Source organism: Kitasatospora sp. NPDC097643, from assembly GCF_040302625.1.
Classification (GTDB): domain Bacteria; phylum Actinomycetota; class Actinomycetes; order Streptomycetales; family Streptomycetaceae; genus Kitasatospora.
In genome coordinates this window covers 1-45,718 of the sequence record NZ_JBEOSA010000074.1, presented here as the reverse complement: position 1 = coordinate 45,718, position 45,718 = coordinate 1, and the positions used below count along the sequence as shown (strand labels likewise).

Annotated in this window: 28 protein-coding genes and 2 pseudogenes; 19 read left to right on the top strand and 11 right to left on the bottom strand. The window is 71.1% G+C overall.

The genetic code is table 11. The features are described 5' to 3' along the window. Positions 1–111 precede the first annotated feature (111 nt). Complete coding sequence (locus ABTY15_RS33645) at positions 112–2,103, bottom strand: glycoside hydrolase family 6 protein (protein WP_350604137.1); 1,992 nt, start codon at positions 2,101–2,103, stop codon at positions 112–114. A gap of 370 nt (positions 2,104–2,473) precedes the next feature. Between ABTY15_RS33645 and ABTY15_RS33640 the strand changes: the two genes are divergently transcribed. Continuing rightward, positions 2,474–5,455, top strand: a complete 2,982-nt coding sequence (locus tag ABTY15_RS33640) for a glycoside hydrolase family 48 protein (protein ID WP_350604133.1) — start codon at positions 2,474–2,476, stop codon at positions 5,453–5,455. A gap of 309 nt (positions 5,456–5,764) precedes the next feature. Next, entirely contained in the window at positions 5,765–7,207 is a 1,443-nt protein-coding gene (locus ABTY15_RS33635; protein WP_350604130.1) for an endo-1,4-beta-xylanase, read from the top strand. A gap of 99 nt (positions 7,208–7,306) precedes the next feature. On the opposite strand, the gene ABTY15_RS33630 is transcribed toward ABTY15_RS33635, so the two are convergent. Further along, entirely contained in the window at positions 7,307–8,338 is a 1,032-nt protein-coding gene (locus tag ABTY15_RS33630) for a LacI family DNA-binding transcriptional regulator (RefSeq protein ID WP_350604128.1), read from the bottom strand. A 207-nt stretch (positions 8,339–8,545) separates the two neighbouring features. Here ABTY15_RS33630 and ABTY15_RS33625 point away from each other — a divergent pair, with 207 nt between their 5' ends. The 5 genes from ABTY15_RS33625 (at position 8,546) to ABTY15_RS33605 (ending at position 15,652) form a co-directional block, all read left to right on the top strand. Continuing rightward, a complete protein-coding gene (locus tag ABTY15_RS33625) occupies positions 8,546–9,835 on the top strand; it encodes an ABC transporter substrate-binding protein (protein WP_350604126.1) in 1,290 nt (429 codons plus the stop codon). A gap of 8 nt (positions 9,836–9,843) precedes the next feature. Beyond that, positions 9,844–10,773 (top strand): carbohydrate ABC transporter permease, encoded by a 930-nt coding sequence (locus ABTY15_RS33620; protein ID WP_502893651.1) that lies wholly within the window; start codon positions 9,844–9,846, stop codon positions 10,771–10,773. Then, on the top strand, positions 10,773–11,591 hold the full coding sequence (locus tag ABTY15_RS33615; RefSeq protein WP_350604120.1) for a carbohydrate ABC transporter permease: 819 nt from the start codon (positions 10,773–10,775) through the stop codon (positions 11,589–11,591). The genes ABTY15_RS33620 and ABTY15_RS33615 overlap by 1 nt, the downstream gene beginning before the upstream one ends. Continuing rightward, positions 11,588–13,990, top strand: a complete 2,403-nt coding sequence (locus ABTY15_RS33610; protein WP_502893650.1) for a beta-xylosidase/alpha-l-arabinosidase — start codon at positions 11,588–11,590, stop codon at positions 13,988–13,990. The genes ABTY15_RS33615 and ABTY15_RS33610 overlap by 4 nt, the downstream gene beginning before the upstream one ends. Before the next feature lie 144 nt (positions 13,991–14,134). After that, positions 14,135–15,652, top strand: coding sequence for an RICIN domain-containing protein (locus ABTY15_RS33605; protein ID WP_350604116.1), 1,518 nt, complete (start codon positions 14,135–14,137; stop codon positions 15,650–15,652). A 91-nt stretch (positions 15,653–15,743) separates the two neighbouring features. On the opposite strand, the gene ABTY15_RS33600 is transcribed toward ABTY15_RS33605, so the two are convergent. After that, on the bottom strand, positions 15,744–17,402 hold the full coding sequence (locus ABTY15_RS33600; RefSeq protein WP_350604114.1) for an allantoin permease: 1,659 nt from the start codon (positions 17,400–17,402) through the stop codon (positions 15,744–15,746). A gap of 184 nt (positions 17,403–17,586) precedes the next feature. On the opposite strand from ABTY15_RS33600, the gene ABTY15_RS33595 reads away from it, so the two are divergent. Continuing rightward, entirely contained in the window at positions 17,587–18,999 is a 1,413-nt protein-coding gene (locus tag ABTY15_RS33595) for a glycosyl hydrolase family 95 catalytic domain-containing protein (protein WP_350604111.1), read from the top strand. A gap of 209 nt (positions 19,000–19,208) precedes the next feature. Here ABTY15_RS33595 and ABTY15_RS33590 read toward each other — a convergent pair whose 3' ends face one another. The 4 genes and pseudogenes from ABTY15_RS33590 to ABTY15_RS33575 all read right to left on the bottom strand — a co-directional run. Continuing rightward, entirely contained in the window at positions 19,209–19,700 is a 492-nt protein-coding gene (locus ABTY15_RS33590) for a universal stress protein (RefSeq protein WP_350604107.1), read from the bottom strand. Positions 19,701–19,705: 5 nt separating this feature from the next. Next, positions 19,706–20,962, bottom strand: a complete 1,257-nt coding sequence (locus ABTY15_RS33585) for an arsenic transporter (RefSeq protein ID WP_350604141.1) — start codon at positions 20,960–20,962, stop codon at positions 19,706–19,708. A 198-nt stretch (positions 20,963–21,160) separates the two neighbouring features. Further along, the gene (locus ABTY15_RS33580; protein ID WP_350604103.1) at positions 21,161–22,582 is read right to left on the bottom strand and encodes a non-reducing end alpha-L-arabinofuranosidase family hydrolase; all 1,422 of its coding nucleotides are present in this window, start codon (positions 22,580–22,582) and stop codon (positions 21,161–21,163) included. Positions 22,583–22,709: 127 nt separating this feature from the next. Next, positions 22,710–24,185, bottom strand: a pseudogene (locus ABTY15_RS33575) (glycoside hydrolase family 10 protein); the annotation flags it as partial. Between the two features lie 578 nt (positions 24,186–24,763). Here ABTY15_RS33575 and ABTY15_RS33570 point away from each other — a divergent pair. After that, the gene (locus tag ABTY15_RS33570) at positions 24,764–26,107 is read left to right on the top strand and encodes an extracellular catalytic domain type 1 short-chain-length polyhydroxyalkanoate depolymerase (RefSeq protein ID WP_350604097.1); all 1,344 of its coding nucleotides are present in this window, start codon (positions 24,764–24,766) and stop codon (positions 26,105–26,107) included. Between the two features lie 68 nt (positions 26,108–26,175). Here the strand turns inward: ABTY15_RS33570 and ABTY15_RS33565 are convergent, their stop codons facing one another. Next, positions 26,176–28,407 carry a glycoside hydrolase family 9 protein gene (locus ABTY15_RS33565; protein ID WP_350604093.1) on the bottom strand — a complete coding sequence of 744 codons (2,232 nt, stop codon included), beginning with the start codon at positions 28,405–28,407 and terminating at the stop codon, positions 26,176–26,178. Positions 28,408–28,837: 430 nt separating this feature from the next. Here ABTY15_RS33565 and ABTY15_RS33560 point away from each other — a divergent pair, with 430 nt between their 5' ends. The 5 genes from ABTY15_RS33560 to ABTY15_RS33540 all read left to right on the top strand — a co-directional run bounded on the left by ABTY15_RS33560 (position 28,838) and on the right by ABTY15_RS33540 (position 36,902). Then, positions 28,838–29,821 (top strand): ABC transporter substrate-binding protein, encoded by a 984-nt coding sequence (locus ABTY15_RS33560; RefSeq protein ID WP_350604090.1) that lies wholly within the window; start codon positions 28,838–28,840, stop codon positions 29,819–29,821. A gap of 142 nt (positions 29,822–29,963) precedes the next feature. Beyond that, positions 29,964–31,487, top strand: coding sequence for a sugar ABC transporter ATP-binding protein (locus ABTY15_RS33555; protein WP_350604087.1), 1,524 nt, complete (start codon positions 29,964–29,966; stop codon positions 31,485–31,487). 8 nt (positions 31,488–31,495) lie between these two features. Further along, positions 31,496–32,578, top strand: coding sequence for an ABC transporter permease (locus ABTY15_RS33550; RefSeq protein WP_350604085.1), 1,083 nt, complete (start codon positions 31,496–31,498; stop codon positions 32,576–32,578). Continuing rightward, a complete protein-coding gene (gene yjfF / locus ABTY15_RS33545; RefSeq protein ID WP_350604081.1) occupies positions 32,575–33,546 on the top strand; it encodes a galactofuranose ABC transporter, permease protein YjfF in 972 nt (323 codons plus the stop codon). The genes ABTY15_RS33550 and yjfF overlap by 4 nt, the downstream gene beginning before the upstream one ends. 809 nt (positions 33,547–34,355) lie before the next feature. Next, entirely contained in the window at positions 34,356–36,902 is a 2,547-nt protein-coding gene (locus ABTY15_RS33540) for a collagenase (protein ID WP_350604079.1), read from the top strand. 396 nt (positions 36,903–37,298) lie between these two features. Here the strand turns inward: ABTY15_RS33540 and ABTY15_RS33535 are convergent, their stop codons facing one another. Continuing rightward, positions 37,299–38,369, bottom strand: a complete 1,071-nt coding sequence (locus tag ABTY15_RS33535) for an IPT/TIG domain-containing protein (RefSeq protein WP_350604076.1) — start codon at positions 38,367–38,369, stop codon at positions 37,299–37,301. 788 nt (positions 38,370–39,157) lie between these two features. Between ABTY15_RS33535 and ABTY15_RS33530 the strand changes: the two genes are divergently transcribed. The 5 genes from ABTY15_RS33530 (at position 39,158) to ABTY15_RS33510 (ending at position 44,744) form a co-directional block, all read left to right on the top strand. Next, on the top strand, positions 39,158–40,675 hold the full coding sequence (locus tag ABTY15_RS33530; protein WP_350604072.1) for a virginiamycin B lyase family protein: 1,518 nt from the start codon (positions 39,158–39,160) through the stop codon (positions 40,673–40,675). A gap of 224 nt (positions 40,676–40,899) precedes the next feature. Further along, on the top strand, positions 40,900–41,478 hold the full coding sequence (locus tag ABTY15_RS33525) for a hypothetical protein (protein ID WP_350604069.1): 579 nt from the start codon (positions 40,900–40,902) through the stop codon (positions 41,476–41,478). Positions 41,479–42,016: 538 nt separating this feature from the next. Next, positions 42,017–42,277: a hypothetical protein gene (locus tag ABTY15_RS33520; RefSeq protein WP_350604065.1), complete on the top strand. Its 261-nt coding sequence runs from the start codon at positions 42,017–42,019 to the stop codon at positions 42,275–42,277. Positions 42,278–42,549: 272 nt separating this feature from the next. Beyond that, on the top strand, positions 42,550–43,347 hold the full coding sequence (locus ABTY15_RS33515; RefSeq protein WP_350604063.1) for an IPT/TIG domain-containing protein: 798 nt from the start codon (positions 42,550–42,552) through the stop codon (positions 43,345–43,347). Positions 43,348–43,499: 152 nt separating this feature from the next. Beyond that, complete coding sequence (locus tag ABTY15_RS33510) at positions 43,500–44,744, top strand: IPT/TIG domain-containing protein (protein WP_350604060.1); 1,245 nt, start codon at positions 43,500–43,502, stop codon at positions 44,742–44,744. A gap of 214 nt (positions 44,745–44,958) precedes the next feature. Here the strand turns inward: ABTY15_RS33510 and ABTY15_RS33505 are convergent, their stop codons facing one another. Next, positions 44,959–45,483, bottom strand: coding sequence for a TenA family protein (locus ABTY15_RS33505; RefSeq protein ID WP_350604058.1), 525 nt, complete (start codon positions 45,481–45,483; stop codon positions 44,959–44,961). A 135-nt stretch (positions 45,484–45,618) separates the two neighbouring features. Beyond that, positions 45,619–45,718 (bottom strand): annotated as a pseudogene (locus ABTY15_RS33500) (IS481 family transposase); the annotation flags it as partial.

Sequence of the window (45,718 nt, the reverse complement as noted above, 5' to 3'; positions counted from 1 at the left end):
GGGGGGGGGGGGGGGGGGGGGGGGGGGGGGGGGGGGGGGGCCGGGGGGGCGGCGGCCGCGGGGGGGGGGGGGGGCGCGGCCCCCGCCGGCGCGGCCCCGGCCCGGGGGAGGTCAGCTCGCGGTGCAGGTCAGGGTCGGGGCGGTGTTGCCGCCCGAGTAGCTCGCCTGGAAGCCGAAGCTGGTGGTGGCGTTCGGCGCCAGCGTGCCGTTGTAGGTCTGGTTGGCGGCCGTGACGGTGGCGCCGCTCTGCGCGGTGATGGCGTTCCAGCTGTTGGTGATCTGCTGGTTACCGCCCCAACTCCAGGTGACCGTCCAGGACTTGGTCGCCGCGGTGCCCGTGTTGGCCACGGTCACACCGGCCGTGAAGCCGCTGCCCCAGTCGTTGCCGACCGCGTAGGTGGCGGAGCAGCCGTTGCCACCGCCGCCCGGTGCCGCCGCCGTGGTGCCGGTCACCGCGGCGGATGCCGGGGAGACGTTTCCGGCCGCGTCCTGCGCGGTGACGGTGTACTGGTAGGCGGTGGCGGGGGAGAGCCCGGAGTCGGTGTAGCCGGTGCCGGTCACGGTCGCGACCTTGGTCCCGTTGCGGTAGACCGAGTAGCCGGTCACGCCGGCCGGACCGGTGGCGGCCGTCCAGCTGAGCGACACGCTGGTGCTGGTGGTGCCGGTGACGGTCAGTCCGCTCGGCGCGGTCGGGCCGGTGGAGCCGCCGGAGCCGGTGAACGCGGGGTAGGCGTTCTGGACCAGCAGCCGGAACTGGGTGGGGAACCACTGGCCGGCCGGGACGTTGTCGCCGGGGATGGCGTCGGTGGGGTAGGTGTTGCCGTTCCCGTCGCTCTGGGTGCCGTTCGGGTCGCAGTGCGGGTCACCGTGGGGGTGGGAGGCGGTCGGGTAGTCGCCGTCCGACTCGCCCGGAGGCTTGACCCAGAGGAACGCGATGATCGGGCTGCCCGCGCCGTACGGCTGGGCCTGCGGACGTGCGCCGATGCCGGCGCCGTTGATGTTGCACCAGCTGCCCCGGAAGTGCTTCTGATCGACCTTGTTGGCCGCGACGTAGCCGTCCACCGTGCCGGGGGCGGAGTTGAGCGCGGTGGGCCGGGCGGGGCCGCCCCAGCCGTTGCGCGAGGTGTCGACCAGCATCCCGATGGTGCTGGGGAACCCGTTGGACACCAGGGTGGAGTACATCGCGGTGTCGTAGTGGTACTCGTCGAACTCGGGGTTGTACTGGTAGAAGTTGGCCGACTTGAGCGGCTGCCCGCCGACGGTCAGCTCGGCGTTGGGGAGGAACGGCTCGGAGAGCGGCGTGGTGTTGGCGGTGTCGCTGACGAAGCCGTCGATGCTGGCGAACCCGGCGGTGGTGGCCTGCGCGACCTTGGCGTACTCCCGGCCCGCCGGCACCATGTTGTTGGACCAGCCGAGCCAGCCCGCGTGGCCGATGTCCAGGTAGTTGTACACGTTGGGGATCGCGTGCAGCTTGTTGAGCGCGTACTCGATGCCCGATTCGTAGTACGGCGTGGCGGCGGCGCAGGTCGGCTTGGACTGGTTGGTCACCGCGTTGGGCAGGGAGTCCGGCTCGATGACGGCCGCGACCCGGATGCCGGCGTACTTGGGGTTGGCCAGGACGGCCGCGATCGGGTCGATGTACTGGGTCTCGTACGTGGTCAGCCCGGCGGCTGTGGCGGGGAGTTCGCCGTTGGAGGCGAGTGCGGCGCAGTCCCGCCCGGGCAGGTCGTAGATGACGACCTGGAAGACGACCGGCGTGCTGCCCTGCTGCTGGGCGAGCGCGTGGTCGAGGTGGGCCTGGAGGCCGAGCCGCCCGCCGTCCCCGGCGATCGCGCCGATGTGGTCCATCCAGACGGCGGTGGGGTTGGCGGCGACCTGGGTTTCGAGCGTGCCCAGGGCCCCGCCGTCGGCGGATGCCTGGGCCTTGACCTCGGCCGTGAAGTCGGGGTTGAGGTAGCCGGTCGCCCCGGCGAAGGGGTTGGCGACGTGGACGGTGGCCGCGTGCGCGGGGGTGGCGGCGCCGATGCTCGGCAGCAGGCCGGTGACGCCGAGCAGCGAGGCGGCCGCTGCCGTGCGTAGACGACGCAGGACGGGATGGGGCACGTCCGGGTCCTTTCGAAGGGGTGGGAGTCCTGACGGGATCGCCGAATCGGGTGGGAACGCGCCCAGATCGGGGCGCGGCGATCCCTTCACATCAAGCCAGGGTCCGTGAAACGCCGTCAATAGTCGCGGGAGCGCTCCCATGGGAGCGCTGAAACTTACACGCCGCGGTGGTCCGGCCGACCGCTCCGGGGCCGGGCTCCCGCCGCTGGTCGCCGCCGTGGTCCGGCCCGCGGCGGGCCCGCCGGTCGGCACCGTCGGGCACGGCGGGCGCTTCCCAAGCCGGGCGCTCCACCCCACGATGACGCCACACCTCCGTCCGCCGCGCACTCCCACCCGCGTGGCGGTAACCCCACCCATCTGGAGGACGCACATGCGACGCAAAGCCCTGCGTGCCAGGGGCAACCGGCTCACCATCACCGCGACGGCCACCGTACTCTCCCTGCTCGGCGCGGCGGGCGGCGCCCTCACCGCGCCCGCCGCAGGAGCGGCCACCGGCCTTTCGTGCGGCGTGAGTTACGCCGTCAACGACTGGGGCAGCGGGTTCACCGCCAACCTCACCATCACCGACACCGGCACCACCCCCATCAACGGCTGGACCCTCGGCTACACCTACCCCGGCAACCAGACCCTCCAGAACGGCTGGAACGGCACCTGGACCCAGACCGGACGAACCGTCACCGTCACCAACCCCGACTACGCCCCCACCATCAACCCCGGCGCCACCTACACCACCAGCGCCAACTTCAACTACACCGGCCCCAACACCGCCCCCACCACCTACACCGTCAACGGCACCACCTGCCGTGGTGCCCACCAGCCGCCGACCGTCTCGCTCACCTCCCCGACCGCCGGGCAGACCTTCACCCCGGGCTCCACCGTGAAGCTGTCCGCCGCCGCGGCCGCCGACGGCGCCGTCTCGAAGGTCGAGTTCTACGCCTCGACCTCGGCCGGGACCAACACCCTGGTCGGCACCGCCACCACCGCGCCGTACACCGCCGACTGGGCGAACGTGGCGGCGGGCGACTACTCGGTCACCGCGGTCGTCACCGACGACACCGGCGCCACCACGACCTCCAGCCCGGTCGCGATCAAGGTGGCCGGGCCGAGCGTCCTGGTCAGCCCGGCCACGCTCGCCGTCCAGCAGGGGAGCAGCGGCACCTTCACCGTCGCGCTCTCCCAGGCGCCGGCCGCCGACACCACGGTGACGGTGGCCCGCTCGGGCAGCGACCCGGACCTGAGCGTCACGTCCGGCGCCGCCCTCACCTTCACCCCGGCCAACTGGAACGTGCCGCAGACCGTCACCGTCGCGGCCGGCACCGACGCCGGCCAGGTCGGCGGCACCGCCACCTTCACCGCCTCCGCGACCGGCTTCGGCTCCGGTGCCGTCACGGTGACCGAGGCGGCGAAGACGTCCGGGTACGACCAGTACTTCCTGGACCTGTACAGCAAGATCAAGAACCCGGCGAACGGCTACTTCAGCCCGCAGGGCATCCCGTACCACTCGGTGGAGACCCTGGTCGTGGAGGCCCCCGACTACGGCCACGAGACCACCTCCGAGACGTACAGCTACTGGCTGTGGCTGGAGGCCGACTACGGCCGGGTCACGGGGGACTGGACGGCCTTCAACAACGCCTGGACGAACCTGGAGACCTACCTGATCCCCAGCCACGCCCAGCAGCCCGGCCAGAGCACCTACAACCCGTCGAAGCCCGGCACGTACGGCGCCGAGAAGGCCCAACCCGACCAGTACCCGGTGAAGTTGAACAGCGGCGTGCCGGTCGGCACCGACCCGCTCTCCGCCGAGCTGAAGAGCACCTACAACAGCCCGGACGTGTACGCCCCGGCCTGGCTGCTGGACACCGACAACAAGTACGGCTTCGGCCAGTGCGGGGACGGCACCACCAAGCCCAGCCTGATTAACACCTTCCAGCGCGGCCCGGAGGAGTCGGTCTGGGAGACCGTGCCGCAGCCCGACTGCGACGTGTTCAAGTACGGCAGCAGCGGCTCCGGCTTCCTCAGCCTGTTCAACGACGGCGGCGGTTCCTTCAGCAAGCAGTACAAGTACACCGACGCACCCGACGCCGACGCCCGGCTGGTCCAGGCCGCCTACTGGGCGGAGCAGTTCGCCAAGTCGCAGGGCAAGAGCGCGGCGATCAGCGCGACGCTCGCCAAGGCCGCCAAGCTCGGCGACTACCTGCGCTACTCGCTCTACGACAAGTACTTCAAGCAGGCGGGCAACTGCCTCGGCTCCACCGCCTGCCCGGGTGGCACCTCCAAGGCGAACGAGCAACTCGGCCTGCTCACCTGGTACTTCGCCTGGGGCGGCGCGGCCGACGGCGGCTGGTCCTGGCGGATCTCCGGGTCCGCCGCCCACCAGGGCTACCAGAACCCGATGGCCGCCTGGGTGCTCGCCAACGACCCCGGCCTGAAACCGCTCTCGCCGAGCGGTGCCACCGACTGGGCGGGCAGTCTCGACAAGCAGCTCCAGTTCTTCCAGTGGCTGCAGTCCACCGAGGGCGGCATCGCCGGCGGCGCCACCAACAGCTGGGGCGGGAACTACGGCGACGACGCGGCCCCGCCGGCGGGCGACCCGACCTTCTACGGCCTGTACTACGACTGGCAGCCCGAGTACCACGACCCGGCCTCCAACCAGTGGTTCGGATTCCAGACCTGGTCGATGGAGCGGTTCGCCGAGTACTACTACGCCACCGGCGACAGCCGGGCGAAGGCCATCCTCGACAAGTGGGTCCCCTGGGCGATGTCCGTCGCCAAGGCCGACCCGGCCACCGGCACCCTGACCACGCCCGACAAGCTCACCTGGACCGGCGCGCCCGACACCTGGAGCGCCACCAGCCCCGGCGGCAACGCGGGCCTGCACGTCACTGCGAGCGGCACCGCCACCGACGTCGGCGTGGCCGGCTCGCTCGCCAAGACCCTCGCGTACTACGCGGCCAAGTCCGGCAGCAGCAGCGCCCGGAAGTTCGCCCAGAACATCCTGGACACCCTGCACGCCAAGTACACCGACGGCCTGGGCTACTCGGCCGCCGAGACCCGCACGGACTACAGTCGCTTCACGCAGGCCTACTCGCCGACCACCCACGCGGGCCTGTACGTCCCGCCCGGTTGGACCGGAACCTACCCGGACGGCACCAAGATCAGCTCGGCCAGCAACACCTTCCTCTCCATCCGCCCCTGGTACACCAGCGACCCGCAGTGGTCCAAGGTGCAGACCTACCTCAACGGCGGCGCCGCGCCGACCTTCAGCTACCACCGGTTCTGGGCCGAGGCGGACATCGCCACCGCCTTCGACGCCTTCGCCCAGCTGTTCCCGACGGTGAACCCGGGCGGCTGAGCCCGCACCCCACCGGGCCCCGGCTCTGCGCACCCGCGGAGCCGGGGCCAAGGGCTGCCCTTCGGGACCCGAATATTTCCGAAATATCGTCGAAACATTCAACCGCGTATTGACGCGTCCCGCACACTCCGAGTTACCTAGCCGCGGGAGCACAGCCCACCGCTTCGATGCTCCCGTTCCCCCGAACCGACGGCCCACCACCGTCATCATTCGCGCGCCATGACCCGCTGCCCACGCGGGTGTTCACCTCCCTCCCCCCCGGAGCGACCCTGGAGGTCGACCATGCCCTTTCGCAGGATTCTGATCGGAATGCACCGTGCCTGGACCGCCGCACTGGTCCTGGCGCTGGTGCTCGCGACCGGCGCGCTGGCCGCGACCACCCCCGCCGCGGCCGCCGGCAGCACGCTGAAGGCGGCGGCGGAAGCGAACGGCCGGTACTTCGGCACCGCGCTGGAGGGCGGCGACCTCAACGCCGCCGGTGAGACCGCCGTCGCCGGGGCGCAGTTCGACATGCTGACCCCGGCCAACGAGATGAAGTGGGACACCGTCGAGCCGTCCCCCGGCACGTACAACTTCGGGCCGGGCGACCGGATCGTCCAGTTCGCCCGGTCCCACGGCATGCGCGTGCGCGGCCACAACCTCGTGTGGCAGAACCAACTCCCCGCCTGGGCGGCGAACCTGCCGCTGAACCAGGTGCGCTCCGCGATGGAGGCGCACGTCACGGCCGAGGCCACCCACTACAAGGGCCAGGTCTACGCCTGGGACGTGATCAACGAGCCCTTCAACGGCGACGGCTCCCTTGTCCAGGACGTGTTCTACCGGGCGATGGGACCGGACTACCTCGCCGACGCGCTGCGCACCGCGCACGCCGCCGACCCGGGCGCCAGGCTCTACATCAACGACTACAACATCGAGGGCGGGAACGCGAAGAGCGACGCCCTCTACCGCCTGGCCCAGTCGCTGCTCGCCCAGGGGGTGCCGCTGGGCGGCATCGGGCTCGAGGCCCACTTCGTCCTCGGTCAGGTCCCCGCCGACCTCCAGGCCAACATGCAGCGGTTCGCGAACCTGGGCCTGGACGTGGCCGTCACCGAACTGGACGACCGGATCCAGCTCCCCGCCTCCGGGGCCGCGCTCCAGCAGCAGGCCGCCGACTACGCCGCCGTGGTCCGGGCCTGCCTGGCCGTCTCCCGCTGCGTGGGCGTGAGCCAGTGGGGCGTGGACGACGCGCACTCCTGGATCCCCGGCACCTTCCCCGGAACCGGCGCCGCCACCATGTACGACGGCAACGACCAGCCCAAGCCGGCCTACTACGCGGCGCTCTCCGCCCTCGGCGGTTCGAGCACCGGTGGCGGCGGCACCACGGGTGAGTTGCACGCGGTCGGTGCCGGCAAGTGCCTGGACGTGCCGAACGGTTCGGCCGCGGCGGGCACCCAGGTGCAGATCTACGGCTGCTGGGGCGGCACCAACCAGATCTGGACGCACACCTCGGGCGACCAGCTGAGCGTCTTCGGCGGCAGCGGCCGGCTGTGCCTGGACGCCTCCGGGCAGGGCACCGGCGCCGGCACCAAGGTGGTCGTCTGGCCGTGCAACGGCCAGGCCAACCAGCAGTGGCACCTCAACCCCGACGGCACCGTCACCGGCGTCCAGTCCGGGCTGTGCCTGGACGTGTCCGGCGCCTCCACCGCCGACGGCGCCCTGGCCCAGCTGTGGACGTGCAGCGGCCGCAGCAACCAGCAGTGGACGCTCGGCTGACCCGACGGAACGGTGTGGCCGGACGGCGCGGGACCCCGCGCCGCCCGGCCACACCGCTGTCCGGTCCGACGCCCGGCGGCCCGGCACCCCGGCGGACCGTCAATCGCTCGTGGCCGGGCCGGGGACGACCGCTCGCGGTGGGGCGGTGCTGCTGCGCTCGACCAGGCTGGTGGCCAGGTCCACCCGGAGCGTGCCGGGCCGCACCCCGCGGGCCAGGTCGATCACCAGGTGGGTCGCCGTCTCGGCCATCTCGGTCAGCGGCTGGCGCACGGTGGTCAGCGGCGGGCCCACCCAGCGGGCGAGTGGCAGGTCGTCGAAGCCGACCACGCTGAGGTCCTCCGGGATGCGCAGCCCCAGCTCGCGGGCGGCCTCGTACAGGCCGAGCGCCTGGAGGTCGTTGCCGGCGAACACGGCGGTCGGCCGGTCGGGCAGGCCGAGCAGCTCCAGGCCGAGCCGGCGTCCGGACTCGTGGTGGAAGTCGCCCTCGCGGACCAGCTCCGGGTCGTACGGGATGCCCGCCATGTCGAGCGCCGCCCGGTAGCCGTCGGCCCGGGCGCGGCTGCACATCATCCGGGCGGGGCCGCCGATCAGGCCGATCCGGCGGTGGCCGAGGTCGAGCAGGTGCCGGGTGGCGGCGAGGCCGCCGTCCCAGTTGGTGGTGCCCACGGCGGGCACGTCCTGGCCCGGGTCGCCGGCCGGGTCCATCACCACGAAAGGGATGTCCCGGTGGGCGAGTTGCTCGCGCAGCGAGCGGTCCAGGTCGGACAGCACCAGCACCACGCCGGTCGGGCGTCGGGCGAGCACCCCGTCCACCCAGGACTGGCCGGGACCGTGCCGTTCGGCGGACTCGGAGAGCACGATGCTAAGGCCCTCCTCGCGCACCGCGTTCTCGACGCCGCGGATCACCTCCACCGCCCAGGCGCTCTCCAGCTCGTGGAAGACCAGCTCCAGCAGCGGGCTGGTCTGGCGGTTGCCGCGCCGCCGCCGGTAGCCGTGCCGGTGCAGCAGCTCCTCCACCCGCTCCCGGGTGGCCGGGGCGACGTCGGCGCGCCCGTTCAGGACTTTCGAAACAGTCGGCGCGGAGACCCCTGCCTCCTGCGCGATCTCGGCGAGCGTGGCCGCTCTGTTCACGGGTTCCTCCTGCACTGCCCCTGCTAGGGCGAACTCCGTCGTGGGTGGCTGTCGGACGCGGCCGCGGGCGGTCCGCACCGCACGGATGCTAGCCCGCCGACGGGCCGGGGCCGATCCCGCCGGTGCTCTTGACGGGCGGTCAGGTCGGTTCTAGGTTTCCCACAACATTCGGCAACTTACTCGAAACATTCGAACAGAGGGCAGGATATGCGATCGAGACTCGCCGCGATCACCGCGGCCGCCGCACTCGTCCTGGGTACGTCCGCCGCCTGCGGCTCCGGCGGCGCCTCCGACTCCGGTGACGGAACGATCCACGTGCTGGTCTACGGCGACGCCGCCAACAAGGTCGAGAAACAGCTCGTCGACACCTTCAACCGGACCTCCAAGGTCAAGGCGGTGCTCGACACCGTCCCCGGCGCGGACTACCAGCAGAAGCTCCAGACCGTGATCAACACCCCGCGGGCCCCCGACGTCTTCTTCAACTGGGGCGGCGGCTCCATCCAGCCGTTCGTCAAGGCGGGCCTGCTGCTGCCGCTGGACGACTTCATCGCCAAGGACCCGGGGCTGAAGGACAACTTCCTGCCCTCGGTCTTCAACTCGGCGGTGGTGGAGGGCAAGCCGTACGGGGTGCCGATGCGCGGCACCCAGCCGGTGCTGCTGTTCCACAACAAGAAGGTGCTCGCGGACGCCGGACTCACCCCGCCGAAGACCTGGGACGAGCTGCTGGCCACGACCAAGGCCCTGAAGGCCAAGGGCATCACCCCGATCGCGCTCGGCGGCGGCGACCAGTGGCCCACCCTGATGTGGTTCGAGTACCTCTACGACCGGATCGCCGGCCCCGGCCTGTTCCAACGGGCGCTCGGCGGCGACCGGGAGGCCTGGGCGAGCGAGGACAGCCGCAGGGCGCTGGCCGCCCTCAAGGAACTGGTCGACGCCGGGGCCTTCGGCAGCAACTTCGACTCCGTGAAGTTCACCGACGGCGGCTCCCCGGCCCTGGTCGCCAAGGGCAAGGCCGCCTTCGAGCTGATGGGCTCCTGGTACTACTCCACCCAGCAGGACGCCAACCCGGACTTCGCGAAGTCCGGCCTCGGCTACACCGGCTTCCCCGCCCTGAGCGGCGGCAAGGGCGACCCGGCCGACGTCGTCGGCAACACCAACAACTTCTACTCCGTGCTGAAGAAGACCAAGCACCCGGAGGCCGCCGCGGCCTTCCTCAAGCTGATGTACTCCGACGAGTTCGTGAAGGCCCAGCTGGCCATCGGCAACCTGCCGACCACCACCGGCACCGTCGACTTCCTCGACCAGTCCGCCAGCCCCGCCTACTCCAAGGACCAGTACCAACTGGTCAAGGCCGCCCCCTCGTTCCAGCTCTCCTGGGACCAGGCCTACCCGCCGAGCGCGATGACCCCGATGCACACCGCCGTCCAGCAGTTCTTCGACGGCAGGACCGACGCCGACGGCTTCATCAAGGCCATGCAGGCCTTGCCGACCTCATGACGACGACCATGACGCGCCGTGCGCGCCCCGGTACGACGACCACGGCGCGCCGTGCGCGCCCCGGCGCGGAGGCGACCCGCCCGGGCTTCGTCTGGGCGCTCCCCGCAGCAGTGTTCTTCCTGATGTTCGCGTTCACACCGCTGCTGCTGGTCGCCGTGCTCTCCTTCACCAGCTGGGACGGCATCGGCGAACCGCGCTTCAACGGCCTGGACAACTGGACCGCCCTGCTGCACGACCCGGTGATGCTCCAGTCCGTCTGGACCACCCTGCTGCTCACCGCCCTCGGCGTGGTGACCCAGACGCCGATCAGCATCCTGCTCGGCGTCTGGGCCGCCGGGCAGCAGCGCAACCGGGCCGTGCTCTCGGCCGTCTACTTCGTGCCGCTGCTGCTCTCGGCGACCGCCGTCTCGGTGGTCTGGCGGGCCGTCCTCGACCCCAACTTCGGCGTACCGGCCCAGCTCACCTGGCTCTTCGGCGACGGCAACCTGCTCGGCAGCAGGAGCGGTGCGATCGGCGTGCTGACCTTCGTCGGCGTGTGGCAGTTCACTCCGCTGCACGCGCTGATCTACCAGGGCGGCGCCCGGGCCATCCCCCAGGTGCTCTACCAGGCCGCGGCCGTCGACGGGGCGGGCCGGGTGCGGCAGTTCTTCCACATCACCCTGCCGCAGCTGCGCAACACCGTCATCACCTCGGTGATCCTCATGGTGGTCGGCGGCCTGACCACCTTCGACACGGTGCTCATCCTCACCCAGGGCGGCCCCGGCACGGACACCACCGTCACCGCGTACTACATGTACCAGAAGGCTTTCAAGGGCTTCGAGTTCGGCACCGGTTCGGCGATCGCGCTGGTCCTCGTGGTGGTCGCCACCCTGATCTCGCTCGCGGTGGTCCGGCTCTCCGGCTACGACCGGATGCGCGGCACGACGGAGGGCCTGTGATGCGCCGGCGCCCCAACGTCCTGGCCGGGTTCGGCTCCCTGATGTGGCTGCTGCTGGTCGGCCTGCCGCTGTACGTGCTGCTGATCGCCACCTTCCGCACCCGCGCCGACTACTCCACCGAGGGCCCGCTGAAGCCGCCCGCGCAGTGGACCCTGCGGAACTACCTGACCGACCTCTCGACCGGCTTCGGCCAGGACTTCCTCAACACCCTGACCGTCACCGCCGGCGTGGTCGCCATCGTGCTGCTCGTCGTCCCGCCGCTCGCCTACGCCATCGTGCGCGCCCGCGGCCGGGCGACCGGCTGGGTGTTCCGGCTGTTCCTGCTGGGCCTGGCGATCCCCGCCCAGGCGGTCATCGTGCCGATGTTCTACGTCATCAGCAAGACCGGCCTGTACGACCACCTGATCGGCGTCATCCTCCCGACCGCGGCCTTCTGCCTACCGGTCTGCACCCTGGTGCTGACGGGTGCGATGCGGGACATCAGCCCCGAGCTGTACGAGGCGATGGCGATGGACGGCGCCTCCCCGGCGCGGGTGTTCCGCCAGCTGGTGGTCCCGCTGTCCAAGGGCGGACTGTCCTCGATCACGGTCTTCGCCGCCCTCCAGGCCTGGAACGGCTTCCTCTTCCCGCTGATCCTCACCCAGTCCGAATCCACCAAGGTCATCACCCTCGGCCTGTACGAGTTCCAGACCGAACACGGCGTGGACGTGCCCGGACTGCTCAGCGCCGTGGTGCTGTCCATGCTCCCCGTCTTCATCGTCTACCTGTTCGCCCGCCGCGCCCTGGTCCAGGGCCTGACGGGGGTGGGAGGAAAGTGAACGACCACCGGTACCCCTGGCCGGCCCCCGCGTGGCGCGACACCACGCTCACCCCGGAGGCCAGGGCGGATGCCCTGATCGCCGTGATGACCCTGCGGGAGAAGACCGCCCAACTGGTCGGTGTCTGGGTCGGCGCCGACGCCGGCGGCGACGAAGTCGCCCCGCACCAGCACGACATGGCGCAGCCACCCGACCTCGACACCCTCCTGCCGTACGGGCTCGGCCAGCTGACCCGGCCGTTCGGCACCGCCCCGGTCGACCCGGCGGTCGGCGCGCTCTCGCTGCTGCGCACCCAGCAGCGGATCGCCGCCACCAACCGCTTCGGCATCCCGGCCCTGGCCCACGAGGAGTGCCTGGCCGGCTTCGCCGCCTGGGGAGCCACCGCGTACCCCGTACCGCTGTCCTGGGGCGCCGCCTTCAACCCGGAGCTGGTCCGGACGATGGCCGCCGCCATCGGCCGCGACCTGCGGTCCGTCGGCGTGCACCAGGGGCTCGCGCCGGTGCTCGACGTGGTCCGCGACGCCCGCTGGGGGCGGGTCGAGGAGACCATCGGCGAGGACCCCTACCTGGTCGGCACCATCGCCACCGCCTACGTCCAGGGCCTGGAGTCGGCCGGGGTCGTCGCCACCCTCAAGCACTTCGCGGGGTACTCCGCCTCCCGCGCCGGACGCAACCTCGCACCCGTCTCGATGGGGCCGCGCGAGCGCGCCGACGTCATCCTGCCGCCCTTCGAGATGGCCGTCCGGGAAGGCCGACCCCGCTCGGTCATGCCCGCCTACACCGACACCGACGGCCTCCCCTCCGCGGCCGACCAGGCCCTGCTCACCGGGCTGCTCCGGGACACCTGGGGGTTCACCGGCACGGTGGTCGCCGACTACTTCGGCATCGCCTTCCTCGCCACGCTGCACGGGGTGGCCGAGGGCCGGTCCGACGCCGCCGCACTGGCCCTGGCCGGGGGAGTCGACGTCGAACTGCCGACCGTCGACGCCTTCGGACAGCCGCTGTTCGACGCCGTCGTCGCGGGCACCGTGCCGGAGCGGCTGATCGACCGGGCGCTGCGCCGCGTGCTGATCCAGAAGGCCGAACTCGGGCTGCTGGACGCCGACTGGAGCCCCGTACCGGCCGCCCTCGCCGAGGTCGACCTGAGCCGACCGGCGGCGCTGCGCGGCCTGGTCGACCTGGACCGGCCCGGCAACCGCGCGCTCGCCACCGACCTCGCCGAGCAGGCCGTGGTGCTGCTGCGCAACGACGGGCTGCTGCCGCTGCGCGACCCCGCCCGGGTCGCGCTGATCGGCCCGAACGCCGACGAACCCACCGCCGTGCTCGGCTGCTACTCCTTCCCGGTGCACGTCGGAGGACAGCACCCCGAGACCCCGCTCGGCATCGAACTCCCCACCCTGCGCGAGGCGTTGGCGGCCGAGTTCGCCGGCAGCCGGCTGCGCACGGTGCGCGGCGTGACGGTCGACGGCGAGGACACCGCCGGCATCGCCGAAGCCGTCCGCGCCGCCCAGTGGGCCGATGTGGTGGTGCTCGCCCTCGGCGACCGGGCGGGGCTGTTCGGGCGCGGCACCAGCGGCGAGGGCTGTGACGCCGCCTCGCTCGAACTGCCCGGCCGGCAGCGGCAGTTGCTGGAGGCGGTACTGGACACCGGGGCGCCGGTGGTGGTCACCCTGCTGGCCGGGCGGCCGTACGCGCTCGGTCGCGCCGTCACCGAGGCGGCCGGGATCGTCCAGTGCTTCTTCCCCGGCGAGGCCGGGACGGAGGCGCTCGCCGGCGTGCTCAGCGGGCGGGTCAACCCGTCGGGGCGGCTGCCCGTCTCCGTCCCCGCCCACCCCGGGGTCCAGCCGTCCACGTACCTGGCCGCGCGGCTGGCCCAGGCCGGCGAGGTCTCCAGTAGCGATCCGACGCCCGCCTTCGGCTTCGGACACGGGCTCGGCTACAGCGAGTTCGCGTGGTCCGGCCCGGAGGTGCACAACGCCGAGACCGGCACCGACGGCGCGTTCCGGCTCGCCTTCGAGCTGCACAACACCGGTACGCGCACGGGCACCGAGGTGGTGCAGCTGTACCTCCACGACCCGGTGGCCGGCGTCGTCCAGCCCTTGCAACGGCTGGTCGGCTACCGCCGGATCCCGCTGGACGCCGGAGCGGGCTGCCGGGTGGAGCTGACCCTCCCCGCCGACCTGGCCTCCTTCACCGGCCGCGACGGCCGACGGATCGTCGAACCCGGCGCACTGGAACTGCGGATCTCCGCCTCCAGCACCGACCACCGGCTCACCGTGCCGCTGCGTCTCACCGGCCCGGCCCGCCCGCTCGACCACACCCGCCGACTGCACCCGACCCTCACCGTCCACGACCTCCCGTCGGCTGCTGCCCCGCGAGAGGAGATTCCGGTCAGCTGATCCGATGAATCACGCCTGCCGCCCGCTCCCGATCGGCCGAATTTGTCATGGCCCTGGACAATCACCCGACCTTTGGGCCTTAATCCATCCATGTCATGGACGCTTGCGGACGCTGAGACGCGCCCTCATGGAGAGGTGGAACCCTTGTCCCACAGTCGTTCACGCGACAGTCGGCCGACCGGCCGGTGGCGAACCGCGCTCGCCGGGCTGCTCGCCCTGGTCGGTGCCTTCGCGGGGGTGCTGCTGCCCACCGCCCAGGCCGAGGCGGCCGGGGCCGCGCCCGCCGCCGCGGCCCCGGTGCAATTCACCCCGGGAGCCACCCGCACCGACCAGAACGGCAACGCACTCCAGCTGCACGGGCTGGGCATCGTCAAGGTGGGGAAGACCTGGTACGGCTTCGGCGAGGACAAGACCGGCCAGACATCGGCGAACACCTCGTTCCAGGACATCCCCTGCTACACCTCCGACGACCTCGGCACCTGGACCTACCAGGGCGTGGCACTGGCGAAGCAGAGCGCTGGCGATCTGGGAGCGAACCGGATCGTCGAGCGGCCGAAGGTCATCCACAACGCGTCGACCGGCCTGTACGTGATGTACGTGCACATCGACAGCGCCGACTACTCGGAGGCGAAGGCCGGCGTGGCCACCAGCAGCACCCCCTGCGGCCCGTACGTCTACCGGGGCAGCTTCCGGCCGCTCGGCAACGTCAGCCGTGACCTGGGCCTGTTCCAGGAATCCGACGGCACCGCCTACCTGCTGACGGAGGACCGCAACAACGGCGGCCTGCGGATCGACCGGCTCTCCGCCGACTACCTCTCGGTGGACAGCCCGGTCGCGCTCCTGGGCGGCGGCAGCATCGAGTCCCCGGCCATGGTGAAGGTGGACGGCACCTACTACCTGATGGGGTCCCACCTGTCGGGCTGGTACCTCAACGACAACGTCTACGCCACCGCCACCTCCCCGAGCGGCCCGTGGTCGTCCTGGCGGGACGTCGCCGCCCCCGGCACCAACACCTACGGGAGCCAGACGGCCAACATCATCACCGTCCAGGGCTCCTCGGGCAGCACCTACGTCTACGCGGGCGACCGCTGGGACACCGGTGACCTGGGCGGCTCCAGACTGATCTGGCTCCCGCTGACCGTCAGGGGGACGACGCTGAACCTCGGCCAGTACCCCACCTGGTCCCTCGACACCTCCGCGGGCACCTGGTCGGCCGGCGGCGGGATCCCCTCCGCCGGCACCTACACCCTGGCCAACGGGGCGAGTTCGATGTTCCTGGACGTGTCCGGTGCCTCCGCCTCAGCCGGAGCCGCGGCCATCCAGTGGCCGTCGACCGGCGGTGCCAACCAGAAGTGGAAGCTCACCAGGGTGGCGGACAACGTCTACACCCTGGCCAGCGTCAACAGCGGACTGTGCCTGGACGTCCCCGGCTACTCGACCGCCACCGGAGTGCACCTCCAGCAGTGGACCTGCAACGGCGGCACCAACCAGCAGTGGGCCCTGGACCTCACCGGCAGCCCCACCGGCAGCACGTACGTGCTGGTCAACGTCGGCAGCGGCCTGACCATGGGCACCGGCGGCTCGACCGCGCAGGGAGCGGCGGTGGACCAGGAGACCGGCGGCAGCGCGAGCGCGGCCGCCGAGAGCTGGACCCTGGCCTGACCGACCGACCGACCGCCCGACAGCGGCGGGCCCGGCCGACGGCCGGGCCCGTCCGGCGTGGCGGCGCTCGACATGCCGCCGCTGTCCCGGGTCAGGCGGTGGTCGGCTGTGCAGGCAGCACGTGGTCGCCGACCTTGTCGGTACTCAGGCACAGCGAGCAGACGGCCGCTCCATGAGTGGCGCAGGCGGTCAGGTCTGGGCGCTCGTAGGGCTGGCGGCAGACGTGGCAGTCGAGGGTGACGGCACTGGGATTGCCCTCGGCGTCGAGCAGGGGCTCGTCGATGCCGTCGTCGGTGCGGCGCAGGTAGTACCTGCCCCTGGTGACGATCGCCATCAGCGGGGTGAGGACGAAGGCGATGACGGCGGCGGCCACGGGGGAGTACGGCTGGAGGGTGTCGCCCAGGGCGTGGAAGTACATGGCGATCGACAGGCCCGAGGCGGCGACGAAGGCCACCACACCGACCGGGTTGACGGCGTACAGCATCCCGCGGCGGAACTCGGGCTGGAGCGGGGAGAGCTTCAGCAGGTACTTGTTGATGCCGATGTCGGTGGCGACGGTGACGACCCAGGCGATCGCGCAGTTGGAGTAGAAGCCCAGGATGCTGTTGAGGAAGCTGAACATGTCGGCTTCCATCAGGGCGAGCGCGAAGCCGAGGTTGACCAGGACGAAGACCAGGCGGCCGGGGTAGTGCCTGGTGACGCGGGTGAAGGAGTTCGTCCAGGCCAGCGAGCCGGAGTAGGCGTTGGTGACGTTGATCTTGATCTGGCTGATCACGACGAGGGCCACGGCGAGCGGGATGACGAGCCAGGACGGCAGCATCGCGTCGAAGGCGCCCTTGAACTGCTGGATCGGCTCCGGGGCGGCGTCCGCGCCGACCTCGGCGATGACGTAGACGGCGAGGAAGACGCCGATGGCCTGCTTCAGGGCGCCGAGTACCACCCAGCCGGGGCCGGCCATGACGACGGCGGTCCACCAACTGCGCTTGTTTGCCTCGGTCCTGGGCGGCATGAAGCGCAGGTAGTCGATCTGCTCGCCGATCTGGGCGATCAGGGACAGGCAGACACCGGCGCCGAGGAGCACGGAGGAGGCGTTGATGCCGCCGTCGCCGTCGCTGCCGGGGTAGGAGAGGAAGCGGTCGACGGTGCCGGGGTCGGTGGCGATCAGGTAGACCAGCGGGGCGACCATCAGCACCAGCCAGACCGGTGTCGTCCACACCTGGAGCTTGCTGAGCGCCTTCATGCCGTAGATCACCAGCGGGATCACCATCAGTGTGGAGATCGCGTAGCCCAGCCACAGGGGCAGCCCGAGGCCGAGCTCGAGGCCCTGGGCCATGATCGAGCCTTCCAGGGCGAAGAAGATGAAGGTGAAGCTGGCGAAGATGACGCCGGTCAGCACCGAGCCGTAGTAGCCGAAGCCGGAGCCGCGGGTGATCAGGTCGAGGTCGATGTTGTAGCGGGCGCCGTAGTAGGCGAGCGGGAATCCGGTGACGAAGATGACCGCGGCGGCCAGGGCGATCGCCACGAGTGCGTTGCCGGTGCCGTGGGCCAGGCCGATGCCGGCGCCGATGGAGAAGTCCGCCATGTAGGCGATGCCGCCGAGCGCGGTGGTCGCCACGATCATGGGGGTCCAGCGGCGGTAGCTGCGGGGCGCGAAGCGGAGGGTGTAGTCCTCCAGGGTCTCCTTCGTCGCCTGGCTCTTCTCGGCGTCGGGTGGTGCGGCCGTCGTCAGACGTGACTCGGCGGTGCTCATGGTCAGCCCTTCCGGGGTGCTGGGTGCGGGTGCTGGGTGCAAGGTGCCGGGTGCGAGGTGTTGGGTGTGAGCGGACACGCTAGGAACCGCTTGTTTCCCGAAGCGTCCGCGCGGCGTGAACGGTTCGTTGCCGGAAGCTCACCGCCAATTGCCTTCGATTCACCGGGACTTCGATGCCAATTCGATGAATTTGAACGGGCACGTCAGCACCGGCGAGGGCGCGATCGACGTCACCGCCGCCGACGAAGCGGTGCTCCTGGTCGCCGTCGGCACCGGGTACCGGGACTGGCGCCGGCACCCCGAGGGCCCCGAAACGGCGCTCGACGAGGCACGCCGCTGCCTCGACCTCGTCGGCGGACAGGACTTCGACCAGCTGCGCACCGCCCACACGGCCGACCACCGGCGGCTCTTCGCCTACGGCCGCTACCTGCTCATCGCCTCCTCGCGCCCCGGCACCCAGCCCGCGAACCTCCAGGGAATCTGGAACAACGACGTCACCCCGCCCTGGAACTCCGACTGGACGTCGAACATCAACCTCCAGATGAACTACTGGCCCGCCGAGACGACCGGCCTGGCCGAGTGCCACGAGCCGCTGCTCGACCTGGTCACCGACCTCGCCGAGGCCGGGCGCTCCACCGCACGGGCCTACTACGACGCTCCGGGCTGGTGCTGCCACCACAACGTCGACCTCTGGCGCGCCACCAACCCCGTGCTGGGGGACCCGGTCTGGGCCCACTGGCCGATGGCCGGACCATGGCTGGCCGCCCACCTGTGGGACCACCACCTCTTCCACGGCGACCGCGCCTTCCTCGCCGACCGCGCCTACCCGGTGATGCGCGAGGCGGCCCGCTTCCTCACCCACCTGCTGGTCGAGGACACCGACGGCACCCTGGTGACCTGCCCGTCCACCTCACCCGAGCACCACTTCCGGCTGCCCGACGGCACCCTGGCCGCCGTCGACGCCGGCTGCACCATGGACCACTGGCTCGCCGCCGAACTGCTCGACAACACCGTCGCCGCAGCCCGCGAGCTCGGGATCGACCACGCGTTCGCGGTGGAACTGACGCGGGTGCGCGCCCGGCTGCGCCCCCCGGCCCTCGGGGCCGACGGCCGCCTGCTGGAGTGGCGGGACGACCTGCCCGAGGAGGACCCGGGTCACCGTCACCTCTCCCACCTCTACGGGCTCTACCCGGGCAGCGCCGTCGACCCGCTCGGCGACGACAGCTACCTCGACCCGGCCCGGCGCGCGCTGGGCCGCCGGCTGGAACACGGTGGCGGCGGCACCGGCTGGAGCCTCGCCTGGGTCGCCGCGCTCGCCGCCCGCCTGGGCGACGGCGCCCTCGCCGGGCAGGCCGTCGAGCGCCTGCTCGAAACCTCGATCGCCCCCAACCTCTTCGACCTGCACCCCCCGCAGCTCTTCCAGATCGACGGCAACTTCGGCATCACCGCCGCCATCGCCGAGGCACTGCTCCAGAGCCACAACGGCGTCCTGCGGCTGCTGCCCGCCCTGCCCCCGTCCTGGCCCTCCGGCGACGTCCACGGCCTGCGGGCCCGGGGCGGGCTCACCGTCGGCCTGAGCTGGCGCGGGGCCTGCTGACCGGGGCCGAACTGCGGGCCGACCGGGACACGACCGTCGAGCTGCGGCTGCCCGCGCGCGAAGGCCGGCCCGTCCTGACCGACCAGGAGGGCCGCCCGGTCGCGGACGCCACGGTCCCCGGCGACCCGCGCCGCCTGCGGGTCCACCTGCCGGCGGGCGGCCGGTACCGGCTCTCCTACCCGGACCCGGACACCGGGCACTGACGGAATCTACGGGTGGTCGGGCGGCGGGGGAGGGATCGTCGCGGTGTCAGGAGCCTGCTCCGGCCAGACCAGCAGCACGGGACAGGGCGCGTGGTCGACGACGAAGCGGGTCGCGGGGCCGAGGCTGTGCGGTCCGAGGCGGCTGCGGTCGCCGTCGCGCGCCAGGACGAGCAGCTCGGCGCCCTCGGCCGCCGCGACCACCTCGCGCTCGACGCGTCCGGTGCGCTCCACCCGGGCGCAGGGCCGGCCGAGGCGCTCGGCCGCGGCGTCCAGCAGGTGCCGGGCGGAGTCCGCCGCCAGGATCTCCACCCGGGTGCCGGGGTCCCGCTCGCGGTGGCCGCGGCCGAGCAGCCCGGCGAACGCGCCGTGCGCGACACCCGGCACCTCCTGCCCGCTGACGTGGAGCAGGACGATCTCCGCGCCCTGCGGCCCGTGCGCGCGGGCGGCGTCCACACAGGCGGGCCAGGTGCCTTCGGCGATCCAGACGACGACGGTCACGGGCGTCAGCCTCCGATGACTTGCAGGGATCCCCACAGTGCCACCACGGCGAGCGTCAGGGCAGCGGGCACCACGAGCAGCCCGAGCCGGGTGAACTCGCCCAGGCCGATGTCGGTGTCGTGCTCGCGGACGATGCGCCGCCAGAGCAGGGTGGCCAGGGACCCGGCGTAGGTGAGGTTGGGGCCGATGTTCACCCCGAGCAGCACCGCCAGGACCGCCCCGGCGCCGGACGGGACGGCCAACGGCAGCAGCACCAGGGTGGCGGGCAGGTTGTTGATGACGTTCGCCAGCACCGCCGCCAGCGCCGCCGTGCCGAGCAGCGCGGGCAGCGAGGTGCCGTCGGGGACGAGGTGGCCGAGCGCGGCGGCCAGCCCGTTGTCGACCACGGCCCGGACCACGATGCCCAGCGCCAGCACGAAGGCCAGGAACGGCACGGCGGCCGAGCGGACGATCGCGACCGGGGTGGTGCGGCGCCGGACCAGGGCCCGGACGGCGAGCGCGAGCGCGCCGGCCAGCGCCGCCCAGGCCGGATCGACACCGAGGACCGAGGTCAGGACGAACCCGGCGAGCGTGCAGGCGACGGTGACGAGGGCGAACAGCGGCATCTCCGGTGCCGTCACCTCGCCCGCGGCCGGGGCGCCCGCGTCCAGGTCGGCGGCGAAGAACCGGCGCAGTACCACGTACTCGACGGCGATGGCCGCCAGCCAGGGCAGCGCCATCAGCGCGGCGAACCGGGTGAAGCTCAGCCCGCTGGCGGCGAAGGCCAGCAGATTGGTGAGGTTGGAGACCGGCAGCAGCAGCGAGGCGGTGTTCGACAGGTGGGTGCAGGCGTAGACGTGCGGCTTGGGCCGGGCACCCAGCCGGGCCGCGGTCACGAACACCACCGGCGTCAGCAGCACCACGGTGGCGTCCAGGCTGAGGACCGCCGTGACCACCGAGGCGACCACGAACACCTGCGCCATCAGCCGCCGCGGACTCCCGGCGGACGTCCGGGCCATCCACGCCCCGCAGGCGCGGAACAGGCCCTCGTCGTCGCACAGCTGCGCCAGCACCAGGACCGCGGCGAGGAACCCGATCACCGGCCCGAGCCGCTCCGCCTCCGCCGCCGCGTGCGCCGGCGAGATCGCGCCGGTGGCGATCACCAGCCCGGCGGCGGGGACCGCGACCACGGCCTCCGGCCAGCCCCACGGCCGCACCACCGCACAGACCAGCACCAGCGCCAGCAATGCGATGGACAGCGCTTCCGCGAATGACGTACTCAGGGTCCTGCTCCTCGTGGGCGGTGGGGACGGCGCCCCCATCGAACCAGAACGTCCCAGGTCGCAGCACGTCGGGCGGGCCCGACCGGGCCCGGGAGCCGGCGTCCACCGGGCGGTAGGCGCCCCGGCCCCGGGCGGACGCGCGGGTGAACCCCGGCCGGTGTGCGGCCGGGGTTCACCGTCGGATCGGGTCCGCCGAGGTCAGTGTTGCAGGGTGAGGAGGCCCGGGCGCCAGGGGAACTGGTCGTAGGGGCCGGTCGCGGTGGGGGACTTGCCCTGGTAGAGGAGTTGCAGGTTGCAGGGGTCGATGGTCATGGTCTGGTCGGGGTTGTTGCGGACCAGGTCGCCGTGGCTGATGTCGTTGGTCCAGTTGGCGCCGCTGTTGGCCTTGCCGGCGAAGGGGTTGTTCTCGCTGGCGGCCTGCGGGGTCCAGGAGCCGTTGAGGCTGGTGGCGGTGAAGGAGCGGAAGTAGCGTCCGTTCGCGCCCATCGCCTCGACGATCATCAGGTACTGGTTCTGGTCCTTGACCTTGTAGACCTGCGGCGCCTCGAAGAGGTTGGCGGTCGAGTCGCTCATGACGGTCGTGTAGGACGAGCCGAAGTTGCCCGGGAAGTTCCCGATCGGCATGCTCGCCCGGTAGATGTTGCCGTTGTCACCGGCGAAGAACAGGTACATGTTCTGGCCGTCGGCGATCAGGGTCTGGTCGATCGGTCCGGTGCCGGAGTTGGGGATGCTGCCGGTGAACAGCGGCTGCGGCGCGGACCAGCCGTTGGGGTTCGTCGGGTCGTTCGAGGTGCGGTAGATGAACGGCCACTGGCCCCACTGGTACGCGAGCACCCAGATGTTCTTGGGCGCGAAGTAGAAGAGGGTGGGCGCCACGGCGGACTGGCTCATCCCGGTCTGCCCGGTGGAGGCCATGTCGGACCAGTTGGTGAACGGGCTGAACATCATCGAGCCGTACGAGGAGCCGTTCACGTTGGACGCGTAGACCAGGTGTTTGCCGTTGTAGACCACGTCGGTGAAGTCCTTCACCGAGGCCCAGCCGTTCGCCGGCTGTGCCAGCGCGCCCGTCGAGGACCACCGGTAGGTCGACGGCAGGGCGCAGGTGCCCGGGGGTGTCGTGGGGTTCGGCGACAGGCCGGTCCACTGCTGGTTCGCGGCGCCGGTGCACGGCTGGATCTGCACGGCCGTGGCGTTGGCCGTGCCCGCGACGCCCAGGCACAGTCCGGACTCGACACCGACGATGCTGCCGTCGGAGTTCACCCGCCACTGCTGGTTCGCCCCGCCGGTGCACGTCCAGATCTGCACCCGGGTGCCGGCCGTGGTGGCGTGGCCCGGAACGTCCAGGCACTTGCTGCCGTACACGGTCAGCTGGTTGCCGGACGTCAGCGTCCACTTCTGGTTGCTGCCGCCCCAGCAGTCGTAGATCTGCGTGGACGCGCCGTCGGTCTGACTGGCGTTCGCCACGTCGAGACAGCGGCCGGAAGGGACGCTGCGCAGTGCGCCGGTGGTGGCGGCCTGGGCGGGGCCGGCGACGAGCATCGCCGCCAGCGCCGCCACGGCCGCGACCAGGGCCGTGAGCAGCGCGGGCAACCGCCCGCGGCTCGGATTTCGGCTGTGCATGGGACCTCCTCAGGGTGGTGAAGGGGTGAGGCCGCGGCCCGGTTGTGAGCGCTCGCAACCCTCCCGGCGCGGGAAGGTGCGGGGCTGCGTCCGGTCCGGGGCGTGCAGGCGGGCGCGGCTCAGCTCACTTGAAGTTCCAGTGCTGGTTGGCACCGCCGGTGGAGTCCCCGATCTGGACGGGGGCGCCGTTTCCGGTCTGGCCGCCCGGGATCTCCAGGGCGCGGCCGCTGGCGGCATTGGTCAGGGTGTAGCTGCCGTCGCTGTTGCGGGCGGCCCGCCAGTGCTGGTTGGCGCCGCCGTTGGCGTCCCAGACCTGCATCCGCGTCCCGTTGCCGGTCTGGCCGCCCGGCTCGTCCAGGACGCGGCCGCTGGCGATGTTGGTCAGGGTGTAGGTGCCGTCACTGTTCTGGGTGGCGCGCCAGTGCTGGTTGGCGGCGGTGCCGTTGGCGTCCCAGACCTGGAGCTGGGTGCCGTTGCCGTTCTGCCCGGCGGGCTCGTCGAGGACGCGTCCAGCCGCTACGTCGGTGAGCGTGTACACGGCGCCGGAGACGATGCCCCCGCCCGGAGTGCCGCCGCTGCCGCTGTTGTTCAGGGTGGTGAGGACGGCGTTGTAGGCGGGCTTCCTGTTTCCGCTGCCGTCGAACAGCAGCGGGTTCTCGCCGCCGCGCCAGGAGTCGCTGTCGCGGATGCCCCAGACGGTGATGCCGGTGCAGCGGGCGACGTCGAGGCAGGACTGGACGGCGCTGGTGTAGGCGCTGGCGGGCGCCTGGGCGATGTCGAGCTCGGTGAGCTGGACGTCGATGCCGAGCGCGGCGAAGTTGGACAGCGTGGTCCGGAAGCCGGGCGGGGGGCCGCCGGCGCCGAAGTGGCTCTGGAAGCCGACGCAGTCGATGGGCACGCCGCGGGCCTTGAAGTCCTTGACCATGCCGTAGACGCCCTGCGTTTTGGCGTCCGTCCAGTTCTCGATGCTGTAGTCGTTGTAGCAGAGCTTGGCCGAGGGGTCGGTGTTGCGGGCTGTGCGGAAGGCCTCCTCGATGAAGCCGTTGCCCAGCACGTTCTGGAACACCGACCCGCGGTGCCGGCCGCTGCCGTCGTCGGCGAACGCCTCGTTGACCACGTCCCAGGCGTAGATCTTGCCCTTGTAGTGGGTCATCTCCTGGGTGATGTGGTTGTTCATCACGCTGCGCAGGGTGTTCGCGTCGTTGATCGACGAGACCCAGTTGGGCAGTTGGGAGTGCCAGACCAGGGTGTGGCCGCGCATCTTCTGGCCGTGCGCGGCGGCGTGGCCGACGATCGCGTCGGCCGGGCCGAAGTTGAACGAGCCGCGGGACGGCTCGACGGTGTCCCACTTCATCTCGTTCTCCGGGGTGATCATGGTGAACTCCCGGTCGAGGATGGCGGCGTACGTCGGGTCGCCGAGCCTTCCCGATGCCACCGCCGTGCCGAAGTAGCGGTTGCTGCCGGCCGCTGCCGCGCCGAGCGTGCTCGCCCCGGCGGCCTGGGCGGTGGGGCCCGCGGTGAGGACGGCGACCATGCCGACCGCCGTGCAGGCGGCCGGTGTCAGGACCTTGCGGAGACGGGTTTCCCCGTGGAGCCATGGCATGACGGATCGTTCTCCTTGGGTGGGGAGGAGAGAGTGCGCCGGGGCGGTGGGGCCAGGGCCTGTCCGGCGGATCTTGCCGGACAGGCCCTCCGGCCGGTCCGGCGGTCGTGCGGGGGCATGCCCCGCCAGGTCGTTCTCTGCCCGGCGGGGCATGCGGGGTGGGAGGCAGTCGAGGGGAAGGGGTGGGCGCCGGACCCTCGATCACTCCTGTTAGCGCTAACAATCCGAGCTGAACGTGGCGGCTCTCCACGTTCGCTCCGGTGAAATCTGTATCAGGCGCTGGGGGTTGTCAATACTCCGCGCAGCGGCCGGCCCGGCGCGACCCCGGACCCTCCGGGGGCACGGACGCCTCCCCGTCGCCGGTCCGGCCGGTAACTTTCACCGCGGGCGGCGGGATCTTCCCAGGCCCGGTCGACCGGAAGATCCCCAGCTGGGACGCCATGTGCCGGACCATCCAACCAGGGTCACCGGCCGGGTGGTTGGCGACAGGGACGGACCGGAGCGGGTAGCATCGGCCGCTCATCCGGGGTGGCGCCGGACCCTCCTCACGCTGTTGGCAGTCCCGACGGAGAGGTCCCATGTCCCGAACCCACTCATTCGCGTCCAGGCTGATCGGCGTCCTCGCCGTGCTAGCCCTCGCGCTCGGCCTGAACCTGCAGACGGCCCCCCGGGCCGCCGCCGCCTCGCTGACCCAGATCACGAACTTCGGCACCAACCCGACCGGCCTGGCGATGCACCTGTACGTACCGGCGGGCGTCAAGCCCAACCCGCCGATCCTGCTCGCCCTGCACGGCTGCCAGGGGAGCGGCCCCTACCTGTACTCGAGCACCGACTTCGCCGCGCTGGCCGACCGGTACGGCTTCCTCGTGGTCTACCCCTCGACGAACCCCGGCGGCAGCTGCTGGGACGTCTCCTCCGACCAGGCGCTGACCCGGGGCGGCGGCAGTGACCCGGTCGGGCTGATGTCGATGATCACCTACGCGGAGCAGCACTACGGCGGCAACCCCGACGCCGTGTACGTGACCGGGGAGTCCTCGGGCGCGATGATGACCAACGTGATGCTCGCCGACTACCCCGACGTGTTCAAGGCGGGCGCGGCGTTCATGGGAGTGCCCTACCACTGCTTCTACACGGGCACCGTACGCGGCTGGAACGGTCCCTGTGCCGGGGGCCAGGTCTCGCTGTCCGCGCAGCAGTGGGGCGACCTGGTGCGCCGTGCCGATCCCGGCTACACCGGCCCGCGGCCGCGCGTGCAGCTGTGGCACGGGACCGCCGACACCATCCTGAACCACAACAACCTCGGTGAGGAGGTCAAGCAGTGGACCGACGTCCTCGGCGTGAGCCAGACGCCGTCGGCCACCGACACCCCCGCCTCCGGCTGGACCCGCACCCGCTACAACAACGGCGCCGGCGCCACCCGGGTCGAGGCGTACAGCATTTCCGGCGCCGGCCACCAACTGCCGGTCCAGGGCTCGCGCATGGCCGCCGACGCCGTCCACTTCATGGGTCTGGACGCGGCCCCCTCCGGCGGCACGGCCGGCGCGCTGCGCGCGGTGGCCGCGGGCAAGTGCCTGACCGACCCGGGCACGGCGGCGGGCACCCAGCAGCAGATCGCCACCTGCAACGGCGCCGCGAACCAGATCTGGACCCGCACGCCGTCGAACCAGCTGACCGTGACCGTCGGCGGCAGCACCCTGTGCCTGGACGCCAGCGCCAGGGGCACCGCCAACGGCACCAAGGTGATCGCCTGGTCCTGCAACGGCCAGCCCAATCAGCAGTGGCAGGTGAACCCGAACGGCACGGTCACCGGCGTGCAGTCGGGGCTCTGCCTGGATGTGGCCGGGCTGGGGACCGCCGACGGCACGCCCGTCCAGCTGTGGAGTTGCAGCGGCGGCTCCAATCAGCAGTGGAAGCTGGGATGACACCGTGACGGCCCGGCCGCCGACCCGCAGGGCGCTTCCTCCTGCGGGCCGGCGGCCGGGGGCGGTGCTCAGGCGCAGTCGGCGCCGTTCAGGGTGAACCGGGCCGGTGCCGCGTTGGCGCCGGAGTACGTCGCCTGGAAGCCGAAGCTCGCGCTCGCGCCGGGTGTCAGGGTGCCGTTCCAGCCGGCGTCCCGCGCGGTCACGGTGGCGCCGGTCTGGGACACGGTCGCGTTCCAGGCGTTGGAGACCCGCTGGTCACCGGTGAAGCTCCAGCCCAGGGTCCAGCCGGAGACGGTCGAGGTACCGGTGTTCCGCACGGTCACCGTCGCGGTGAAGCCGTTGCCCCAGGAGTTCTCGACCCGGTACGCCACCGTGCAGGATGCTGCGGGCGGTTGCGGGGTCGGGCGCCGCTCGGCGGCGAACGCGGCGAGCCAGGCCAGCGAGGCGTTCCAGTTGATCGCCACCTCGTTGGTCGAGTACGACCCGATGTCGTCGACGTAGCAGGCGGCCGGTGCGCAGCCCGCCAGCCGGGCCTTGGCGACCGGGTCCTCCAGGGCGGCGTCCGGGCCGCCCGCGAAGGAGCCGGCCGGCGGGTGCGGCTGCGAGGCGTCGTTCTGGTGCGCCCAGAAGCGGTGGTGCTCGTTCTCCGAGGCGCGCGCGCCGTAGCCGCTCACGTAGGAGCGGTCCAGGGCGTTGCGGCCCAGCAGGTAGTCCATCGTCTCCAGCGCGCCGGTCCGGTAGCGGGCGGCGCCGGTCCGGTAGCGGGCGGCGCCGGTCAGCTCGTAGGCGACGGCCAGCACCATCGCGTTGTTGGCGACCGCGCTGTTCGATCCCCACACGTAGGCGTCGGCGGCGATCGGCACCGCGTAGCCCTGGCCGCCCATGGTGGACAGGTGGCCGTCGGCGGCGGAGACCAGCAGGCCGCGCAGCCGGGACACGTCGTCGGCGGGCAGCGGCACGCCGGGTACGGTGGCCAGGGTGATCCGGCCGAGCGTCGCGGTGCCGCCCCACCAGAATCCGTCCACCGGCCTGGTGTGCAGCGGGGAGGAGACGACCGCGTCCCGGTACTGCGACTCGCCGGTGGTGGCGAGGAGTTCGGCGGCCGCCCAGTAGAACTCGTCGGAGACGTCGGCGTCCTCGTACGCGCCGCCGCCGGTGCTGTCGGTGGCCGGGGCGAGGACGTTCGGGTTGGCCCTGGCCGCGGTCCAGGCGCGGCGGGCCGCGGCCAGGCAGCGGGCGGCGAAGGCGGCGTCGTACGGCGCGTAGACGCGGGCGCACTGGGCGGCGGTGGCGGCCAGGTTGAGCGTGGCGGCGGTCGACGGCCGGTGCAACTCGCGCTGCTGGTCGTCGAGATCGGGCCGGGTCGGCAGGCCGGTCCACTGCGCGTCGTGGATCTTGTGGAAGGCCATCCCGGCCATCGGCCTACCGTCCGGGACCTGCATCCGCAACAGGAAGTCCAGCTCCCAGCGGGCCTCGTCCAACACGTCCGGTACCCCGTTGCCGCGCTCGGGCACGCGCAGCGTGGAGTCGCCGAGGGCCGCGTCGCCGCCCGAACGGCGGGCCCGTTCGAAGGAGTTGACCAGCTCCCAGGTCGCGATGCCGCCGTTGACCACGTACTTGCCCTGGTCGCCGGCGTCGTACCAGCCACCGCGGACGTCCAGCCGGTAGTCGCACACCCCGGCCTGGCAGGGCACGCTGGTGTCGCCCTTGTTCGGCGCCACCCCCAGGTGGCCGGCGGGGCGGGCGTACGCGCTGCCGCCCGCGAGGGCCGCGTCGATCGCGATGCCGCTGCGCTGCTGGTAGAAGAAGTTCAGGCTGTCGGCGCGCAGCCCGTCGTACAGCGACGGCGAGATGTCGAACGGGTGGCTGGCCGCGCCGCCGACCACCAGGGTGAAGCCGGTACCGGTGCCGGTGTACGCGCCGAAGTCCACCAGGTGGGTGGACTGGCCGGACGCCTGGTCGGCGCCGTGCACGGTGCTGGTGCCGGTCGCGACCTGCGCGCCGGAGGCGTCGCGCAGCTGCCAGGCGAGCGGGGTGGTCGCCGGGCTGACCACGGTGGCCCGCTTGGGGCCGTCCGGGAGGTAGCCGAGCTGGTTGACCCGGACGGGGAAGTCGGCGGCCGCGCCGACGGTGGCGGGGCTGAGGACGGCCGCGCCGACGGCGGCGGGGTTGACCGTGGCGGCGCCGGCGGCGGCCGGGGCGAACGCGGTGGCGGTGACGCCGGCGGCGGCCAGGGCCAGGCCGGTCAGTACGGCGGCGGCGCGCCGGGGCAGCCCGCGGCCGGAGAGGGCGGGAGGCATGGGTGGGGCCTTCCTTCGGTGGGGGGAGATGCAGGGGTGTGTACCCGGGATGGAACTGGGAGCGCTCCCAACCGTCCATGAAGCCAGCCTGCTTGGTGGTACGTCAAGATGTGACGTGCAAGCCTGAGTTGACGATCGCGGAAGAGCGGCGGTGCGCGGAGCGCGCGTCGGCCAGGGGCGTCGCGCGGGACCGGTGCTGCGGCGCGGGACCGGTCAAGGGGCGGTCAAGATTGGATAACGGGCGGTGACTTGGCTTGTCGGCCATGATTGTTAGCGTTAACAATCTCCCTCGAACGAAACGGCGCCGCCACACCGCGTTCACGCGGACGAGATGGTGCGCCTTCCCCGGTCGTCCCGCCCTTGACTCCCCCGTGAACGCCGGCCGGCCCCGCCGTCCGTGTGATCGTCGAGTCCGAGAGGAAGTCCCCACATGTCCAAGAGAATTGCGACGGCCCTGGTCGCCGGTTCGATGGTCGCCGTCCTCGCCGCCTGTGGTTCCGGCGGCGGCGGAGGCTCCGCCGACAAGGGTTCCGGCCACAAGCTCGTCGTGGGCTTCTCCCAGGTCGGTGCCGAGAGCGGCTGGCGCACCGCCAACACGAAGTCGGTCCAGGACGCGGCGAAGAAGGCCGGCATCGAGCTGAAGTTCTCCGACGCGCAGCAGAAGCAGGAGAACCAGATCAAGGCGATCCGCTCGTTCATCCAGCAGAAGGTCGACGTGATCGCCTTCTCGCCGGTGGTGGAGTCGGGTTGGGACACCGTCCTCAAGGAGGCCAAGGACGCGCACATCCCGGTCATCCTGACCGACCGCGCGGTGGACTCCAAGGACGAGTCGCTGTACGTCTCCTTCCTCGGCTCGGACTTCGTCGAGGAGGGCAAGAAGGCCGGCGCCTGGCTGGTCAAGGAGTACGCGGCCGCCGGCGGTGATGTGAACATCGTCCAGCTGGAGGGCACCACCGGCTCCGCGCCCGCCAACGACCGCAAGTCCGGCTTCGCGGACGCCGTCAAGGGCGAGCCGAAGTTCAAGGTGGTCGCCTCGCAGACCGGTGACTTCACCCGCGCCAAGGGCAAGGAGGTCATGCAGGCGTTCCTGAAGTCCCAGCCGAAGATCGACGTGCTGTACGCCCACAACGACGACATGGCACTCGGCGCGATCCAGGCGATCGAGGAGGCCGGGAAGAAGCCCGGCACCGACATCAAGATCGTCTCCGTGGACGGCGTCAAGGACGCCTTCACCGCGATGAGCCAGGGCAAGATCAACTTCGATGTCGAGTGCAACCCGCTCCTCGGTGACCAGCTGATGGACCTGGTGAAGAAGGTCAAGGCGGGTGAGCAGGTGCAGCGGCGGATCAAGACCGAGGAGGGCACCTTCACCCCCGAGCAGGCCGCCGCGGCCCTGCCCAACCGCCAGTACTGACCCGCCCCGGCCGTGCGGGGCCGCTCCTGCGGTCCGGTCCCGCACGGCCGACCGGACCGCCCCCGGGCGGGCGGCGCGGCCCGGGAGACACGAGAGGCCCGGGAAGCCCGAGAGGCCCGGGAAACACGAGAGGAGAGCCGGGGTGCGGCAGCAACCGGTCCTGGAAGTCCGGGGAATCCGCAAGGAGTTCCCCGGGGTGGTGGCGCTGGACGGGGTCGACTTCCGGCTCTTCCCCGGTGAGGTGCACGCCCTGATGGGGGAGAACGGCGCCGGGAAGTCCACGCTGATCAAGGTGCTCACCGGCGTCCACCCGTCGGACGGCGGTGACATGGTGCTGGCCGGCGAGCGGGTGCGGGTCGCCGGTCCGTTGCAGGCCCAGCAGGCCGGCATCAGCACGGTCTACCAGGAGGTGAACCTCTGCCCGAACCTGTCGGTCGCGGAGAACATCTTCATCGGGCGCGAACCCCGCCGGTTCGGCCTGATCGACTGGGCGGCAATGCGTCGCCGGGCCGCCGAACTGGTCCGCGAACTCGACCTGGACGTCGACGTCAGCGCGCCGCTGAACAGCTACTCCATCGCCGTCCAGCAACTGGTGGCGATCGTCCGCGCGGTCGACGTCTCCGCCAAGGTGCTGATCCTGGACGAGCCGACCTCCAGCCTGGACCGTGACGAGGTGCGCCAACTCTTCGCCGTCATGCGGCGGTTGCGCGACCAGGGCGTGGCGATCCTGTTCGTCTCGCACTTCCTCGACCAGATCTACGAGATCTGCGACCGGATGACCGTGTTGCGCAACGGCCGGCTGGAGGGCGAGTACCTGACCAGCGAGCTGAACCAGGTCGAACTCGTCTCCCGGATGATCGGCGCCGAACTCGCCGGACTCGACCAGCTCGGCGGCGGCAAGCGGCGCGAACGCACCGCGCCGGTCCGCGGGGCGGCGTTCCTGGAGGCCGACCGGCTGGCCCGGCGCGGCGCCGTCGAGCCGTACGACCTGGACATCCGGCCCGGCGAAGTGATCGGCCTGGCCGGGCTGCTGGGCTCCGGACGGACCGAGGCCGCCCGGCTGCTGTTCGGCGCCGACCAGAGCGACGGCGGCACGATCCGGATCGAGGGCGCCGTGACCGCGCTGCGCAGCCCGCGCGACGCGATCGCCCACGGCATCGCGTTCTGCTCCGAGAACCGCAAGACCGAGGGCCTGGTCGGCGAGCTGACCGTCCGCGAGAACATCGTGCTGGCGCTCCAGGCGTCCCGCGGCTGGCTGCGCCCGCTGTCGCGCACCGCGCAGGAGCAGTACGTGCAGCGCTGGATCCGCGCTCTGGACATCCGCCCCGGCGACCCCGAGGCGCTGGTACGCAACCTCAGCGGCGGCAACCAGCAGAAGGTGCTGCTCGCCCGCTGGCTGATCACCGACCCCAAGCTGCTGATCCTCGACGAACCCACCCGGGGCATCGACATCGGGGCCAAGGCCGAGATCCAGAAACTGGTGGCGAACCTCGCCGAGGACGGCATGGCGGTGCTGTTCATCTCCGCCGAACTGGAGGAGGTGCTGCGGCTCAGCCACCGGATCGGCGTGCTGCGCGACCACCGGATGGTCGCCCAGCTCGACAACGACGGCGAGCTCACCCCCGAGCGCGTCATGGCCACCATCGCGAGCGGAGCGCAGGAATGAGCGCACCCATGAACACGGCAACGGCGGCGAGCCCGGTGAAGGCGGTGACCCGGTCCCGGTTGTTCTGGCCGGCCGTGGTGCTGGCCGTGCTCCTGGTCGCCAACCTCGCCTTCACCCCCGACTTCTTCTCCGTCCACCTCCAGGGCGGCCACCTCTACGGCTCCCTGATCGACATCCTGCACTTCGGCGCCCCGCTGATCCTGGTCTCCCTGGGTATGACCCTGGTGATCGCCACCGGCGGCATCGACCTGTCGGTCGGCTCCACCGTCGCGATCTCCGGCGCCCTGGCCTGCCTGCACATCAGCGATTCGTCCGACCCGGGCAGCCTCGGCACCGTGCTGACCGCCGTCGGCATCGCGCTGGGCACCGCCCTGGTGCTCGGTACGGTCAACGGGGTGCTGGTGGCCAGGGTCGGCGTCCAGCCGATCATCGCCACCCTGATCCTGATGGTCGCCGGACGCGGTGTGGCCCAGCTGATCACCGACGGCCAGATCATCACCGTCACCAGCGACCCGTTCAAGCTGATCGGTGGCGGCTACTGGCTGACCATGCCGTTCGCGATCCTGCTCAGCGCCCTGGTGGTGCTGGCCGCCGTGCTGCTGACCCGCTTCACCGCGCTCGGGCTGCTGCTGGAGTCCGTCGGCGGCAACCCGGTGGCCAGCCGGCTGGTCGGCATCCGGGCGATGCGCCTGGTCGCCCTGGTCTACGTGTTCAGCGCGCTGTGCGCGGCGCTGGCCGGCCTGATGGTCTCCTCGAACGTCTCGGCCGCCGACGGCAACAACGCCGGACTGTGGATCGAACTGGACGCCATCCTCGCGGTGGTGCTCGGCGGGACCTCGCTGAACGGCGGCCGGTTCTCCATCGGCGGCACCGTCCTGGGCGCGCTCATCATCCAGACCCTCTCCACCACCGTCTACACCATCGGCATCCCGCCGGAGACCACCCTGGTGTTCAAGGCGTTCGTGGTGATCTCGGTTTGCCTCATCCAGTCGCCCGTCTTCCGCGCCAAGCTCGCCGCCCGTGGCAGGCGGACCCGGCGCAGCACCCGGTCGCACGCCGCGGCCCCCACCAACCGGGAGGTCGGCGCATGAACGCCAACGCCCTGCTGACCCGCCTGCGCGGCCAGATCCCGCTGCTGGTCACCGCGGTCCTGCTGGTGTCGATGTTCAGTGTCGGCTCGGTGCAGTACGACGGCTTCTTCTCCGGCCAGGTCGTGCTCAACCTGCTGATCGACAACGCCTTCCTGCTGGTCGTCGCGGTCGGCATGACCTTCGTCGTGCTGACCGGCGGCATCGACCTGTCGGTCGGCGCGGTGGTGGCGCTGTCCACCATGGTCTCCGCCTGGCTGGTCGAACAGCACGGCTGGCCCCCGCTGCTGGTGATCCCACTGGTCCTGCTGATGGGCACTGCCGGCGGCTGGCTGATGGGCTGGATCATCCACGTCTTCGAGATCCAGCCGTTCATCGTCACCCTGGCCGGCATGTTCCTGGCCCGCGGCCTGTGCTACACGATCAGCGTCGAGTCGATCTCCATCACCGACCCGCAGTACACCGCGATGGCGCAGACCCGGATTCCGCTCGGTGACCTGTTCGTCTCGCCGAGCGCGCTGGTCGCCCTGCTGGTGGTCGCCGCCGGATTCGTGGTCCTCCACTACACCCGGCTCGGCCGCAACGTGTACGCGCTCGGCGGCAGCGAGCAGTCCGCGCTGCTGATGGGCCTGCCGGTGCAGCGCACCAAGACCACCGTCTACGCGATCAGCGGCTTCTGCTCCGCACTCGGCGGCGTCCTGCTCACCTTCTACATGCTGTCCGGCTACGGCCTGCACGCGGTGGGCCTGGAACTCGACGCGATCGCCGCGGTCGTCATCGGCGGCACCCTGCTGACCGGCGGCTCCGGTTACGTGCTGGGCACCCTGCTCGGCGTGCTGGTGCTCGGCCTGATCCAGACCGTGATCAGCTTCCAGGGCACCCTCAGCTCCTGGTGGACCCGGATCGTCATCGGTGCCCTGCTGTTCGTCTTCATCGTCCTCCAGCGCCTGATCACCGCCCGCCGGCGCTGACCTCCCGCCGGTCACCGGGCCCCGCCACCTGCGTACCTGCGTGGCGGGGCCCGCGAGCGCCGTCGGCCCCCCGACTCCGGCCCCCCCGCTTCGCCGGGCAGCCCGCGCGGATCCCGCCCGAGCTCTCCCGCCACGCGCCGACGGGACACCCGCCGGCTGCTGGTTCCCCCCGCCCCGGTCACCGGCGCGCGTCCCGGGCCCGGTCGCTGCCCTGACTACCCGGCGGCGTCGGTGGCCAGGGTGGCGCCGTCCCACGGCTCCGGGCCGAGGGCGTCGGCCGCCTGCTGCTCCAGCGCGGTGGGCCGCCTCACAACCGGTGACGCCATCCGCCGGATCATCCTTCACCGCTGGGAAGTTGACACCTGACCAGACCGCCTCCCGCCTGCGGTCGAGCGCTTCGGACCGCGCGTCCGCGTCCAGCCATCCTTAGGATCTCGCACACTTTCCGTTATCCGCAGCCCCGTGCCCGATCTCCCATACGTCGGCAGCAAACCACCCCATCTGCCGACGAGGAGAGCACATGACCGGCAAGCGAGTGGTATGCGGGCGCGACAACGGCCCCGTACCGGTGGCCACTTCGGTAGCGGCGAGCGTCATCGTCGGCACCCCGTCCCGCCACGGACGATTCCCGAACTGACTGTCAGTCGACTCATCGCCGAGCCTGCGATCGGCCAGGACCAGCCATCGGCTCGGCGCACCGCAACCGACACGGGCCAAGCGTGTCAGGAAAATTGACGAAGCATCATCTCGTTGCGCAGCCTCCCCACGAGGCCGCGCCGCACGGTGCTGCCCCCACACCAGGAGAACCGATGAAAGCCGCACACGCCCGCAACAAGCTGCCCAAGCTCCTGATAGCCGCCGCCCTCGCGCTGACCGCCGGGGTCGGGATCGCCGCCAACGGGCCGGGCAGCGCTCACGCGGGGCTCACCAGCCCGTCCCCCGAAGTCAAGGCCGATGCTCCCCGCCCAGGCCTGGCACCCCAGCCGGCCACCGAAGCCGTCCAGGACGACGCGAAGCGGGTGCGTCCCAAGGACCGTCGACCTCTGCCGTCCAACACCGAGGCGCAGCAGCAGAACTACGGCAGCCCGGCAAGGCCCGCCGCGGCAAAGTCGAAGGCAACGACCGGAGAGGCAGGCGGCCCGAAGGCGAGCGTCGCCGCCTGCTCCACCAGCGCCTTCACCGCGAACACCGGCGGCGCCCTGATCCAGGCGATCCAGTCCGTCGGCCCGGACTGCATCAACGGCCTTTTCAACATCACCGGTTCAGACGCGCACCTGGCCTTCCAGGAGTCGCAGATGACCACGGTGGCGGACGCCCTGGCCGCCGCCTCCCGTAACTACCAGGGGGACAACAGCACCCACGTCCTGGAGCTCGTGCTCTACCTCCGGGCCGGCTACTACGTGCAGTGGAACCACAAATCCGACGTCGGTACCTACGGCGGCGCTCTGCAGACCGCGATCCAGTCCGCCCTGGACTCCTTCTTCGCCAACGTGCACAGCCTGGACGCCACCGACGCCAACGGCGCCGTCCTCTCGGAAGCCGTCACCCTGATCGACAGCGCCGGCCAGAACGCCCGCTACCTGCCCGTCCTCAAGAAGCTGCTCACCGGCTACAACAGCTCGTACAACCAGTCGTACAACATGCTGACCGCGGTCAACAACGTCTACACCGTCCTCTTCCGCGGCCACCAGAACCCCGACTTCGTCACCGCCACCGAAGCCGACCCTTCCATCCTCACCACCCTCGAGACCTTCGCCAATACCAACCTCGGCCTCCTGGGCGGACCGCAGAGCTACCTGGCGTCCAACGCCGGCACCGAGCTGGCCCGGTTCCTCCAGGACCGCACCCTGACCCCCACCGTCCGCCCGATGATCAAGAACCTGCTGGCCAAGTCCTCGATGACCGGCCCCACGGCCCCCCTCTGGGTCGGCATCGCCGGCCAGGCGAACGACAACGACCAGAACAACTGCTCCGACTACGGCACCTGCGACCTCCCCAACCGGCTCAAGAAGGCCGTTCTGACCATCGACTACCAGTGCGGCACGATCCACATCGTGACCCAGGCGCTCACCAAGGAGCAGCTGCTCAGCACCTGCGACAGCCTCACCGGCGAGAACGCCTACTTCCACAAGCTCGCCAAGGACCCCGGCCCGCTGCCCGACGACCACAACAGCGCCATGGAGGTGGACGTCTTCCACTCCACCAGCGACTACCAGACCTACGCCAACGTCATCTTCGGGGTCGACACCAACAACGGTGGCATCTACGAGGAAGGCGACCCCTCCAAGCCGGACAACCACGCCCGGTTCGTCGCCTACGAAGCCGACTGGCTGCGCCCGAGCTTCCAGATCTGGAACCTCAACCACGAGTACACCCACTACCTGGACGGCCGCTTCAACACCGCCGGCGACTTCGCCGCCACAACCGCCACCCCTGGCACCATCTGGTGGATCGAAGGCTTCGCCGAGTACGAGTCCTACGGCTACCGCGGCGTGACCGACACCGCGGCGGTCGCCGATGCGGCCAAGGGCAGCTACCCGCTCAGCACCGTCTTCGCCAACACCTACAGCAGCGGCACGGACCGGATCTACCCCTGGGGCTACCTCGCGGTGCGCTACATGATGGAGCACCACCGCTCCGACATCGATACCCTGCTCGGCCACTACCGATCCGGTGACTACAAAGCCGCACTCGGCCTGATCAACTCCATCGGCACCAGCTACGACGCCGACTGGGCCAAGTGGCTCAAGGAATGCGCCGCCGGTGCGTGCAACACCTCCGGCAAGCCGCTCACCGCCACCTTCACCGCGAAGGCGAACGGCATGAACGTCACGCTCACCGACACCACCGAAGACTCCGCGGCGATCACCGCTCACAAGTGGGACTTCGGCGACGGCACCACCTCCACCGATGCCAATCCGACCAAGACCTACGCCAAGCCGGGCAGCTACCACGTCCGGCTGACCGTCACCGACAAGGCCGGCGCCACCGCAACCGCCGATCAGACGGTCGCGGTCGGTGCTTCAACCGCCGAGTGCACCGCTGACGACACCCGCCGCCTGGCGCAGAACTGCAGCCGATCCAACCTCACCGCCGCCGCCCGGGACAACAGCTACCTCTACATCGACATCCCCGCCGGAACCAAGAACCTCACCATCACGACCACCCCCGGCACCGGAACCACCGACCTCTACTACAGCCCTACCACCTGGGCCGACAGCAGCGCCAACACCGCCTCCGCCACCGGCAACGGCCCGCACACCCTCACCATCACCAACCCCCCGGCCGGCTGGAACTACATCACCCTCCACGCGACCAGCGCCTTCACCGGCGCCACCGTGACGACCAAGTTCTGACCCGCCGGTCGCGCCAAACCGTCTCCCGGACCAGCGTGCGAGGGCGCTGAAGCATCCCGTTTCCGGGGTTGCTCATGCCGCGCCGCCACCCCGCGCCGCCACTCCCAGCGGTTTGGGCCGGTGGGGTCAAACACGCACAAAAGATCGTGTAAGTCTGTCATGTGACAGGCTGGCCAGGGCTCGACCTTGAGTCTTGTCCAGCCTGCCGCATTCGTCGCCACCCTCGGTATCGCGAAGGCGATGGCGACAGACTGCGTGGCTGAGCACTTTGATGAGTGCACACTCCGAATGCCCGGCCGTCACCCGGCCGAGCCAGTGCCCGCCTGAAGAGGATCAGCGTTCCGATGCGGGTAGCCGGCCTCCGGAATGTCTTCCGAAGGCCGGCTGCCGAGTCGATCAGGCGGTGTAGGTCATGGTTCCTGCGACGGCCGTGCCGCCGGGGGTGGTCACGGTGACGGTGACGGTGGTACTCGCGGTCCCGGGCGGGATGATGCCGGTGATGAGGGTGTCGGTGTTGGCGGTGAGCGTCGCCGTGGTGGTTCCGAAGGTCACGGTGGCGCCCGTGAGGCCGGTGCCCGCGATGGTGAACACGGCACCGCCCGCCGGGATGCTGACCGACGGGGTGATGGTGGCCGTGATGACCGGCGCGCCCAGGTAGGTCATGGTTCCTGCGACGGCCGTGCCGCCGGGGGTGGTCACGGTGACGGTGACGGTGGTACTCGCGGTCCCGGGCGGGATGATGCCGGTGATGAGGGTGTCGGTGTTGGCGGTGAGCGTCGCCGTGGTGGTTCCGACGGTCACGGTGGCGCCCGTGAGGCCGGTGCCCGCGATGGTGAACACGGCACCGCCCGCCGGGATGCTGATCGACGGGGTGATGGTGGCCGTGATGACCGGCGCGGCCAGGTAGGTGAAGCCGCCCGGAACGTTCGCCGATCCGCCGGTGGTGACCACCGACACGGGGACGTTGCCGGCGACGTGCGCCGGGGTCAGGCCCACGATCACGTTCGTGGTGCTGAACAGCACGGTGGCCGCGACGCCGCCGAAGGCCACGGCCGCCCCGGCGAGCCCGGTACCGCTGATGACGAACGTGGTACCGCCGGCGACCGGGCCGAAGGTGGGCAGGATGGCTGTGGGGCTGGGCACGGACTCCGGCGGAGTCGCCAGATAGGTGTAGGCCACGGGGTTGCTGGTGCCGTTCGGGGTGGTGACGGTCACCGCCACCGTGCCGGTTCCGGGCGGGGCCACGACGACGAGGCTGAAGCCGAGGACGTCGCCGGCCACGACTGTGGCCGGAGCCGTTCCGAAGTGAACCTGCGTGGCACTGTTGAGACCCAGACCGGTGAGGCTGACGGTGTTGCCGCCGGCCACGGGCCCCGCGTTGGGGTTGTCCGCGAGCAGCACGGGCGGCAACGGCCAGGGCAGCGTGAGGCTCGGCGCGAGGAATGCCGCATGCCCGGATGCGTTCATGTGTGTGTCTCCTGTCTGAGAACGGTGATGGCGGCCGAACGGCCTTTCGGCCGCGGCGACCGACCCGGTCCCGTCGGCTGTCCGGCCACTGCCTCGACCCGGCCGTGGTGAGACCGAAGGACGGGACGACAGAAACCGGGGCCGCGGGTACCGACACAGTTGCGACTACGACGTGTCTGGACGCATTGGCGAGTGCCGGCAGCTGACGCCAGGCTGGCTCGAACGAATCAGCCCCGGTGTCCGAGCGGAGCGGGGGCTGGAAAAAAGAACGGACGGGCCGCCAGTTGAGCTTCCCGGCACGGGATGGGCGGCCCGCCGGTTCAGACGTCATCATTAACCCGACAGAATGGATATGGAGCAACAATATTGACGAAAAGTCACCCATATGGCCCAGTCAAATGAATCAGGTCGCCGGGAACGTCTCATACCACCGCCCCACGGCGCTCTCGGCGGGCGGACACCCTGCGAATGCCTCAAGCAGAAGCCCGGCCGGGAAAACCAGGACAGCCCGCTCCGGGAGCCGGTCGTCGAGCGGACCATAGCGCCTTGGACCTGAAATCCTTACTGCCGGCGGGGACTTGAAATCTTCCGAAGACGTTTCATCCATCGGCGATGCGGAGATGAAGAGAGTGATTCAACCGACGGGCCGCCCATCCCTCCTCGGGGTGAGCGGCCCGTGGCATTTCTGCCCAGCTGTGTCGACGAGCCCCGGAGCAGGATCCGGCCGCTGTGCGAGTCCCGTACGGAGGCTCGACAGGCCGCGCGGCGGCCCCTACCGAAGGGGCCCCATGAATACGGACGTTCAGGCATCAGCGCGGCAACTGCTGCAGATCGCCACCCCCTCCGGCCACGCCACCACCGGCCAGGTGGCGGCGGGCCCCGTAGACCCGACGGTCCCGGTCGGCTCCAATCCTGTCGGGCTGGCATTCATCCCCAGCGGCGGCCTGTACGTCACCAACAGTGGCTCGAACGACGTGACGCTGATCAACACCAGCACCGACACCGTCGCCATCCCGAGCATCCCCGAAGGCGGCACCACCCCGGCGTGGCTGGCGATTGCTCCCAACGGCAACGCCTACATCCCGAACAACATCTCGAACAACGTGTCGGTGATGAACACTGCCACCAACACCCTCGTCGGCGCCCCGATCCCGCTGGCCGGCGGTCCGGCCGCGGTGGTGGTCATCCCCAGCGGTGACGTCTATGTCAGCCGGTTCTCGGCTAACAGCGTGTCCGTGATCGACACCGCCACGAACACCGTGGTGGGCGCCCCGATCCCCGTCGGCTCCAATCCCGTCGGGATCGCCGTCGCCCCCAACGGCAACGCGTACGTCGCCAACCGGGGGGCGAACAGTGTCTCGGTGATCGACACCGCCACGAACACCGTGGTGGGCGCCCCGATCCCCGTCGGAAGCCAGCCGAACTGGATCGCGATTGCGCCCAACGGCCACGCCTACGTCGCCAATATCGGGTCCAACGATGTGACGGTCATCGACACCACCACCAACACCGTTCTGGTCCCCAGCATCCCCGTCGGCTCCAACCCGTGGGGAATAGCGGTCGGTCCCGACGGCAACGCCTACGTCGCCGACCGGGGGGCGAACAGTGTCTCGGTGATCGACACCGCCACGAACACCGTAGTGGGCGCCCCGATCCCCGTCGGAAGCCAGCCGATCAGCGTGGCGATCGCCCCCAACGGCAAGGTCTACGTCGCCAACATCGCGTCGGCCAACGTCAGCGTCATCCAGTTCGCCCCCACGCTGAGCGGCATCAGCCCCAACCAGGGACCCGCCACCGGCGGAACCGTCGTGACCATCACCGGCATCAACCTGACCGGCGCCGGCGTCACCATCGGCGGCAACCCCGCCACGGGCGTCAGCGTCAATGCCACCGGCACGCAGATCACCGCCACCACCCCGCCCGGGGCGCCCGGACCGGCCACCGTCACCGTCACGACCCCTGGCGGCACCGCCAGCCTGGTCAACGGCTTCACCTACGTCGTGCCCACCTCGCTGACCGCCACCCCGGCGCTGACCAAGCTGTTCCCGCCGCACGTGTACTACCCGTTCCTCAACGCCATCCTGACCGACCTGGTCACCGGACTGCCGGTTCCCGGTCGGACCATCACCTTCAGCACCGGCAGCCAGGTCCTGGGCTCCGCCACCACCAACGCCCAAGGCATCGCCCAGCTCCCCGAGGCGATCACCTTCCCGCTGATCCTGGCCAACGGCGGTTACACCGCCGCCTTCGCCGGCACGCCCACCCTGCTGCCCTCCACCGCCAGCGCAGGCATCATCATCCCGTAGCCGCACCGGACTTGCCTGGGTCGAAGCACTGCCTTCGGCGGGGTCCGCACGGTCATCGGTGTTCTCCCGATCACGGAAGTAGCGCCGGATGAGTAAGGTGACTGCCCGGGTTGAGGCGGTCGACGAGGTCCGGTCCAGCGCGCTGCAGCTCGCGGAGGGCACGTTCACACCACGGTCCTGGTCGACATCGAGACGCGCCGTGCGGTTGACCTGCCGTCCGACCGATGACGCACCGGCATCCTCGACCCCTACAAGCCCTACTCCACGAGCAGTTCGCTGAGGGCCACACCATTGCCCCGCGCCTGTTCGAGGAGATCCGGCAACGCGGATTCCCCGGTCAGGAGCAGATCGTGCGTGTCTACGTGCGCCGGCTGCGGGAGGCGTTCCCCGACCAGGACCCGCCCCGCCGCAAGCCCTCCGCGAGGGACGTGCCCAGCGGATCACTCGCCACCCCGACCGTCTGCCGACCCGAAAGCGCCCAGCAGCTCAAGGAGATCCCGGCGCGCGTTCCGCCGCCCGCGGCCACCGCCGAGCAGGTCAGAACCTTCGCCGAGCTGATGAACGACCGCCGCGGACGAAGGCTCAGGGACTGGAGCACGGGCGTCCAGGAGGACAAGGTCCCCGTCCTTCGGAGTCCTGGTGGAGAGCGCCAGCCACGACCGTTCGTGATCGCGGTTCCGGTGACGCTCTGTGGCTCTGGCACCGGAAATCGTCCAGAACCGCCTTCAACCGTCGCCGACAATCGGCAGGGTTGCGATCGCGGCGCCCTTGCAACCCGATGGTGCGCTCCGCCGAACGAGTGACTCACTGCCGCGCCTCTTGCGTGTGTGGCGGTTCAGCTGACTTACTCGTGGTATGCGATCAGGGGCTGCCCACCCCTCCGTTGGGGAAGGCAGCCCATCGGTATGTGGTGGTGGGTGCCTGTCCCAGGCCCGCGAGGGCGCCCCATCGGAGGACTGTCCGCCCGGCGTGCTTTCCCAGTGCACCCGGCTGACGAGGTGGCTTATACGTCCGAGGAGGCGTTCTTGCGAGCCGCCAACATACTTCGAGTACTGCTCGGGACCGGCGCTGTCGGTGCGTGCACCCGTGTTCACCTCCCCGGCGGCAGACCGGGCGTGCGGCGCAGGCGGTGATCGTGCCGTCCAGCGGAACCGCGTTGGTCAGCGCCGTCAATGCCGCCAACGCCGCCGGGCGGTGGTCCGGCCGTGGCACCGTTCTGCACCCGTTCCCTCACCGGCGCCCTCGGCGCGGCGGACGCGCCTCGCAATCCCCCGCCGCCCACGGTCGGCTGGCCTTGACCACGGCCACCATCGGCAAGGGCGATGCCGGCTTCAGGGTGGGGTGGGCGGCATCGCCAACCTCGGCGGGTCGGTCTTCGTGAGCGGCGGAGGTGTGCGCACCAGCCGCGCCCCGTCCGGCAGCGGCATCTGCACCGACACCGCGCTGCCGATGACCGCCGGCAGCGTCACCGGCAACACCGCCACGGTCGACGGCGGCGGCATCCACGAGAACGCAGGCTCCGTCACGTTGGTGGCCACCGGGTCTGCGGCAACACCCCCGGACAACTGTGCCGCCACCCCGCACCTGCCCGAGCTCTGCTGAGGCTCGGCGGCGGCACCACTGGACACCCAACCCGTCCATCCGAACCACAGGTCAACGGCGCGGTAGAACCACGCCGCCCGCGCCGTATCCCAGGGCCCGCTCCCGTCCGGTACCCAGCCGGTCAGCGACTCCGTGGCCCGATTCCGGCGACGCTGCGGAGCCCTGTCCTGCGACCTGCCGGAACCCGATCACGCCCGGTGCGGCGGACTGCCGATTCGGCAGCTCCGGTGACCTGGGCACAGCGCCATCAGCCACAGCAAAGGAGATCAGTCATGGCACCCATCATCAGCTCCATCTCGCCGACCTCGGGTCACGCGGGCCAGACGATGACCATCACCGGCACCGGTCTGGGGAGCCTGAGCACCACCAAGGTGAACGTCGGCAGCAGCGTGGTCACGCCCACCACGGCAAGCGGCACCTCCGTCACCTTCAGCACCCCGCCGGGGTGCGCCGGTCAGGCCAACGTCAGCGTGACCGTCTCCGGCGTCAACAGCAACAGCAAGAGCTTCTTCTACGTCGCCGTTCCGACGGTCACGTCGGTGAACCCGAGCGCCGGTCCCGCCGCACCCGGGGTCATCGACGTCTTCGGCACCGGTTTCGCAACCGCGACCTCGGTGGCCTTCGGCTCGGCCGGCACCGCCGTCCCCACCGTCCTGTCGGACAGCCACCTGACCGCCACCGCGCCGGCCCACGGCGCCTTCAGCGACTGCACCGACTCGGTGGACGTCCAGGTCACCAACGTGGGCGGCACCAGCGCCCCGACCGGACCGGCCGGTCAGTTCACCTACAACGCGGCGCCGACGGTCACCGGCGTGAATCCCAGTGCGGGAACGACGGGCACCCCCACCGCCGGGGTGATCGTCTCCGGCACCTGCTTCGCGGTCGGCAGCACCGTGAAGTTGACCTCCGGCGCCACGGTCGTCTCGGCCACCAACGTCAACGTCAGCAACGACACCACTCTCTCCTGCGACGTCCCCGCCCTGACGGCGGGAACCTACGACGTCCAGGTCACCACCCCCGACGGCGGCACCAGCGGGGTCGTCGTGGCCGACGAATTCGTCGTCGTCTGAGCCCTGACCCGAACCCGGACACGAACGAGCGGGCAGCCGCGTCACCGTCGCCATCGGTGCGGATCCGGCGGGCCCCGGCCGCTCACCCACTGTGCCCTGGCTGCCGCACGGCAGCCAGGGCACGCCTCGTTCCCGACCCGAAGGAGTGCCCGATGTCTCCGGTCATCAGCAGCATCAACCCCAACCACGGGCCGCCCGCGGGGGGAACGACAGTCACGATCAACGGCAGCGGCTTCATCGGCGCGACCTCGGTGAAGTTCGGAACCGTGCCGGTATCGTCGTTCGTGCTGGTCAGCGACAGCCAGATCATCGCCACCTCTCCTGCGGGCACCGGTTCGGTCGCCGTCACCGTCATGACGCTGCTCGGCACGAGCAACGGTGTCACCTTCACCTACGCCGTCCCACCCGCGATCACCGCGGTGAGCCCGGCCTCCGGGCCGACGGGCGGCGGCAACACGGTGACGATCAACGGTGCCGGGTTCACCGGCGCGACGTCGGTGCACTTCGGCAGCACCTCGGCACCGTTCATGGTGGTCAGCGATACCCAGATCTCGGCGACGGTGCCCGCGGGCACCGGTTCCGTCCCCGTCACCGTCACCACCTCGGCGGGCACCAGCAACAGCGTGACGTACACCTACCTCGGCGCACCCGTGATCACCAGCGTGACCCCGAACCAGGGGCCGACCAGCGGTGGGAACACCGTCACCATCTCCGGCACCAGCCTGTCGGGGGCGACCTCGGTGCTGTTCGGCACCCACACCGCCGCGATCACCGCCAACACCGCCTCCCAGATCACGGTCACGGCACCCGCAGGCGCGGCGCAGTCGGTCAACGTCACGGTTACCACCGGGGTCGGCACCAGCAATCCGCTGCCGTACTTCTACCTCATGACCCCGGCCGTCACCGGCCTGAACGTGACGATGGGGCCGACCAGCGGCGGGAACACCGTCACCCTCTTCGGCTCCGGCCTGGCTCTCACCAGCGCCGTGCACTTCGGGTCCACCGCGGCCACCAACATCACGGTGATCTCCGACAGTCAGATCACGGTCACCGCGCCTGCCGACACGGGGACCGTCCTGGTCACGGCCACCACACCAGGTGGCACCAGCACCGTCGGGCTGGGCAACGCCTACTACATCTACGTCGCACCACCGGTCATCAACTCCCTCGGCCCGGCGCAGGGCTCGGTATCCGGCGGGAACGACGTCCTGATCAGGGGAAGCAACCTCACCTACACCGACGCAGTGTCCTTCGGCATCGCTCCGGCGTCCTTCGCCGCGGTCGCCGACACCATGGTCGTGGCCACCTCACCGGCCGGTGCCGTCGGCCCGGCCACCGTCACCGTCCACTCCCCGGGCGGCACCAGCAACGGGGTCGCCTTCCAATACCAGCCGTAGCGCATCCCGAACTCCGGTGACGGGCACGGCTGCTCAGGGTGATGACACCTACGACGCTCCCGCCGTGCCTGCCGGCCTCGGTCGCGGGTAGCGGAACGACGCCCGCAGCCAGGTGTGCGGAGGTCCCGTCGGCTCCGGTCCAGCCAGCGGTGAGGGCCCGCCGGCCCCCGCCCCGCCGACCGTTCGGAAGACCGGCGGAGCGGGGCTTCCGGGTTCATGCGACGAGCGCGTAGCTGGCGAGCCGTTCGCGTTTCCGCCGGCCCGGACGAAGGTGGAAGCCTGTACATTCGCCCCAGGCGGCGAAGTCGGCGACCAGGGCGGCGGCCGCGGCGGCGGGGCGGGCGTTGAGCGCGAGCCAGGCCAGGTAGGCGGGGTAGGCCTGGCAGCCGGGCAGCGGGGGACGGGCCGTGCGGCTGTCACCGGGGCCCTCGCCGCTCAGGGTTTCGGTGTCGGGGCCGACGGCCGTGGCGAGGGCGGGCAGGGTGCGCAGGGCGGCGCTCTCGCCGTCGGCCAGGGCGGCGAACCGGGCGCCCGCCGGCTGGTCGGCGCAGCGGGTGGCGAGCAGCAGCAGGCTGCGCCGGTCGGAGGTGATGATCCGGTGCTGCTGGGCGGCGAGTTCGGCCAGGACGGCCCGCGGGGCCCGGCCGTCGGCGAGCGCCGTCACGAGGGCCGGGGCGGTGTCCCCGGGCGCCAACTCGGCGCGCAGCTCGCGGATCTGGTCGAGGATCGGGTGGTCCACCGGTGACTGCGTGCCTGCGTGGTGCGGTTCGGTCCCGGTGCCATTCCTACCGCCTGGCTGCGCCCGTGCGGCGGCGACAGGCCGGGGAGCCGTGGTGGCAGGTACGGCTCCCCGGCCGGTTGGGTCACCAGGTGACTAGCTGTATTGACCCGCGGGGTTGTTCACGCGGCTGATCGGTGGCTTGCCTCCGAGTGCGGTGTGGCAGCGATGGTAGTTGTACTGGTGCAGGAAGTGG

Bases quoted from the DNA above. Each gene is read 5' to 3' on its own strand.
- ABTY15_RS33625 (WP_350604126.1), top strand. From the start codon at position 8,546: ATGCGATCGAGACTCGCCGCGATCACCGCGGCCGCCGCACTCGTCCTG.
- ABTY15_RS33565 (WP_350604093.1), bottom strand. From the start codon at position 28,407: ATGCCTCCCGCCCTCTCCGGCCGCGGGCTGCCCCGGCGCGCCGCCGCC.
- ABTY15_RS33540 (WP_350604079.1), top strand. From the start codon at position 34,356: ATGAAAGCCGCACACGCCCGCAACAAGCTGCCCAAGCTCCTGATAGCC.
- ABTY15_RS33595 (WP_350604111.1), top strand. From the start codon at position 17,587: ATGAATTTGAACGGGCACGTCAGCACCGGCGAGGGCGCGATCGACGTC.
- yjfF (WP_350604081.1), top strand. From the start codon at position 32,575: ATGAACGCCAACGCCCTGCTGACCCGCCTGCGCGGCCAGATCCCGCTG.
- ABTY15_RS33535 (WP_350604076.1), bottom strand. From the start codon at position 38,369: ATGAACGCATCCGGGCATGCGGCATTCCTCGCGCCGAGCCTCACGCTG.
- ABTY15_RS33600 (WP_350604114.1), bottom strand. From the start codon at position 17,402: ATGAGCACCGCCGAGTCACGTCTGACGACGGCCGCACCACCCGACGCC.
- ABTY15_RS33635 (WP_350604130.1), top strand. From the start codon at position 5,765: ATGCACCGTGCCTGGACCGCCGCACTGGTCCTGGCGCTGGTGCTCGCG.
- ABTY15_RS33615 (WP_350604120.1), top strand. From the start codon at position 10,773: ATGCGCCGGCGCCCCAACGTCCTGGCCGGGTTCGGCTCCCTGATGTGG.
- ABTY15_RS33640 (WP_350604133.1), top strand. From the start codon at position 2,474: ATGCGACGCAAAGCCCTGCGTGCCAGGGGCAACCGGCTCACCATCACC.
- ABTY15_RS33530 (WP_350604072.1), top strand. From the start codon at position 39,158: ATGAATACGGACGTTCAGGCATCAGCGCGGCAACTGCTGCAGATCGCC.
- ABTY15_RS33515 (WP_350604063.1), top strand. From the start codon at position 42,550: ATGGCACCCATCATCAGCTCCATCTCGCCGACCTCGGGTCACGCGGGC.
- ABTY15_RS33620 (WP_502893651.1), top strand. From the start codon at position 9,844: ATGACGCGCCGTGCGCGCCCCGGTACGACGACCACGGCGCGCCGTGCG.
- ABTY15_RS33580 (WP_350604103.1), bottom strand. From the start codon at position 22,582: ATGCACAGCCGAAATCCGAGCCGCGGGCGGTTGCCCGCGCTGCTCACG.
- ABTY15_RS33510 (WP_350604060.1), top strand. From the start codon at position 43,500: ATGTCTCCGGTCATCAGCAGCATCAACCCCAACCACGGGCCGCCCGCG.
- ABTY15_RS33550 (WP_350604085.1), top strand. From the start codon at position 31,496: ATGAACACGGCAACGGCGGCGAGCCCGGTGAAGGCGGTGACCCGGTCC.
- ABTY15_RS33570 (WP_350604097.1), top strand. From the start codon at position 24,764: ATGTCCCGAACCCACTCATTCGCGTCCAGGCTGATCGGCGTCCTCGCC.
- ABTY15_RS33525 (WP_350604069.1), top strand. From the start codon at position 40,900: ATGACGCACCGGCATCCTCGACCCCTACAAGCCCTACTCCACGAGCAG.
- ABTY15_RS33560 (WP_350604090.1), top strand. From the start codon at position 28,838: ATGTCCAAGAGAATTGCGACGGCCCTGGTCGCCGGTTCGATGGTCGCC.